At 52.4% G+C, this 55,562-nt stretch carries 63 protein-coding genes, 1 tRNA gene and 1 riboswitch (1 of these 65 running past the window's edge); of the genes, 43 read left to right on the top strand and 21 right to left on the bottom strand.

The annotated features are described in order from the left end of the window. Positions 1 to 53: 53 nt before the first annotated feature. The 3 genes from PCH05_RS15295 (at position 54) to PCH05_RS15285 (ending at position 2,928) form a co-directional block, all read left to right on the top strand. Positions 54 to 302, top strand: a complete 249-nt coding sequence (locus PCH05_RS15295) for a ferredoxin (RefSeq protein WP_127603349.1) — start codon at positions 54 to 56, stop codon at positions 300 to 302. A 20-nt stretch (positions 303 to 322) separates the two neighbouring features. Continuing rightward, entirely contained in the window at positions 323 to 775 is a 453-nt protein-coding gene (locus PCH05_RS15290; RefSeq protein ID WP_127603347.1) for a V4R domain-containing protein, read from the top strand. 242 nt (positions 776 to 1,017) lie between these two features. Next, the gene (locus PCH05_RS15285) at positions 1,018 to 2,928 is read left to right on the top strand and encodes an FUSC family protein (protein ID WP_164766661.1); all 1,911 of its coding nucleotides are present in this window, start codon (positions 1,018 to 1,020) and stop codon (positions 2,926 to 2,928) included. An 84-nt stretch (positions 2,929 to 3,012) separates the two neighbouring features. On the opposite strand, the gene PCH05_RS15280 is transcribed toward PCH05_RS15285, so the two are convergent. The 5 genes from PCH05_RS15280 to PCH05_RS15260 all read right to left on the bottom strand — a co-directional run bounded on the left by PCH05_RS15280 (position 3,013) and on the right by PCH05_RS15260 (position 7,135). Beyond that, entirely contained in the window at positions 3,013 to 4,191 is a 1,179-nt protein-coding gene (locus PCH05_RS15280; protein WP_127603343.1) for an NAD(P)/FAD-dependent oxidoreductase, read from the bottom strand. 35 nt (positions 4,192 to 4,226) lie between these two features. After that, a complete protein-coding gene (locus PCH05_RS15275; RefSeq protein WP_371860550.1) occupies positions 4,227 to 4,679 on the bottom strand; it encodes a helical membrane plugin domain-containing protein in 453 nt (150 codons plus the stop codon). Positions 4,680 to 5,206: 527 nt separating this feature from the next. Continuing rightward, the gene (locus tag PCH05_RS15270) at positions 5,207 to 5,743 is read right to left on the bottom strand and encodes a CcdC family protein (RefSeq protein WP_127603339.1); all 537 of its coding nucleotides are present in this window, start codon (positions 5,741 to 5,743) and stop codon (positions 5,207 to 5,209) included. Positions 5,744 to 5,847: 104 nt separating this feature from the next. Continuing rightward, on the bottom strand, positions 5,848 to 6,417 hold the full coding sequence (locus PCH05_RS15265; RefSeq protein ID WP_127603337.1) for a TetR/AcrR family transcriptional regulator: 570 nt from the start codon (positions 6,415 to 6,417) through the stop codon (positions 5,848 to 5,850). A gap of 1 nt (position 6,418) precedes the next feature. After that, positions 6,419 to 7,135 (bottom strand): MBL fold metallo-hydrolase, encoded by a 717-nt coding sequence (locus tag PCH05_RS15260; RefSeq protein ID WP_127603334.1) that lies wholly within the window; start codon positions 7,133 to 7,135, stop codon positions 6,419 to 6,421. A 373-nt stretch (positions 7,136 to 7,508) separates the two neighbouring features. On the opposite strand from PCH05_RS15260, the gene PCH05_RS15255 reads away from it, so the two are divergent. Both PCH05_RS15255 and PCH05_RS15250 read left to right on the top strand, forming a co-directional pair. Beyond that, the gene (locus tag PCH05_RS15255) at positions 7,509 to 8,114 is read left to right on the top strand and encodes an RNA polymerase sigma factor (protein ID WP_127603332.1); all 606 of its coding nucleotides are present in this window, start codon (positions 7,509 to 7,511) and stop codon (positions 8,112 to 8,114) included. Continuing rightward, the gene (locus PCH05_RS15250) at positions 8,062 to 9,600 is read left to right on the top strand and encodes a DUF4179 domain-containing protein (RefSeq protein ID WP_127603330.1); all 1,539 of its coding nucleotides are present in this window, start codon (positions 8,062 to 8,064) and stop codon (positions 9,598 to 9,600) included. Before PCH05_RS15255 ends, PCH05_RS15250 begins: the two co-directional genes overlap by 53 nt. Positions 9,601 to 9,830: 230 nt before the next feature. Here PCH05_RS15250 and PCH05_RS15245 read toward each other — a convergent pair whose 3' ends face one another. Continuing rightward, positions 9,831 to 10,871, bottom strand: a complete 1,041-nt coding sequence (locus PCH05_RS15245; protein WP_127603328.1) for a PocR ligand-binding domain-containing protein — start codon at positions 10,869 to 10,871, stop codon at positions 9,831 to 9,833. A gap of 234 nt (positions 10,872 to 11,105) precedes the next feature. Between PCH05_RS15245 and PCH05_RS15240 the strand changes: the two genes are divergently transcribed. Beyond that, on the top strand, positions 11,106 to 12,233 hold the full coding sequence (locus PCH05_RS15240) for a glycerol dehydrogenase (protein ID WP_127603326.1): 1,128 nt from the start codon (positions 11,106 to 11,108) through the stop codon (positions 12,231 to 12,233). 12 nt (positions 12,234 to 12,245) lie between these two features. Beyond that, complete coding sequence (dhaK, locus tag PCH05_RS15235) at positions 12,246 to 14,003, top strand: dihydroxyacetone kinase subunit DhaK (RefSeq protein ID WP_127603324.1); 1,758 nt, start codon at positions 12,246 to 12,248, stop codon at positions 14,001 to 14,003. Positions 14,004 to 14,123: 120 nt separating this feature from the next. Here dhaK and PCH05_RS15230 read toward each other — a convergent pair whose 3' ends face one another. Further along, on the bottom strand, positions 14,124 to 15,026 hold the full coding sequence (locus PCH05_RS15230; protein ID WP_164766660.1) for a putative RNA methyltransferase: 903 nt from the start codon (positions 15,024 to 15,026) through the stop codon (positions 14,124 to 14,126). 387 nt (positions 15,027 to 15,413) lie between these two features. Between PCH05_RS15230 and PCH05_RS15225 the strand changes: the two genes are divergently transcribed. The 3 genes from PCH05_RS15225 to PCH05_RS15215 are packed head-to-tail and all read left to right on the top strand — an operon-like array spanning position 15,414 to position 17,960. Next, on the top strand, positions 15,414 to 15,854 hold the full coding sequence (locus tag PCH05_RS15225) for an RrF2 family transcriptional regulator (protein ID WP_127603320.1): 441 nt from the start codon (positions 15,414 to 15,416) through the stop codon (positions 15,852 to 15,854). Between the two features lie 47 nt (positions 15,855 to 15,901). Next, a complete protein-coding gene (locus PCH05_RS15220) occupies positions 15,902 to 16,570 on the top strand; it encodes a sigma-70 family RNA polymerase sigma factor (RefSeq protein ID WP_371860549.1) in 669 nt (222 codons plus the stop codon). Beyond that, complete coding sequence (locus PCH05_RS15215) at positions 16,560 to 17,960, top strand: DUF4179 domain-containing protein (protein ID WP_164766659.1); 1,401 nt, start codon at positions 16,560 to 16,562, stop codon at positions 17,958 to 17,960. Before PCH05_RS15220 ends, PCH05_RS15215 begins: the two co-directional genes overlap by 11 nt. Before the next feature lie 65 nt (positions 17,961 to 18,025). Here the strand turns inward: PCH05_RS15215 and PCH05_RS15210 are convergent, their stop codons facing one another. Both PCH05_RS15210 and PCH05_RS15205 read right to left on the bottom strand, forming a co-directional pair. Continuing rightward, complete coding sequence (locus PCH05_RS15210; protein WP_127603316.1) at positions 18,026 to 18,607, bottom strand: LOG family protein; 582 nt, start codon at positions 18,605 to 18,607, stop codon at positions 18,026 to 18,028. Between the two features lie 182 nt (positions 18,608 to 18,789). Continuing rightward, positions 18,790 to 19,155 (bottom strand): cytochrome-c oxidase, encoded by a 366-nt coding sequence (locus PCH05_RS15205; protein WP_127603314.1) that lies wholly within the window; start codon positions 19,153 to 19,155, stop codon positions 18,790 to 18,792. Between the two features lie 150 nt (positions 19,156 to 19,305). Between PCH05_RS15205 and PCH05_RS15200 the strand changes: the two genes are divergently transcribed. After that, on the top strand, positions 19,306 to 19,716 hold the full coding sequence (locus PCH05_RS15200) for a DUF4395 domain-containing protein (protein WP_127603312.1): 411 nt from the start codon (positions 19,306 to 19,308) through the stop codon (positions 19,714 to 19,716). A gap of 283 nt (positions 19,717 to 19,999) precedes the next feature. After that, entirely contained in the window at positions 20,000 to 21,055 is a 1,056-nt protein-coding gene (locus PCH05_RS15195; protein WP_127603310.1) for a lactonase family protein, read from the top strand. Between the two features lie 148 nt (positions 21,056 to 21,203). Here the strand turns inward: PCH05_RS15195 and PCH05_RS15190 are convergent, their stop codons facing one another. Further along, the gene (locus tag PCH05_RS15190; protein WP_127603308.1) at positions 21,204 to 22,118 is read right to left on the bottom strand and encodes an ArsR/SmtB family transcription factor; all 915 of its coding nucleotides are present in this window, start codon (positions 22,116 to 22,118) and stop codon (positions 21,204 to 21,206) included. Positions 22,119 to 22,462: 344 nt separating this feature from the next. On the opposite strand from PCH05_RS15190, the gene PCH05_RS15185 reads away from it, so the two are divergent. From PCH05_RS15185 to PCH05_RS15170, 4 genes are all read left to right on the top strand, one after another. Continuing rightward, positions 22,463 to 23,569, top strand: a complete 1,107-nt coding sequence (locus PCH05_RS15185) for a sulfate ABC transporter substrate-binding protein (RefSeq protein WP_127603306.1) — start codon at positions 22,463 to 22,465, stop codon at positions 23,567 to 23,569. 28 nt (positions 23,570 to 23,597) lie between these two features. Further along, positions 23,598 to 24,437, top strand: coding sequence for a sulfate ABC transporter permease subunit CysT (gene cysT, locus PCH05_RS15180; protein WP_127603304.1), 840 nt, complete (start codon positions 23,598 to 23,600; stop codon positions 24,435 to 24,437). A gap of 1 nt (position 24,438) precedes the next feature. Continuing rightward, on the top strand, positions 24,439 to 25,299 hold the full coding sequence (gene cysW / locus PCH05_RS15175; RefSeq protein ID WP_127603302.1) for a sulfate ABC transporter permease subunit CysW: 861 nt from the start codon (positions 24,439 to 24,441) through the stop codon (positions 25,297 to 25,299). A 93-nt stretch (positions 25,300 to 25,392) separates the two neighbouring features. Continuing rightward, positions 25,393 to 25,626 carry a YezD family protein gene (locus tag PCH05_RS15170; protein ID WP_127603300.1) on the top strand — a complete coding sequence of 78 codons (234 nt, stop codon included), beginning with the start codon at positions 25,393 to 25,395 and terminating at the stop codon, positions 25,624 to 25,626. An 84-nt stretch (positions 25,627 to 25,710) separates the two neighbouring features. Here PCH05_RS15170 and PCH05_RS15165 read toward each other — a convergent pair whose 3' ends face one another. Both PCH05_RS15165 and PCH05_RS15160 read right to left on the bottom strand, forming a co-directional pair. Further along, entirely contained in the window at positions 25,711 to 26,571 is an 861-nt protein-coding gene (locus tag PCH05_RS15165; protein WP_127603298.1) for a hypothetical protein, read from the bottom strand. 75 nt (positions 26,572 to 26,646) lie between these two features. After that, a complete protein-coding gene (locus tag PCH05_RS15160) occupies positions 26,647 to 27,300 on the bottom strand; it encodes an MgtC/SapB family protein (protein WP_127603296.1) in 654 nt (217 codons plus the stop codon). 146 nt (positions 27,301 to 27,446) lie between these two features. Between PCH05_RS15160 and PCH05_RS15155 the strand changes: the two genes are divergently transcribed. The 3 genes from PCH05_RS15155 (at position 27,447) to PCH05_RS15145 (ending at position 30,648) form a co-directional block, all read left to right on the top strand. Next, positions 27,447 to 28,136 carry a DUF421 domain-containing protein gene (locus PCH05_RS15155; protein ID WP_127603294.1) on the top strand — a complete coding sequence of 230 codons (690 nt, stop codon included), beginning with the start codon at positions 27,447 to 27,449 and terminating at the stop codon, positions 28,134 to 28,136. Positions 28,137 to 28,286: 150 nt separating this feature from the next. Continuing rightward, entirely contained in the window at positions 28,287 to 28,919 is a 633-nt protein-coding gene (locus tag PCH05_RS15150) for an NAD(P)-dependent oxidoreductase (protein ID WP_127603437.1), read from the top strand. Between the two features lie 109 nt (positions 28,920 to 29,028). Further along, positions 29,029 to 30,648, top strand: coding sequence for an NAD(P)H-hydrate dehydratase (locus PCH05_RS15145; protein WP_127603292.1), 1,620 nt, complete (start codon positions 29,029 to 29,031; stop codon positions 30,646 to 30,648). A gap of 32 nt (positions 30,649 to 30,680) precedes the next feature. On the opposite strand, the gene PCH05_RS15140 is transcribed toward PCH05_RS15145, so the two are convergent. Next, complete coding sequence (locus PCH05_RS15140; RefSeq protein ID WP_164766658.1) at positions 30,681 to 31,154, bottom strand: hypothetical protein; 474 nt, start codon at positions 31,152 to 31,154, stop codon at positions 30,681 to 30,683. A 292-nt stretch (positions 31,155 to 31,446) separates the two neighbouring features. Between PCH05_RS15140 and PCH05_RS15135 the strand changes: the two genes are divergently transcribed. Then, positions 31,447 to 31,686 (top strand): hypothetical protein, encoded by a 240-nt coding sequence (locus PCH05_RS15135; protein WP_127603288.1) that lies wholly within the window; start codon positions 31,447 to 31,449, stop codon positions 31,684 to 31,686. A gap of 43 nt (positions 31,687 to 31,729) precedes the next feature. Here PCH05_RS15135 and PCH05_RS15130 read toward each other — a convergent pair whose 3' ends face one another. The 3 genes from PCH05_RS15130 to PCH05_RS15120 form a co-directional block, all read right to left on the bottom strand. Then, positions 31,730 to 32,254, bottom strand: coding sequence for a DUF1572 family protein (locus PCH05_RS15130; protein ID WP_127603286.1), 525 nt, complete (start codon positions 32,252 to 32,254; stop codon positions 31,730 to 31,732). A gap of 308 nt (positions 32,255 to 32,562) precedes the next feature. Next, positions 32,563 to 33,864, bottom strand: a complete 1,302-nt coding sequence (serS, locus tag PCH05_RS15125; protein ID WP_127603284.1) for a serine--tRNA ligase — start codon at positions 33,862 to 33,864, stop codon at positions 32,563 to 32,565. 353 nt (positions 33,865 to 34,217) lie between these two features. Next, a complete protein-coding gene (locus PCH05_RS15120; RefSeq protein ID WP_127603282.1) occupies positions 34,218 to 35,159 on the bottom strand; it encodes an urea transporter in 942 nt (313 codons plus the stop codon). Positions 35,160 to 35,363: 204 nt separating this feature from the next. Here PCH05_RS15120 and PCH05_RS15115 point away from each other — a divergent pair, with 204 nt between their 5' ends. The 10 genes from PCH05_RS15115 to ssuE all read left to right on the top strand — a co-directional run bounded on the left by PCH05_RS15115 (position 35,364) and on the right by ssuE (position 43,113). Beyond that, positions 35,364 to 35,666, top strand: a complete 303-nt coding sequence (locus PCH05_RS15115) for an urease subunit gamma (protein WP_127603280.1) — start codon at positions 35,364 to 35,366, stop codon at positions 35,664 to 35,666. Positions 35,667 to 35,695: 29 nt separating this feature from the next. Beyond that, entirely contained in the window at positions 35,696 to 36,019 is a 324-nt protein-coding gene (locus PCH05_RS15110) for an urease subunit beta (RefSeq protein WP_127603278.1), read from the top strand. After that, the gene (gene ureC / locus PCH05_RS15105) at positions 36,016 to 37,734 is read left to right on the top strand and encodes an urease subunit alpha (RefSeq protein ID WP_127603276.1); all 1,719 of its coding nucleotides are present in this window, start codon (positions 36,016 to 36,018) and stop codon (positions 37,732 to 37,734) included. The genes PCH05_RS15110 and ureC overlap by 4 nt, the downstream gene beginning before the upstream one ends. Before the next feature lie 12 nt (positions 37,735 to 37,746). Next, positions 37,747 to 38,202, top strand: a complete 456-nt coding sequence (ureE, locus tag PCH05_RS15100) for an urease accessory protein UreE (RefSeq protein WP_127603274.1) — start codon at positions 37,747 to 37,749, stop codon at positions 38,200 to 38,202. Beyond that, on the top strand, positions 38,195 to 38,881 hold the full coding sequence (locus tag PCH05_RS15095; protein WP_127603273.1) for an urease accessory protein UreF: 687 nt from the start codon (positions 38,195 to 38,197) through the stop codon (positions 38,879 to 38,881). Before ureE ends, PCH05_RS15095 begins: the two co-directional genes overlap by 8 nt. A 27-nt stretch (positions 38,882 to 38,908) precedes the next feature. Continuing rightward, the gene (gene ureG / locus PCH05_RS15090) at positions 38,909 to 39,520 is read left to right on the top strand and encodes an urease accessory protein UreG (RefSeq protein WP_127603271.1); all 612 of its coding nucleotides are present in this window, start codon (positions 38,909 to 38,911) and stop codon (positions 39,518 to 39,520) included. A 1-nt stretch (position 39,521) separates the two neighbouring features. Continuing rightward, on the top strand, positions 39,522 to 40,346 hold the full coding sequence (locus PCH05_RS15085) for an urease accessory protein UreD (RefSeq protein WP_127603269.1): 825 nt from the start codon (positions 39,522 to 39,524) through the stop codon (positions 40,344 to 40,346). Positions 40,347 to 40,466: 120 nt separating this feature from the next. Further along, a complete protein-coding gene (locus PCH05_RS15080) occupies positions 40,467 to 41,123 on the top strand; it encodes a PadR family transcriptional regulator (RefSeq protein ID WP_127603267.1) in 657 nt (218 codons plus the stop codon). A 123-nt stretch (positions 41,124 to 41,246) separates the two neighbouring features. After that, positions 41,247 to 42,224, top strand: coding sequence for a HoxN/HupN/NixA family nickel/cobalt transporter (locus PCH05_RS15075; protein ID WP_246049601.1), 978 nt, complete (start codon positions 41,247 to 41,249; stop codon positions 42,222 to 42,224). A 256-nt stretch (positions 42,225 to 42,480) separates the two neighbouring features. Then, positions 42,481 to 43,113, top strand: a complete 633-nt coding sequence (gene ssuE, locus PCH05_RS15070) for an NADPH-dependent FMN reductase (RefSeq protein WP_127603263.1) — start codon at positions 42,481 to 42,483, stop codon at positions 43,111 to 43,113. 109 nt (positions 43,114 to 43,222) lie between these two features. On the opposite strand, the gene PCH05_RS15065 is transcribed toward ssuE, so the two are convergent. Then, the gene (locus tag PCH05_RS15065) at positions 43,223 to 44,254 is read right to left on the bottom strand and encodes a ribonucleotide-diphosphate reductase subunit beta (protein ID WP_127603261.1); all 1,032 of its coding nucleotides are present in this window, start codon (positions 44,252 to 44,254) and stop codon (positions 43,223 to 43,225) included. 382 nt (positions 44,255 to 44,636) lie between these two features. After that, positions 44,637 to 46,970, bottom strand: coding sequence for a ribonucleoside-diphosphate reductase subunit alpha (locus PCH05_RS15060; RefSeq protein ID WP_127603259.1), 2,334 nt, complete (start codon positions 46,968 to 46,970; stop codon positions 44,637 to 44,639). Between the two features lie 203 nt (positions 46,971 to 47,173). Further along, a riboswitch (cobalamin riboswitch) is annotated at positions 47,174 to 47,394 on the bottom strand. A gap of 297 nt (positions 47,395 to 47,691) precedes the next feature. Between PCH05_RS15060 and PCH05_RS15055 the strand changes: the two genes are divergently transcribed. After that, positions 47,692 to 47,994 carry an MTH1187 family thiamine-binding protein gene (locus PCH05_RS15055; RefSeq protein ID WP_127603257.1) on the top strand — a complete coding sequence of 101 codons (303 nt, stop codon included), beginning with the start codon at positions 47,692 to 47,694 and terminating at the stop codon, positions 47,992 to 47,994. Between the two features lie 92 nt (positions 47,995 to 48,086). Next, positions 48,087 to 48,158 (top strand) — tRNA-Thr (locus PCH05_RS15050). Positions 48,159 to 48,251: 93 nt separating this feature from the next. Here the strand turns inward: PCH05_RS15050 and PCH05_RS15045 are convergent. The 3 genes from PCH05_RS15045 to PCH05_RS15035 all read right to left on the bottom strand — a co-directional run bounded on the left by PCH05_RS15045 (position 48,252) and on the right by PCH05_RS15035 (position 50,738). After that, entirely contained in the window at positions 48,252 to 49,415 is a 1,164-nt protein-coding gene (locus tag PCH05_RS15045; RefSeq protein ID WP_127603254.1) for a site-specific integrase, read from the bottom strand. A gap of 13 nt (positions 49,416 to 49,428) precedes the next feature. Next, positions 49,429 to 50,295, bottom strand: coding sequence for an ImmA/IrrE family metallo-endopeptidase (locus PCH05_RS15040; RefSeq protein WP_127603252.1), 867 nt, complete (start codon positions 50,293 to 50,295; stop codon positions 49,429 to 49,431). 74 nt (positions 50,296 to 50,369) lie between these two features. Then, complete coding sequence (locus PCH05_RS15035; RefSeq protein ID WP_246049599.1) at positions 50,370 to 50,738, bottom strand: helix-turn-helix domain-containing protein; 369 nt, start codon at positions 50,736 to 50,738, stop codon at positions 50,370 to 50,372. A gap of 190 nt (positions 50,739 to 50,928) precedes the next feature. Between PCH05_RS15035 and PCH05_RS15030 the strand changes: the two genes are divergently transcribed. From PCH05_RS15030 to PCH05_RS14980, 11 genes are all read left to right on the top strand, one after another. Continuing rightward, positions 50,929 to 51,168: a helix-turn-helix transcriptional regulator gene (locus tag PCH05_RS15030; RefSeq protein ID WP_246049597.1), complete on the top strand. Its 240-nt coding sequence runs from the start codon at positions 50,929 to 50,931 to the stop codon at positions 51,166 to 51,168. A gap of 36 nt (positions 51,169 to 51,204) precedes the next feature. After that, positions 51,205 to 51,417 (top strand): hypothetical protein, encoded by a 213-nt coding sequence (locus PCH05_RS15025; RefSeq protein WP_127603246.1) that lies wholly within the window; start codon positions 51,205 to 51,207, stop codon positions 51,415 to 51,417. Between the two features lie 174 nt (positions 51,418 to 51,591). Then, positions 51,592 to 52,098 carry a helix-turn-helix domain-containing protein gene (locus PCH05_RS15020; RefSeq protein WP_127603244.1) on the top strand — a complete coding sequence of 169 codons (507 nt, stop codon included), beginning with the start codon at positions 51,592 to 51,594 and terminating at the stop codon, positions 52,096 to 52,098. A 13-nt stretch (positions 52,099 to 52,111) separates the two neighbouring features. Next, on the top strand, positions 52,112 to 52,378 hold the full coding sequence (locus tag PCH05_RS15015; RefSeq protein ID WP_127603242.1) for a hypothetical protein: 267 nt from the start codon (positions 52,112 to 52,114) through the stop codon (positions 52,376 to 52,378). A gap of 109 nt (positions 52,379 to 52,487) precedes the next feature. Next, positions 52,488 to 52,799 (top strand): hypothetical protein, encoded by a 312-nt coding sequence (locus PCH05_RS15010; RefSeq protein WP_246049595.1) that lies wholly within the window; start codon positions 52,488 to 52,490, stop codon positions 52,797 to 52,799. Between the two features lie 2 nt (positions 52,800 to 52,801). Then, complete coding sequence (locus PCH05_RS15005) at positions 52,802 to 53,020, top strand: hypothetical protein (RefSeq protein WP_127603238.1); 219 nt, start codon at positions 52,802 to 52,804, stop codon at positions 53,018 to 53,020. Between the two features lie 69 nt (positions 53,021 to 53,089). Beyond that, positions 53,090 to 53,992: a DnaD domain-containing protein gene (locus PCH05_RS15000; RefSeq protein ID WP_127603236.1), complete on the top strand. Its 903-nt coding sequence runs from the start codon at positions 53,090 to 53,092 to the stop codon at positions 53,990 to 53,992. Beyond that, complete coding sequence (locus tag PCH05_RS14995) at positions 53,973 to 54,329, top strand: hypothetical protein (protein WP_127603234.1); 357 nt, start codon at positions 53,973 to 53,975, stop codon at positions 54,327 to 54,329. Before PCH05_RS15000 ends, PCH05_RS14995 begins: the two co-directional genes overlap by 20 nt. 15 nt (positions 54,330 to 54,344) lie before the next feature. Then, complete coding sequence (locus PCH05_RS14990; protein ID WP_127603232.1) at positions 54,345 to 54,536, top strand: hypothetical protein; 192 nt, start codon at positions 54,345 to 54,347, stop codon at positions 54,534 to 54,536. A 20-nt stretch (positions 54,537 to 54,556) separates the two neighbouring features. Further along, positions 54,557 to 54,913: a Cas9 inhibitor AcrIIA9 family protein gene (locus PCH05_RS14985; protein WP_127603230.1), complete on the top strand. Its 357-nt coding sequence runs from the start codon at positions 54,557 to 54,559 to the stop codon at positions 54,911 to 54,913. Positions 54,914 to 54,925: 12 nt separating this feature from the next. Beyond that, a protein-coding gene (locus PCH05_RS14980) for a PcfJ domain-containing protein (RefSeq protein WP_164766657.1) crosses the window boundary here: on the top strand, positions 54,926 to 55,562 show its 5' portion. Its footprint extends 926 nt past the window's final position; only the first 637 of its 1,563 coding nucleotides appear in the window; it begins with the start codon at positions 54,926 to 54,928; its stop codon lies off the right edge, out of view.

The raw sequence follows: 55,562 nt of genomic DNA, 5'->3' as shown, positions 1-55,562 counted from the left end.
GTTGAGGACGGCGGAATGGATCCGCGGCCGGCCGTTCAGGAGGAGGACGGAAGGTGAAGAAAAACTATACTTTCGTGGATAAAAGCACCTGCATTGCCTGCGGAGCTTGCGGCGTCTATGCCCCTGATATCTTTGATTACGATGATGAGGGGCTGGCTGAGAACATTTTACCCGGAGACCACAATCTTGGCATTACAGAAGTCCCGGAAGATCAATGGGACAGCTTGGACGAAGCGGAGCAGGGATGTCCAACGGCATCCATTCATGTGTCCACCTGTCCGTTCCGCCAAAAGGGACAATGAACATATGGGAGGAGATCCACATGGCAAGCTTTACATTTAATGATTTGAAACATATTGATAGAAAGGAACTGGGCAACCAGGTTCCGCTGGAGCTGTTCCGCGCGATCCGTCTGATCGGGATGCATGAAGGGCTGCCGATGGGAGGGAAGAATACGACGGTGACCATCGGGCGCAAAATCGGCGAAAGTCTGCCAGCCCGGACAGTAGAGGAGCTCTTTCAACTATTCGTCGAGCTGAAGATCGGAATCCCGGCCATCGTGCATCAGGATGAGCATGCGATGCGTGTGGCGGTGGAGGATTGCTTCTGTGAGGGATTGCCTGTTCAGGAGGGCAAGCTGGTATGCGATCTAGAAGGGGCGATCATGGAGGGGGCGTTAACCCGGATCATAGGGCGCAAGGTATCCGTGAAGGAAGTGAAATGCAACGTGAACGGCGATGAACACTGCGAGTACGAGCTTAAATTCTATCAATGAACTACAACACGAAGTACATACCTGGTTCAAAAGGAGGTTATTCGGCGAGAGCTTCGTTCGCTTTGCCGGGTTATACTCGATTCGTTATATGGAAATACTGTTCATAGCAAGAGCGGCTAGGGGCAGCTTTACACGGTGCGGGAGGACATTCTGCCACGAGTAAAGCTGCCCTTTTCAAAATGGCTGAAGCATTCGGAAAGGAAGGGGAAGGCATGAACTCGCGAAGTCAGAGGGCGTCATCCATGCATTCCGTCATTCGCCAGGCATTTGAAATTAAGCAAACGGCGCTGCCCTGGAACCGGGCCATCAGCGCAGGCATCTGTCTCGGACTGCCCTCGCTCATCGGCCTGATGCTGGGCCGGTTTGATTACGGCTTGCTGGCGGGAACGGGCGGCTTTACGTATTTGTACGCGTTCACCGAACCCTATGCTTTACGGGCAAGGAAGCTTTTTTATACGATGCTGGGCATCGGCGTCTCCGTCTTTTGCGGCTCGCTCCTGTCAACGTATCCCGTCTTGTCCGCGGTTGTGCTCGGGCTGATCGGCGCGCTCGCGACCTTCATCTTCGGCGCGCTGAAATTCAAAGGACCGGCCGCGATGTTCTTCGTCCTCAGCTTCGCGCTCGCCTCCGGCATGCCGAACGGGCCTGCCGAAGCGCTGCCGCGCAGCATGCTTGTGCTTCTGGGCGGAGCACTGGCATGGCTCATTGCGATGGCCGGCTGGCTGACGAATCCGCATGCGCCCGAAATCATGGCCATCCGCAGGGTGTACGCCAATCTGGCGGCCCTGCTGGATGCAGCCGGAACGAAGGGATACAGCAACGCGAGGCATGAAACGCTGATTTCCATGGTCGAGGCCGAAGCGGCCTTTGCCGGAAAGAGCCGCTCCTGGCGGGATCCCCACCTGGTTCACCGGCTGCTCAGAATGTTCCGGCAGGCTCACCTCATCTATCAGGAGACCGATACATGGAATCAGCGCAGCATGGAGCCGCTCCCGCCGGCGCTGGGTCGGGCGGTTAGCGCTGCTGCCGAATCGCTTCGTTCCGGCAGGATTCCGACGATGGATGGCTTGTGGCAGTTGGAGGATCGGGATCGGGAGCTTCAGCGCCTTCTTCGGCCAGTCCTGGAGCTTGAATCCATTCTAAGGGAGCATTCGGACTCGGAAGATGCGTGGGAGGGAAGGGGAGTCCCTCATACGCCGGCCAAAAGCATCTTTCTCGGGGCGTTTGACAAAAACTCGCTCGTGTTTCTGTTGTCCCTGAGATTCGGCATCATATTAATGATCGCGGCGCTGGCAGCCCATGCGTTTAATCTGAACCGCTCCTATTGGGTGCCACTGTCCTGCGCCTCGGTGATGCTCGGCTCAACGGTCGTAGCGACCTATCACCGGGCCATTCAGCGTTCGATCGGTACGATCATCGGCATTCTGATTGCCAGTGCGATTTTGTGGGCCCGGCCGGAGGGGATTGTCATCTCGCTAGCCATCATGCTGTTTACGTTTTTTGCCGAGCTGCTGATCGTCCGCAATTACGCGATCGCGATTCTGTTCGTGACGCCCAATGCGCTTCTGATGGCGGAAGCCAGCTCGCATATTCATAATGTGGCGTACTTTGCGGGAACCCGGATCGTGGATGTCATCACCGGCAGCGTGATCGGCTTGATCGGCGTGCTGCTGCTGGGCAGAACATCCGCCTCCAGCCGGATTCCTTACCTGATGGGCCGGACAATCCGGAGCCAGTCAGAGCTGACTGCGCAGCTGCTGACGGAGCAGCCGGGATCTGATCTGTCGGAGGGCGGCCGTCAGCAGCGGGCCATGAAGACGAATCTGTCGAATCTCACGACCGTGTACGCGACGGCCCTCGGGGAAATCCCGAGGAGCGAGGAGGAGCTGCAGCGGCTTCTGCCCGTGGTATGGGCGCTGGATCAGTTCGGCTACCTGCTGGATTCCTATGCCATGACGCCGAACCGGCCCGTATTGTCCGATACAGAGCTTGCCGGTTTGCTGCTTGTCTTCGAGAAAACGGCACAAAGCGCAGAGCAGCAGCGCAGCATGGCACTGCCGGAAGTGCCAGCGCTTGCGCTCGCGCCGAAGGTGAGGCAGGAGCTGCTTACGCTGCAGAACGCGCTCGTCAAAAGCTTATCGGCTCCCGTATGAGATAAGGTGATATATGGCAACAACAAAAAATCCCCGCCTCCATAATCACATGGGGGTGGGGATTTTGGTATCGATGAGACTTAATTAGTAAGCCAGGGTGAACAATGCTTTGATGTGGGAGAGGTAACGGATGTTACTTGCTTCCTTCATCATCGTTGCAGGCAGACCCTTCAGGGACGTGTTGTTTTCCCCTACGGTTGCTACAGCGTCTTTGCGTCCGAGGCTTGCCAGCGTACCAGAGTTCACAGGGCTGAACGTGTGGTATGCTTTGTCATTCAGGTAAGCGTACAGGTTGTAGCCGATCAGTTCGCCCATTTGCCAAGCGATTTGAGCGGTTGGAGGGTATGGACGGCCGGTTGCATCGAATACAACAGCGCTGTCGCCTGCCACGAATACATCCGGATGGGATGTGGATTGCAGGAATTCGTTGACGGTTGCACGTCCGCGGTTTACTTCAAGACCGGATTCGCCGACGAGCGGGTTGCCTTGAACGCCGCCGGTCCATACGAAGGTGTTGGCGATGATTTTTTGGCCGTCCTTCAGATCGATCACGTTACCTTCCACGTTCGTTACAGGCAAGCCTGTCAGGAAGGTTACGCCGCGTTTTTCGAGGCTTTCCGTTGCACGGGCGATGAGGTGGTCAGGAAGCACAGGCAGGATTTTAGGGCCTGCTTCCACGAGCAGCAGCTTGATTTCAGCTGGGTTCACGCCGTATTTAGCTGTCAGCTTCGGCATGATGTCGGCAATTTCGCCCACAAGCTCAACGCCGGTCAAACCGCCGCCGCCGATGAGGATGGTTGCGTCCGCAGCATCCTTGGTTTGCGAATAAGCTTTGATGCGGTCTTCAATATGCTGATGAATGCGGTTAGCGTCCTCAGCGGATTTCAGAACCATGCTGTATTTGTCGAGTCCAGGAATACCGAAGTAAGCTGTGATGCTGCCAAGACCAACCACGAGAGCGTCATAAGAAAGCTTGGAGCCGTCAGCCAATTTGATTTCTTTGCTGTCTACCGAGAAAGAATCCACCTTCGCGATTTTCAGATCGATGTCCTTGCCTTTGAACAGCTTGTCAAGAGGCATAGCGATCGCTTTTTCGGCGATGCTGCCTGCCGCCAGGCGGTGAAGCTCGGTAATGATTTGGTGCGTCGGATACTGGTTCACCACGGTTACGCGCGCCTGATCTTTGTTCATATATTTACGCAAAGTCAGAGCAGAGAGAAGTCCGCCATATCCTGCACCCAAAATGACAATATGTTTTGACATAGTTTTTCCTCCGTCCTTACTGGTTATTGAGAGAATTAATGTTGGTCCTGTTCTTTCGCGCGTTCAGCGGAAACCTGCAGGTAGGCGTTCACGAAACGGAACATTTTTTGCGCTTGCGGATCCTTGAGCAATTTGAGAATGCCGAAAAGACCGATCACTTCATGACTCTCTTCAGCGCGGTCTTTGGCTTCAATCACGTTTGCTGCAACGTTCTTAGCGGATTTGATGACCGGGGAAGCCATCTCCGAAATCGCGCCAACCGTATCGCTTTTCAGCGTTTTGTCGGTAGCCACGGATTGAGCGAAGTCATAAGACTTTGTCAATACATTCACAAGCTCAGTCAGCTTTGGAAGATGGTTAACCAGTGTAGTCAAAGATTCCTGAACCTCAGGCTTGAGCAGCTGATCCAGCAGATCGTTTTGCTCTTGGCTGACAGGCTTGCTTGCTTGTTCAGTCGTTACATCAGTAGATATTTCTGACATGTCCATTTCTCCTTTGCGTAAGCAGCAATGCTTAGTTTTATTATAAAAAAGGGCTGATAGACCCTTTTTGGGCAGAGGGGTCTATAAGCTGGAGACCTTCCTCAGAATGAAAAAAGCCTCGAATCTAAATCACCATTTCCTATGGTAACATAATGCTCTTGAAAAGGATAATGAGGCATTTTAGAAGGAAGTCACGAATTGTGAAGAATTACACATGATTACGGCATCTTGGTCCAAAATTCTCAGTTTTGCTTTATTTTTACGCTGAAAACGTGATGAATTCAATAGCAAAGGTGGCATCCTTTCCGTATGTTCCGGCCGGTTCCCGTTCTTCCATAGCTTCTTCAAATCCGCAGAGCCGTATGCATAGGCAACCAAAAGAGGCGGCCAACCGGTAGCGCTAGATGAATGCGGCGCTTCTTTAAATAAAGAGTGTTCCCCTCCAGCCTGAAAATGATATTCTGAGCGCAAAAAAACCGCCTCCGGCGAGATCGCTAACGGATAACGGTTTAATATATGGACGGGCAAATCGATTATTTGGCATCCGGCTGATGAGGCACTTCCGGATGAAGCGGGGTACCGTTCAATTCGCCTGATGCTTCGATGACGCGGTATTGCTTCAGCATGAAAACTCTCCAGTGGAGAATCATGCCGAACGCCAGCAGGAAGAAGAGGGCGCCGGACTGCGGAATGGACACATATTCGTCGATCACTTGATGCAGTACGGTACGGACGATCAGCAGGGCGAACAGGATGACCACGAAGCTCTTGGAGCGTCTGGCGAAAACCTGGCCTTCGCTGACCTCGAATTTGGTGCTGCGAATCAGCGGATATGAAAATATGAACCAGCCGATGAGAAAGGCAAGCAGGGCCCAGAGCCATGGAACCCGAACCTGAGGCGCCACAAACATCAAGAAGCCTGTTGACATGCCCAGCGGCGGAATGATGATTTTTTTAATGGTTACTGGTCTGTTGCTGGCTTTCAAACGGACGAAAATGACCAAAAGCGCCATAACCAGAGCCCCCACGGTAGATCCGATTTGAAGATATGAGGGACTAATATGAGCCAAGTTAAAGACTCCTCTCTAATAAGGATGTAATTAATCACGTATAACTATATTATATCACACCCAACAAGAAGTAAACTTGAACGTCATATGACATCTTGTCCTGATCAGCCCGCTTTATTCGCGTGCATTCCTTTCAGAAAGGTTCGCAGGACATATTGAACGCTGGCATCCAGCGGAAGATCCATCTGAAAGCCGCCATGCTGCTCCAGCGTAGCGAATCCGTGCAGCAGACTGCGCAGGCCCCGAATGGCATGCAGCGTTTCCCGGTCTCCCAGACGGTAAGGCTCCATAATCCGTACAAAGAGATCGAGCAGCTCCCGTCTGGCTGTATCCAGCTCCTCATCCTGCTGCGTGTTTATCTTATAAAAGGCTTCATACAAGCCGGGGCGGGTATGGGCAAAACGGAGGTAAGCCTCGCATAAGCTGAGGATCGCTTCATCCCCGGATTTGCCGATGACGGCGTTGCGTGTTGTTTCGACAAGAAGATGCAGGCAATAAACTGTAAGAGCTGCCCGCAGATCGGGCAGGCCCTTGACATGATTATATAAAGAAGGGGAGCGCACGTTCAGCTTCTGAGCCAGCGCAGCCAAGGTGAGCGAATCGAGGCCGGAGGCATCGGCCAGCTCGGCGGCGGCGACCAGCAGGGCTTGGCGGTCGAGACCCATTTTGGCCATTTTATTTCGCCTCCCGGAAGGCTGCTTCGGCTCGCTCAATGGCCCGGGTCATCGCGTTTTGAGGCTGCTCGAGCATCCGCCCGTGACCGACGGCAAGCCAGGATGGCTGCAGCTTGGCAAGGCGGCGTGCGCTTGCCAGGGCAGTATCCTTATGCCACGTCGCCATCGCCGGAAAAGGAAACAGCGGCTGCATATGGCCGGATACGCCCACGCCGCCCCGCACCTGGAATGCATCGCCGGCAATCAGCACCTGGCTGCGCGTATCTAGAAATGCCATATGTCCCGGCGTATGTCCTGGCGTTGCGACAGCCAGAAGCGAGCCGACGCGGTCGCCATCCGCGAGAAGATGATCGGGCTTGGTACGTACGTTTTGCGGTACGCTGCCCTTGATCGGCGTCTGCGGTTCCCCGGCTTCGAGATCGCGGCTTCCGGCCAAAAGCGCCCGGTCCCGGCGCGATATATAGACTTCGGCGGTTGGAATGGCTTCCTTCAGGCTATCCAGCGCGCCGATATGGTCGCCATGGGCATGGGTAAGCAGGATGCGGGTGATCGGTTTACCGAAAGATTCCGCTGCCTTCAGAATTCCCTTCAGGCTGAACGGCATGCCTGCGTCAATCAGCGTAAGGCCGTCCTCCTCTTCAACCAGATACACATTGACCGGAAACAGACGGGGCAGAAAGGAAAGCTGGGTCACCTGATAAACTGTCGTTTTTTTCATAATAATCATCCTCCTATAACGATAAACTAATCTTATTAGTATTATAACTAATCATATTAGTTTTGGCAACCGGTCATTTTCCGGATGGAGGGATTTGGGCAGGAGTGCAAGGGCGGGGAGATGGTCCTCAGCGAGACGAATGTTTCACTAATGAATCTTCAAAGAATCTCTGAATCTATGCAACTATTGAAAAAAGCGTTTTCAAAAAGACATATTCATACTATAATGGTTTTGTAAACCCTTTCATATGTCTAATCTGATTTTTGAGTCCTTCCTTGTGAGGGGCTCCTTTTTTTTGCGGAAAAGCGAGAGAAACGGCGACGCACATCCGTCTACTATACATAAGGAAAGATGATAAGTAGGGAGGATCGTTATGGCAGACCCGTCACAGGACGTTGCGCTGGTCAGGCAGGTGTTGGCTGGCGACAAGAAGAGCTATGCTCAGCTGGTGAATACGCATAAAAATAAAATATACGGCTTATTGCGGGGCCTGGGCGCAAGTCCGCAGGATGCCCAGGATTACACGCAGGAGGCATTTCTGAAAGCATACCGCAAGCTGGCCGGCTTCAGGGAGGAATCGAGCTTTGCCTCATGGCTGTACGCCATCGCCGTGAACGTGATGAAGGATGCGGGGCGGAGAAAAAAACCCGAGCCGGTGGAGGCTGAGATGCTTATCCGTGCACAGCATCAAGCCGAAACACCGGAATCCGCTTATCTTCGCAAGGAAACCGGTGGGGAAGTACAGCTGTTATTGCAGCAGCTGCCGGACAAATACCGCATCATTCTGCTGCTGCGATACACGAACGAACTAAGCTATGACGAAATTGCCGACATGGCCGGCATTGACGTGAATCAGGTGCGCAACCGGCTGCACCGGGCCAAGAAGTCTCTGCGAAAAAAGCTCAAGGAGAAGGAGGGGATGCTGCATGAGATGCTGGAAGCTTGCTCAGACCAAAGAGTACATTCGCTCTGGAAATAAAGCTGACGAAGAGCTGGAATTCCATCTTCATATGTGCCCGGAATGCCGGAGTCTGCTCGCTGCGGCTGAGGAGAAGGAACGGGTATGGACGGAATTGCTATATGCTGAGCGCCTCCCTGAAGGATTTACCGACCAGGTGATGGCTTCCCTTGAACAGATCGAAATTGAGCCCGCGGGGGAGGAAATCTATTCACCAATCGGAACCAAGAGGCGTATTCGAAACTTGCGCCCCCTCAAGAAAAGCATCCTGTGGATCGCCTCACTCCTCGTCGTAGCGATGGCATTGACTTTGTATGCACAGCCGTCCATTGCAGATTGGGTGCGGTCGATGTTTTCGAAGGAAACCTCGGACGTCGGGATGATGGATGCGCGCAGCCTGGGACTGGTGCAGAATCCCCATGTGAAAGTGAAGGATAAGGGCTACACTATCGAAATCAACGAAGTGGTCGCCGATGCCACCCGGCTTGTGATGGGGGTGAAGGTGACGGACCCGCAAGGGAAACCGCTTATTTATCAGGTGGATTGGAGCGGCCTGCATATTAAGGATAAGAACGGGAATGAGATCGGCCAAATCAGGGGGATGGAGGCCTCGAGCAACATTGAAAAACTAAACATTTCTTTCATGCAGGAAGTCCATACCGATGAGTTGGTCGTCGAGGCGCATGTGAATCGCATTCACATTCCGTGGTCGGAAAAAGTTGTGGAGGGAAGCTGGGATTTCAAATTTAAAGCGGACATTCGCGGAGCCAATGCACTAAACATCACGACACCGCTGCATGAAACCTATACGACGCCGGATGGATTGACGATTCAGACGGAGAAGCTGGTCCGCACACCAAGCGGAGTACGCCTGTTTATGGCAACCACCCTGAGTCCTGAAGCCGCAAAACGCTCGCCGGGTGAGCTTGAGAGCCAGCAGCAGCTGATGTTCCATTTTGAGAATGAAAAGGGAGAGGAAATTGCAGGCGTAAACAACGTCTTCGGAGGAGCCAGAGTGATTGCACAGGACAGCGTGCTTCAAGACGGTAAAAGGCACTGGGTATACACGTTTAATTATCTTCCCTATGACCGCCAAAAGCTGCGCTTCGTATTCGACGGATATACCATCCCGGTGACCAGCAGCGGTTCGGTCGAACTGGTACCAAGTGACCTGAAAGAGCACCCGGTCATTTTCAAGGATCAGGGAGACGTTGTTACGCTAAGCGGGTTTACGGTTGGCCATGACCCGAACGCCAGAGTAAATGAGACGGAAATTGCCGGGCTGATCGAGATGACGGGGAGATTCATAAATATTTTTCAGCATGATCAATGGTTCGTCAGAGATCAGGATGGAAGGGAATATTCGGCGGTATTTAGAGGGTCGGTCCGTATGGGCAAAATTCAGGAGGCTTCCGGAGATCCCGGCTTTGTCGTGCAGGGCATGACCGTTTTACCGGAAAGGGCCACGCTGATCCGCAAGTCACCGACAAATGGGTTCCGAACGTGAACTGGTCCTTCAAGCTGCCGATGGGCAAGCCGATTCCGGGACTCGAACATGTGGATCCGGAGAGCTACTGGAGTTCCGAGAGGCCGTAACGTCAAGTCCGATCACCCGCAAAAGTTAAAGCTCGACCACCAGTCCCCCAAAAGAGTATCTCTCTTCCGGTAGCCTAGCCGGACTTGAGGTACTCTTGTTGGCATGGGGGTCTAAATGGCAGGCCCATACAACCCTTGGGCTTACAGGCTGCCCACATGCTCACGGGAATAGATTTTCCGGTACACGGCCGGGGTCAGGCTTTCGAATTTCTTGAAGGTTTTAATAAAATACCCCGGCTCGGCAAACCCGAGCTCGTCGCTGATCTGGTTGACGGGCAAGTCCGTGGTCTCGAGCAGCTGCTTGGCCCATTCGACCTTCAGGCGCGGCACAAACACCGAGAAGTTTTCGCCCGTTTCCCGCGTGAATACGCGGCTGAAATAGCTGGGGCTGACGTGGCAAAGGGCGGCCATATCGTGCAGACGGATATTTTCATGCTTATGGCGGTACAAATAATCGAAGGCGGGCTGCAGCAGCGAATTCGTCGAGCGGTACACGCTGGCCGTGCTGTTCTTGATTTTCGTCTCGATCAGCGTGCTGGACAGCTCGCTTTGCATCGCCTGGATATGCTCGTATGTCGGAGCGGCAGGACGCATGAAATCGGCTCCGGGATGCTCCGGTGACAGCGTCTTTTTGTACAGCTCGATCGTTGAGTTTTTATCGATGGCCTCTTCCACGATGTAGTTGCATAGGTGAAAGAGCATGTCGGCAATGGTCGAGACTTCCTCGGAGGACAGCACGGGCAGAGAGCGGTATTCCGGCTGCAGGTCGTTAAACTTCCGGTCCGTTTCTGCATTCGGCGGGCGGGTGACGATTCGCTCCAGCGGCAGATTCGAGTCGCGAAGCTTGATCTGACCGGCCATGATGGCGCCGATATATTGATTGTCGATGATGATGGGAATGGCAATGTCCACGATGCCGAAATGGCATTGGTACACATAGGGTTTATTGGTACGGACGGCTTCCAGCCCTCCCCGGGCATCGCATTTCTGGCAATAGGAGGATAAGGCGTCGTCTTGGCGTACGGCTTGGCAAAAGGATTGGCAGTGGCTGTGCTTGGTGACCGGAACGCCCTTGTAGTCCACCGTGATGATCGCCATTTTGGTGACCAGGGAGAGCGAATCCTGCAGCTTATGCCATTTATCGATATCCATGATCTTCTTTAAATCGTATCGTGAGTTCATGTGCTTCGCTCTATAACGTATGATGTAGGGATGATCCCTGCTTTTCGAACCGGCTTCATCCTTCCATTATACTAAAATGCCTTTTTACTGAACAAGATAGTACAATTTTCAGCAGCTGCAGACATGAAAATCCTATCGGAAAGCGCTTTAAAAGGGATGTTTAGTGCCATGAATTCCTCGTAACCACCCGCGTATAATGGGCCATAGACAACCACCGAGAGGGGAAACGAGACGATGAGAAAAGCATTTATCAGCCCAAGCAAATATGTACAGGGTGAAAACGAACTGCTGAATTTGGGGTATTTTATTCGTACCTACGGAGAATCCGCGCTGCTGATTGCCCATCCGGAGGATGTGAAGCGGGTCAAGGACAAGCTGGACGCAACCGCAGCGAAGTTTCAGGTGACGCTGGTTGAAAGCGGATTCCGGGGCGAGTGCTCCCGCGAAGAGGTACAGCGGCTGAAGGCATTGGCCGAGGAGAAGAAATGCTCCTGCACGATCGGACTTGGCGGAGGCAAAGCGATTGATACGGCGAAATGCGTGGCGGAAGGCGACGCGCTGATCATCGTGCCGACGATTGCGGCCACGGATGCGCCGACCAGCCATTCGGCGGTCATCTACACAAACGATGGGGCGTTTGAGGATTATGCTTACTTCAAGCAGAGTCCAAGCGTGGTGATGATCGATACGACGGTAATCGCGAATGCACCGACCCGTTTTCTCGTATCCGGCATGGGAGACGCCCTGTCCACATACTTTGAAGCCAGAGCCACTTCGCGCTCCTTTACGAAAGTCAACGCAGGACTGCCATGCGGCGTGCATGCAGGCGCAGCACCGGCAGCCCGGGGGACCAAGGCTGCGCTCGCGCTGGCCAAGCTGTGCTACGAAACGCTGCTGGAAGACGGCGTGAACGCGAAAATCGCCTGCGACAGCAATCAGGTGACGCCAGCGCTCGAGAACATTATCGAGACCAACATTCTGCTGTCCGGTCTCGGTTTTGAAAGCGGCGGCCTGGCGGCAGCCCATGCGATCCATAACGGTCTGACGGCGCTTGAAGGCACCCACCATTATTTCCACGGGGAGAAGGTTGCCTTCAGCACGATCGCGCAATTGGTGCTGGAGAACGCGCCGGTATCCGAGCTGAACGAGGTGCTGGAATTTTGCGCAGCCGTAGGCCTGCCGGTATGCCTCGCCGACATCGGCGTGGATAGCATGACAGAGGAGGAGCTGGCCAAAGTCGCACAGACGGCCTGCATTCCCGAGGAATCCATTCATGCAATGCCGCTGCCGATCACGGAGGAAGCCGTGGCCGCAGCGATCGTTGTAGCGGACCAACTCGGCCGGAAATTCAAACAAAAATAAGGATGCGATGAAATGAAAAAAATCATGAACCAACCGGAGACGCTCGTTCGTGAGATGTGCAATGGCTTCGTTATGGCGCATCCGGAGCTGGAATTCAACAGCAAGCATAAAATCATCAAGAAAAAGCAGATCCAACCGCAAAAGGTCACGCTGATCAGCGGCGGGGGCAGCGGCCATGAGCCTGCCCATGCCGGTTTTGTGGGATCGGGGATGCTGGATGTTGCCGTCTGCGGCGACGTGTTTGCATCCCCGTCACAGATCCAGGTATACCAAGCGATCCGGTCATCCGCGAGCGAAAAGGGAACGCTGCTGATCATTAAGAATTACAGCGGCGATATCATGAATTTTAAAAATGCGGCGCATCTCGCCTCCGAGGATGGCATTCAGGTCGATTACGTCAAGGTCGACGATGACATTGCCGTAGAGGACAGCTTGTATACCGTCGGCCGAAGAGGCGTGGCGGGAACGGTCCTCGTCCACAAAATCGCCGGCGCTGCCGCCGAACTGGGCATGTCCCTGGATGAGGTGAAGTCTGCGGCCCAGCATGCGGTCGACAACGTCAAGAGCATCGGCTTTGCTTTCACCTCTTGCACGGTACCGGCCAAAGGTACCCCGACCTTCTCCATCGGGGAGCAGGAGATGGAATATGGCGTCGGTATCCATGGCGAGCCGGGAATCCGGCGCGAGAAGCTGATTTCGGCCGACGAGCTGGCGGCGCGGATGGTGACGGAGCTGCTCGCGAGCCTGCACATCAGCGAAGAGGCCGCTCAGGAAGTGGCGGTGCTCGTCAACGGCTTCGGCGGAACGCCGCTGCAGGAGCTATATCTGCTGAACAACGCCGTCATGAGAGAGTTAAAGGCCCGGAATGTCACCGTCTTGAAAGTACTAGTAGGCAATTACATGACGAGCATCGACATGGCGGGAGCTTCGCTCTCCATCCTGAAGCTGGATGATCAGCTCAAGCGGCTGCTTGGCGAACCATGCGACACGCCTGCACTGTCGATCCGCGGACCGCTTGCGCCGGTGAATGATACCGAGGCGGCTGCTGAGAAAGCAGATGAGGACGCGGGGGCTGTGCAAGCCGTGATGAGCGAAGAGTATGCTGCCCTTCAGGGCGGAAAGCTGTCACTGAACAATATGATGTACCTGATCGATCGGATGAGCAGCATCATCATAGAGAATGAAATTCCGTTCTGCGAGCTGGATTCCCATGCAGGCGACGGCGACTTTGGGATGAGCGTAGCCAAGGGCTTCAAGCAGCTGAAGGCGGAATGGAATGAAATCACTGCCCAGGCGGAGGATTTGGGGGCGTTTCTGGATGCCTGCTCCCTGATCATCATGGAGCACTGCGGCGGTGCTTCCGGACCGATTTGGGGCTCGGCCTTCCGCGCAGCCGGCAAATATGCAGGAGCGAAGAAGGAGCTGTCCGTGACGGAAATCGCGGAGATGATGAGCGCTGTCGTCCAAGGCATTCAGGATACGGGCGAGCGATCCTTCGGAAGAGGAGCCGTTGTCGGCGACAAGACGCTGATTGATGCCCTCGTGCCTTATGCCGAGGCATGGGAAGCCGCGGCCCGTGAAGGCATAATGCTGAAACAGGCAGGCATCCAGGCCGCCGAAGCGGCTGTGGAAGGCGCCCGCAAGACCGCGTCTATCGTGGCCCGAATGGGCCGGGCGGGTACGGTCGGAGAGCGGAGCATCGGGTATCCGGATGCCGGAGCGCATGCGCTTGGCGTGATATTCACCGAATTGTCGCAGGCGCTTCACTAGGTTCGAAACGAAAGGCCGCATGTTCACGAGATGAACATGCGGCCCTTTTATGTGTTTGAATCATTACGGAAGGAGCTATTTGAATGAATATCGTAAGAGGGCAAAGGGCATCGGTTTATTTTATGCGTTTAAATGTTCACCCCATAAAATTGTAAAATCAAACGTCACCGTTAACGATGGCCCTGCCAGCAGCAGCTGAGTTCTCTCCTCCGGCGCATGCCAGGATAATGGCGTCATCTTGAGCATCGCCTCCAGATGCGGCTGGCTCAGCTCGGCTTCATACCGGATGCGCTGCTGCTTCATGCCCGGAAAATGCCTGGCGAACAGGACAGCTGTTTCCTCTACGGCCTCTGCCTGCTTCGGTGAAGAGGGGGTGTACAGGAACTGCCTGAATTCCTGCAAATATTCCGGTCCCGGAATAATCTTCACAAGCATGCCGCCCGGTACCAGCAGCCGTTTGAATTCCTCATAATTAGACGGGGACAGTACGTTCGTAATGATATCGAAGGTATGATCCCGAAACGGGCTGCGGGTCAGATCGGCCACGCACCAGATCACCGGGGCGCTGCCCTTGGCAGCCAGCGCAATCCCCGGCTTGGATGAATCCGCACCCGCTGCAAGGATGTCCCGCTGCGAGCTGCGCCGCAGCTTATGAAGCAGGCTGGCCAGGTGTGACCCTTCGCCGCAGCCGGCATCGAGTATGGAGAACGGCTGCGAGGAGGAGGGATCGAGCATGCACTCCTGCACCCCCGTAGTTAATGCATCCATTAAAGGGTCAAAATAACCGCTTCCGTTAATGAGCCGGCGTGCCTCAAACAGCTCCTTGTCATACTTGGAAGCTTTCGCGTTCGGCAGCAGGTGGATATAACCGTCCCTGGACAGATCGAAGCTGTGCTCCGCCGTACAGGAGAGGCTGTGCCCGTTCTTCATTTTCATAGGCAGGGAGCAGACCGGGCAGCGGAATATATCATCGTAACGGGCCATCAAGCCCGCACGCTGTATGGCATGTTCTTTTTTGGACAATGTCAAACACCTCATTCATTCGTTGATTTGCGAATGGAAAAAGGCGCAGCTAAATAACCCTGTGGCTGGGATTTTCTAAAAAAGCAGCCGGGCTATTTCAATCTGCACCTTTCCTTAACGCAACCGAATGAAGTGGATCATGATGATGTTTTCATCTCCTTGCCCGGGTAAGTTGGAGGGAATTCCTCTCCATTCTATTGTAACGCAATCCCGATTCAGGATAAAATCACGAGAGGCGAGGTTAATCTTACCTATAGGGAGTTACAATAGTATTCATTAAGGCCTGATCACAGGAACTGAACCCCCGGCATCAACGTAAAATAGCATCGCCTCCGGTTGACATTCCCAACTGTTAACCATATAATTACAGTATAAGGAGGAGCGAAAATGAATAGTGAGTTTAACATTGCCGTCCATTGTTTAACCCTTCTTAGCTTAAAAAAGGATCATATGGCTAACAGCGAGGAGATCGCGAAGAGTGTCTGCACGCATCCCGCCCGCATTCGCAAGGTGCTTGGCCTGCTGCGCAAGCATGGGTATGTGGCGACGAAGGAAGGGGTCGGCGGCGGATATCTGCTGAATCCGGGGATGGAGAACGCGACACTCGGGGACTTGTATCGACTGCTTGCCGAAGGCTCCCTGAAGCCGGGCTGGTGCTCCGGCGGTGAAGAGCTGCCGTGCGAGGTTGCGGCTAACATTCAAGGGATCATGGATCAAATATACAGCGGCGGGGAATCGGCGCTCGAGCGATATCTTGACGGCATTACGATGAAGGACGTCAAACGCCAGATTGAGGAAGCCGAGAACGGCGGAGCCGGTTTGAACTGAATAGACATCATGCGAAACAGCTTCCGGAACAAGGGGCTGTTTTTTTCATGCACAAAAATAAAACCGTTTATCGCCCTGCGCTGTCTTATATATATCAAATTCATGGCGACAGCTTGGCCGAAACGGATTTGATGGGCATCACCATTTTTCACCGACCGGTGAAACAGCAGGGAAGGGGCCGACCTATGAGCGATCCTATACTTTCCGCCGCTGCATGCCAAGGAGATGAAGAAGCGTTTTATGCGCTGGTTTCCGGATTAAAGAGAAAGCTGTACGGCATCGCTTTCAGCTATTTGGGCAGCGAGGCTGACGCGCTGGAAGCGGTGCAGGAAACCGTATGCAGGGCTTGGATGAAATGCGGCAAGCTGAAGGAGCCTGCGGCGTTCGACAGCTGGATCATCCGCATTCTCATCCGCTGCTGCATCGATGAACAGCAGCACCGAAAGCGCACGCTGCCATTGATCCGTGACAAGGATGAACGCACCGCGGCCGAAATGGTCAGCGACAGCAGGCTTGATCTGCATCAAGCCATGCTGCGGCTGAAGCCGAAGTACAGGCATGTGCTGATGCTGAAATATTTTCAGGATATGACGCTAACCGAAATTGCCAAGGTCCTGGATAAACCGGAAGGCACCGTGAAGACATGGCTTCATCAAGGCTTAAAGCAGCTGCGAGGCAAGATGAATGCAGGAGGTGAGCTTTACCTTGGTCGATGAACAGGAACGAATGCTTAAGCAGTATTATGAGCCGGCGGCGATTGCGGAGCGGCGAGTGTCTGAACAGCGGCTCGACGCAGCGCTGAGAAACGGATTGATACAGGGAAAGAAAGCCAGGAAGCAGCGGCAGCTGAGCAAGGTCGCATTCGCCTCTGCGGCCGCCATACTCCTTCTGGCTGGGGCAGCGGTTTACGCACCGGATTCGCTCTTTGGAGACCGCTCCGGAGCAGGCGCGGTGCATACGGCAAACAGCCGGATTCCCGCGTACGTAAACCAGCTGGCAGGAGACAAGGGGCTGCTGCGCGAGGCGCTGGATCAAGGGAAGTACCAGTCCGTCGGAAAGACAGCCGCATATGAAGGATACCTGGTTACCGTCGACGGGATCCTTACCGACCGGAAGCATCTCGTGTTGTTTTATACGTCCAAAAGCGAATATGGCGGCCGGATTATACCGGATCCGGATGGAACAGGATTGTTTGATGCCAGCTATGACAAGCTGAAATTTAAACGGTTTATACATGAGCCGAGCAAACTGAACGGCATTTATGACGGGAAAGAATATCATGACATCTTGGTCTACGATTTGAGCGGAAGCGAAAAGCTGCCCGATGAATTTTATTTTGCGGGCAAATGGTATAACGGTGAATCGACCGGGGACCGGAAGTTTCTTGAGGTCAAGGTTCCCGTGGATACGAACAGGCTCGCGGAACTGGAGCGCAGGGTGAACTTAGATAAAACGCTTGATTTTGAAGGGCAAAAGCTGAAAGTGACTAGCGTAGTCCAAGTTCCGCAGCGCTTATACGTCAACGTAGCCCTCGACCCGTCAAACACGAAACAAATTTCGGCACTTTCCGATTGGTCGCTGTATACGAAAAACGATGCCAAGGATCAATTTCTGAATCTAGAGGATCTAAACCTGGAGGAGGGGGAATGGGGGATAGGCTATTATGCGCCCGACTATGTCCAAGGCGATTTGCTCGAGCTGCATGGCAATATGGTCGAAACGAAGTTTGAAGGCAGCATGAAGCTGGTGGTGGATACGAAGAAGAAGAAGATCGTCAGCGCCCCCGACGGGAGAATCCAACTGCCAAGCGTGAATGAGGAAAATGGGTACCTGCGGATTACGTCAGCCTTTCAACGCATGGATCCTCTTGTTAACCAGAATATGAGAGTCGAGCATACGTTTACGGACGGAAAAGGGATGAAGCATACACTCCCTGATGACGGACAATCCATTCATGAGGGCTGGCGGAGCAATGGGGCCATGGGCAGGGACGAGTATTATTTCGACATCGAAAACCGTTCCTACCCGCAGCCGCTTACGTTTGAACTGACGGAGTACCCCGGTGAAATTTTGAAGAACCCGTTCAGTATTACCCTTCAAAAGTAAGGTGGCTGAAACAGCAAAACAGACCGGTGGCTGTTCGTCGCCGGTCTGTTTCTTATAGGTTGCTATCAGGTCTGATCCGGTCTCAAGAAGGTCTTCACGGCCGGCGGCTCGTAGGATTCGAATTGATCCAGCAGGCGGCCGGGGTCCGTGTCAACAAGGGACATCGTAAGGTATTTCTCATGGATAAACTGCTCACGTCCCATATGCTGAAAGAAGGCGAGCAGAGGATCGTAATACCGATTGATGTTCAGGAACCCGAGCGGCTTGCGGTGAAGTCCCAGCTGGGCCCAGGTGAACACCTCGAAAAATTCCTCCATCGTGCCGGGGCCGCCCGGAAGGGTCATGAAGCCTTCGGCGAGCTCGGCCATTTTGGCCTTGCGCTCATGCATGGATTCTACGATGATGAGCTCCGTCAAATGCTTGTGGGAAATCTCCCTTTTGTCCAAAAATCCGGGCATCACCCCGATAACCTGTCCGCCTGCCGCCAGGACCGAATCCGCTACGGCCCCCATCACGCCAACGCTCGATCCTCCATACACCAGCGTAATGCCGCGCCGGGCAAGCTCTTTGCCGAGCTGCTTGGCGCCTTCCACATAAACGGGAGATGCCCCGGTGCTTGATCCGCAAAATACAGCTACCGATTTCACTCTCTGTTCCTCCTCGCAAATGAGTTCTCTAACTGTCCATGACGCTATTCTATTATATCCTAGACGGAAAGGAGGAGGGTTAACCGGATCGCATGCTTTTTATTTTCATTGTAAAAATATAGGGTTTAACCATGCAAAAAGGCCCTGCGCAGGCAGAGCCTGAAGCTTGGATATATGTGGCGTCAGCGCTTTACGTTCTGCAGAACGTTGACCATAAACGTCAGGATGCCAATCGTGACCAGCACCCCTCCCGTCGCGATGACCGGCTCCACGTGGGCGACTTCGTTCACGTACAGAATGAGGCCGATCATCATGACCGGCAGCCCGATATTATGCAGCCAAAAATGCACTTTCGCGAGCAGGTGATCTCCCGCGTTCGGAAACAGGTAATAAATGATGCCGGACAGCGCGAGCGACGCCCAGCCGAGCAGATTAATATGCGCATGCACGGAAGCGTAGCCGAATTTGTGCGTGATGGACATGAACATGCCGAATAAAATCCCGATGACGAGGTACACAGAGGCGATTTTAATCAACTTGATTCCCAAATCGAACTCCTCCTTTAAATAGCTTCTGTTAACCATATTGTAGGGATGGAGGGAGTATGACGGCTTGTGCAGTAAAATTTCTGCGCTAATTCATATTGAACTCATAGGAATAATATAATATAGTGGATGTGAAGAAAGGGGTGTTCTTTCATGAAGGAAATTCCCGAGCCGTATGTCAAAGCGAATCAGACCGGAATCGTCCTGTTCGTGATTTTAACCGCGGTGTTTAACCAGCCGTATATTCTGCTTGTGCTGTGGCTGATTCAGGTGCTGGGTCTTCTGACCGGCAAAAATGGGTTTGTGCTGCTGGCGAAGCCTTTTTTAAAAGTCGAAGGAGCACCTACGCAGGCTCAGGAGCTGCAGCGGTTCAACAATACGCTGGCTGTCATTTTTCTGACGCTGTCGCTGTTGTCATTTTTGGCGCAGCTGCCGGTTGCGGGCTACGTGTTCGCCGCCATGCTGTTTCTTGCCGCGTTTGCGGCCCTTTGCGGATACTGCATCGGCTGTACGGTCTATTTTCAATACAAGCAGTTCAAGGCCAGAAGAAAGCTTCGTCATTAAAGCCTCTGGTGTTCGACATATCGGCACGACCCTGCGCATACCGCATGGGTCGTGCCTTTTTGCCTTATGTGTAAAACCGTATGCGTAAAAAGGAGGCGGCCTGTACGAGCGTGGGGAAAGGATGCCAGCAGCGGGTAATAGAATAAAAGAGCCGCCTATCGCGGGTTGAGGCTTCCATATGGCAAGTTGGCATTGCCTGAATAGATGTAAACCTTTATTGTAGAAACTAACAGACAAATTCTTAACACGGGCAGCCCATTAGAAAACGAAGGAGCGGATACGGATGAGTGATCAGAAAAGCTTGTTTTATACCGGTACTTACACCGGAGCGGATGAACAGGGGATATTCCTGTGCTCCTTGGACTTACATAGCGGACAAATGGAAATCGTAAACGGCATGGACGGCATCGCGAACGCATCTTATCTGGCCTTGAATGCGGACAGGGACCGTTTATACGCTGTCAGCGAAACCGATGAAGGCGAAGTATTCGCCTACGCCGTGGACGGGGAAACGGGGGAGCTGCATCTGCTGGACCGCAAACCGACGCAGGGCGCGGCACCATGCTACATTTCATTGACCCGGGACGGCAGCCATGTGCTCGTAGCGAATTATTCAAGCGGCCACGTCAACGCCTACAAGGTTCTGGAAGGCGGGGAGCTGGAGCCGGCCAGCGTCGCCTTGCACAGCGGAAGCAGCATTAATAAGGATCGGCAGGAAGCTGCCCATCCGCACTCCGTATTCCAAGACCCGGAAGGGAAGTACGTGCTCGTGTGCGATCTGGGGCTGGACGAAATCGTCTTTTACCGTCTGGAGGAAGGCAAGCTCGTATCGCATCATACCGTGAAGACGGCTCCCGGCGCGGGACCACGCCATTTCGATTTTCATCCGTCCGGCAAGTGGGCTTATGGAATCAACGAGCTGGACGATACGGTGAACGTGTATGCGCTGGATGCGCAGGCAGGCGATCTGAAGATTCTGCAGACACTGTCGACCCTGCCGGAAGGCGCTGCATCGGGAAGCGCAAGCGCGGATATTCATATCACGCCATGCGGACGATTCCTGTACGCTTCGAACCGGAGTGATGACAGCATCGGGCTCTATCATGTCGATGCGGAGACGGGCCTGCTGACTGCGGTGGAGTGGGTGTCCACGAACGGCAAGACGCCGCGGAACTTCGCGGTATTCAAAGGCGGATACCTGTTGGCGGCCAACCAGAACAGCAGCACGATCGTATCTTATAAAATCGATAAGGCAAGCGGCAGATTGACGCCGACCGGCTATGTGCTGGAAGTGCCGAAGCCTGTGTGCATCGTGCCGGTGACGCCGTGCAAGCACTAGACCGAGCCTGATCTAACACAAAAGCAGCCCCTGCATGATGCGGAGGCTGCTTTTGCGCGTTTGGAACGCTGCCGGATACAAGGCGCAGGCAGGCGTTCACGATAGAAGCCGTCAGGAGTTTGAACCTGACATCCTAAACGGGTGAAGCTTAAGCTTTCTGCTCGGAGTAATACAGCTGAAACAGCAGGTCCTGTTGATGATTGCCGAAGCCTCTGCCGAACAAAGCAATGCCGGTATGGCTGCTGCTTTGCCCGGGAACGGCCATGCGGAAGGTCCACTGCTTGTCCCGGATGGGAAGATCCGCGATCGTGACGCCGGAAATCTTTTTTGCATCCATAAAGGTGCCGTTTGGGTTGATCCGGAGCGTCTTCAGCAAGCCGCATTGGCTTGCAGGATCCGTCCACCAGGCGGGGGTATAGAGCCCGCGGCCGGGGCCTTGGTATTTTTGGCCGGACCATTCGCCGAGCCGGGTGCCGTTAAAGGAAAAGACGACGCCGGCCGAATCCGTATCAGGCTGGAAAGGGAGTACCGTTGACAGCTCAAAGGTAATTTCCAGCTCCTCGGGAATCTGGCTGCCGAGCAGAAAGTTGGGAACCTTGTACTCGATATACCCGCTGCTGAACCAGAGCATTTTGGCCTGGACGCGTTCGGGATACCAGAAGTATCTGGGTTCGTTATATTCCCCGATGGTATGCTCTAAAGTTGCAATTCCGCAGGAGGGTCCCAGTTCAAAATCGGTATAATGACCGACGGAAACCTCCGTTTTGTGAAATTGGCGGTGAGGACCAGGGGACGCCGGGATGGTAATCTCGATTTTTTCGGCGGATAGGGTGCATATTTTTTGCACTCCGCCATTGCCGGGAGCCATGCGGGTTGTGATCAACCGGGCTTTCTCCAGCTTTTTGACATGCATAGTCATGATGGCGCTGCTCAGACCGAGGGCTTCCGCCAGCTCGCGAACATTCATCTGCCGCCTGGATAGTAGCTGAAGGATATTCAGCCTTACGCTGCTGGCCAGAGCTTCATAGACGGGAAGGGACGTGGTTGTCGTATCCAGTTCCATGACAAGCCTCCATTCAGGGTTAAAAAATGAGACCTACACTTCAGATTATATAATGGTTTGCCATTATGAACCAAGTTTTGATTGGATAATCCAGCGATTTCCTAAAAAAGGATTGACGAGGGCATAGGTCATGATTACAATACGATTATAACACACTAAACAGGTAGGAATAATAGCAGAAACATGACATTGTTCTCGCCGTACAAACGGAGGAACTTCTGCAGCCGAAGGATAGCTGTGCCCGCATCGGGCCGCCGTATTCTTGGGACAGGGGGTTCTCCGTTTTTTTGTTGGATATTTAGGGCGAGGGGTAGGATTCAAATTTGAAAAAGGGAGTGGGAGACATGGCAAAGACAAGGAATAAGGGGATCCAGACGGCAAGACGGGGGGCCTTGATTGGATTGGTGCTGCTTCTGACGGCGGCGCTCGCGGCATGCGGGAGCAAAAGCGAAAGCGGCGCATCGGCGGAAGGAAAGAGCCCAGGCACGGAAACGAAAAAGAGCAGCGACGCCAAAGCCGTCGAGCTGTTGAACGTATCGTATGACCCGACGCGGGAACTGTACGAAAAATATAACAAGGCGTTTGCCGCCTATTGGGAAAAAGAAAAAGGACAAAAGGTCACAATCAAGCAATCCCACGGGGGCTCCGGCGCGCAGAGCCGCTCGGTCATCGACGGGCTGGAGGCTGACGTCGTGACGCTCGCGCTGGGTTATGATATCGACGCCATCCAGAAAAAAGGGCTGATCAATGAGGGCTGGCAAAATAAATTCGACCTTAACAGCACGCCGTACAATTCGACGATCGTATTTCTGGTGCGTAAAGGCAATCCGAAGCAGATCAAGGACTGGAACGATTTGATTAAAGGCGATGTGCAGGTCATCACGCCGAATCCGAAGACGTCGGGCGGAGCGCGCTGGAACTACCTCGCCGCATGGGGATATGCCCTGAAGCAGAACAACAACGATGAGGAGAAGGCGAAGGAATTCGTCAAAGAGCTGTTCAAGCATGTGCCCGTACTGGATACGGGAGCCCGCGGAGCGACGACGACCTTCGTGGAGCGGGGCATCGGGGACGTACTGCTGGCTTGGGAGAATGAGGCACTGCTCTCCGTCAAGGAGCTCGGTCCCGACAAATTCGACATCGTGTACCCGTCCATCAGCATTTTGGCGGAGCCGCCCGTGGCGGTCGTGGATAAAGTCGTAGACAAGAAAGGCACGCGTGAAGTAGCGGAAGCCTATCTCAAATATTTGTACTCGGAGGAAGGACAAAAAATAGCCGCCGAAAACTTCTACCGCCCGACGCTGGCGAGCGTGCAGGACCAGTTCAAGGATACATTCAAATCGATTCCGCTGTTTACGCTGAAGGATGTCTTCGGCACGTGGGACGAAACGCAGGCGAAGCATTTCCAGGACGGCGGCGTATTCGACCAGATCTATACGCCGGGCAAATAATGCAGGCAAGCAGGGGAGTTGAGATCGGATGAGCCAAACAAAAGCTGGCCGGAGCCGGGTACTTCCCGGCTTCGGCCTTACAATGGGATATACGGTTGCTTACTTAAGCCTTGTCGTACTCCTGCCGCTGTCCGCCCTGTTGATCAATTCAACGGGGCTGAACTGGGCTAAATTCTGGCAGGTTGCGACGGATCCGCGCGTGCTGGCATCCTACCGGATCAGCTTTACGACGTCAGCAGCCGCCGCATTGATCGATGCGTTGCTGGGACTGCTGTTGGCTTGGGTCCTGGTACGCTACGAATTTCCGGGGAGAAGGCTGTGCGATGCGCTGATCGATTTGCCGTTTGCGCTGCCGACGGCGGTGGCAGGGGTGTCGCTGACGGCATTATATGCTCCGAACGGCTGGATCGGCTCTCTGCTGGCGCCGCTCGGAATCAAAGCGGCCTTCTCACAGCTGGGGATCACGCTGGCGCTCATGTTCATCGGCCTGCCGTTCGTGGTACGGACGCTGCAGCCAGTACTCCAGGATGCCGAGCGGGATGCCGAGGAGGCATCCGCCACGCTCGGCGCAGGCCGATTCCGGACCTTTCGTTCCATCATACTTCCCGGGCTCGTGCCGCCTCTGTTGACGGGCTTTGCGCTTGCCTTTGCCCGAGGCATCGGCGAGTACGGCTCGGTTGTGTTCATATCGGGCAATATGCCGATGAAAACGGAAATTGCTCCGCTGCTCATCATGTCCAAGCTGGAGCAGTATGATTATGCGGGAGCGGCGGCCGTGGCCGTCCTGCTGCTGCTCATTTCCTTTCTGATGCTGCTGGTGATCAATTCGCTGCAGCGGTGGTCAAGCCGGAAAAAGGAGGCGGTATAATATGGCGGCAAGTATACCTGGCGCAGCGGCGGTTCGGCCGGTGCGTTCCCGGCCGGCGGCAGCGGAAGCGCCATGGGTGAAGTGGCTGCTCATCGGGGCGGCTGCCTTGGTACTCCTATGGCTGATCGTGCTTCCGCTTGCCGTGGTTCTCACGCAGGCGCTGAAGAAGGGCTGGGATGTTTACCTCAGCGCCTTATCGGATCCGGATGCCCTTTCGGCACTGAAGCTCACGCTGCTCGTGGCGCTGATTACTGTCCCGCTGAACACGATTTTTGGCATCGCGGCGGCTTGGGCCATGACCAAGTTCAAATTCAGGGGCAAGGGCATCCTGGTGACGCTGATCGATCTCCCGTTTGCGGTTTCGCCGGTCATCGGCGGGCTGATATTCGTGCTCGTCTTCGGCGCGAACGGTTGGTTCGGACCCTGGCTGGCTGATCATGACATCAAAATCATTTATGCGGTTCCCGGTGTCGTGCTGGCGACGCTGTTCGTAACGTTTCCCTTCGTGGCCCGGGAGCTGATCCCGCTGATGGAGGATCAGGGGCAGCAGGAAGAGGAAGCCGCGATCACGCTGGGGGCGAAGGGCTGGACGGTATTCACGCGCGTAACGCTGCCGAATATCCGTTGGGGCCTGATTTACGGCATTATCCTGTGCAACGCGAGAGCGATGGGGGAATTCGGCGCCGTCTCCGTCGTGTCCGGCCATATTCGGGGAGAAACGAATACGCTGCCGCTGCATGTTGAAATTTTATACAACGAATATCAGTTTTCCGCTTCATTTGCTGTGGCTTCATTGCTGCTGCTGCTGGCCTTGGCCACGCTGCTCATTAAAAGCTTCTATGCGCGGAAAAATGCGCATTGACAGCCTTTTTCCCGGCATGATAAGGTAGGTACAAATCACAGTAAACTGGTTGGAAAAGGATGAATAAATCGGCTTAACAAAGGAGGCTGCGTCATGGCTAAAGGACTCCAGGTGGATCAGTTATGGCTTGAGCGGATAGCAGGCCAATTAAACGACATGGAATTCGGCTCTCTGCATATCGTCGTGCATGAAGGGCAAATCGTACAGATGGAACGGACCGAGCGGAAGCGCTTCGAAAATGTCCCTGCCAAAACAGCCAAGACGGGAATATCAGCCAGAACCCGGCAGGATCTGAAGAAGGCTGCCCAGGACCACCGGCGCCCTTGATCAGCCGCTTTCATTCCTGAACGGACAGGTGCAGGGGATCGGGAACAAGCAAAACCCGTTGATGGATATCCATCAACGGGTTATTTATTTTTCTTCTTCAGATTCTTCCAGCAGCTCCGCTGAACCGGCGTAAGGGCGCTCGCGTCGTCTCGAGCGTTTCGGGTGAACGGCGAACCCTGCGATAAAAAGAATAAGCTGAACAGCGAATATGTAAGGAGCGGCGGTTAGACCAGCCGTATGTGCGACCGCGGCAGCGGCGATGATCAATGCCAGTACGCGGTGGACGGTCTTGGCAGAATCCTTTCTCGGGGTCATGACGGCCAGACAGAACGCAATGACGGCAGCCAGGCAGGACACGAATCGCAGCCAAAGCTCGGCGCTTGTCCAGGATAAAGCCTGGATATTCTGTTCGTGAAACGCTTGGTACAGCTGCAGGCACCAGTACAGGATCAGCATCAGGGCTGCGAAAGGAACAGCCGGGCGGATCAGCTTCCAGAAGCCGATGCCCCAGCCGGGATTGTCAAGCGACCTGATAATGGAGGACTGCTCGGCAATGCGCAGGGCGATCTCCCGGTCAAGCGCCCGCTGGAGCTGAATATGGCGGGAAGTGTCCGGCTCCTTGATATAGGCATCGATGCTTTCCAAGAGACCGGCGGTAATCAACGGAGCAGCCTTGCACTGCTGCAGCAGCAGTATCAAAGGCTCCGTGTCATGCTCGTCCGGCAGCTCTGCCGCCGGTTCGCTGGCCAGCCTGCCGGCAGCCCGCGAGTACAGCTCCAGTGTTTGATGAAGCCGGTCCAGCCGGGCTGAGGCTGCGTTTTTGAAGGAACGGGCAGTACGCAGGTACAGCCATAGAAAAAGGATGACCGCAAGGCCCGTGACGATGATTCTGGACTGCGTATCGGAAATATCATTTGCATTAATCCAAGCCGCAAGGTACAACACCGCACTCCTCCTTCATCGCTTTTGTTTTCACTATTGCATAACAGCGTCCGGATTTCAATATTTCGAATGAACCGTTTATTCAAGCTTGGCGGACAAAATATGCGGCAGATGATCCAAATCGCCGAGCAGCTCCTGCAGGGTGCCGTTATGCTTGGCCTTCCCCTCGATTTTGAGAAGGAAGACGCCGGGTCTTTCGGCGATTTCCTCCATCTCGTAGGAGGAGATGAAAATTTTCCGGGCCGCAAGCGATTTCAGGATCGGCTGCACCGATTCCTTATCCTCCAGCTCAAAGGAAATGTTAATGGAGCGGCCGGTTTTGAAAATCATGCTGAGCAGCTCCAGCCCGATCATGACGAGGATGGTGGCGCTGATGCCAGCCGCATACATGCCTGAGCCGATGGTCAGGCCGATGCCTGAGGTTGCCCACACGCCCGCGGCGGTCGTGAGGCCGCGCACCATTTTTCGCTCGATGATGATCATGCCCGCCCCGAGAAAGCCGATGCCGCTCACCGCCTGGGCCGCAATCCGGCTGGGATCCAGCGCGATATGATCATGATCCAGTACCTGGGCAAAGCCGTACTGCGATACCAGCATAATGAGCGCGCTGCCGACGGCAACGAGAAAATGGGTTCTGAGCCCGGCCTCCTTGGCTCTCAGTTCACGCTCCAAACCGATGACGGCGCCAAGCAGCCCGGCCACCGCCAGTCGGATGATGTACTCTGCAATCATGCATTCATCAGCTCCTTAAACAAAACCATGCGAAAGATTTCCTGATTTATTACCCATTTTCTCCGATTGCAAGGGAAGGGCGTTTTTCAACCTTTGGCACCGGTGGGTAAATAGATAACAAAAGGACTTGCCAGGGAGGCTTTGCAATGGATATGGGAATGATTTCAGTCAAGCTGATTGCCGGTTTTCTCGGTCTGTGGATCATGACGCGATGTTTGGGCAAAAAAGAGATTTCCCAGCTGACTCCCTTTGATTTTGTGTCTTCGCTCATGCTGAGCGAGCTGGTGGGCAATACCGTATATCAGGAAGACGTTCACTTGGGCCAGCTTTTGTTTTCACTGGCTGTATGGTTTATTTTATCTTATGTATTTGAAAAAGTAACCCAATATGCCAGGAAAACCCGCGGGCCGCTGGAAGGCTCGCCTTCCATTCTCATCCGCAACGGGCAGGTGGATGTCCTGGAAATGAAGAGAAACCGCCTGGACTTCGAGCAGCTGCTGATGATGCTGCGTCAGAAGGATATTTTTTCCGTGCGGGAGGTTTCCTATGCCATTTTCGAGACAAACGGTTCGCTGAGCGTGATGAAAAACAGCGAGTACGAGGCGATGCAAAAATCCGATCTGGGTCTGGCAAAGGATGATCCGGGGCTGACGTACAATCTGCTGGAAAACGGCCGGATCAATGAGGATGGCCTGAAAGCCATCGGCAAGGACAGCCTATGGCTGAAGCGGCAGCTCCGGCAAAACGGGTATGACGATCTGGAAGCGATCGCCTATGCGGAATGGCAGGAGGGACGGGGCTTATACGTGCTGGAGCATAAGCGTAATTACGCATAAATTGCCGAATGCGGATCATAATTCAACATTTTGCGGGCAGGGAAGGGCATTTGCGGGTAATATAGAAGTACGCACGGAATGAACAGGTGCACAGGACTATGGAAAAATAGACAAGAGGAGATTTATTTCATGACAGAAACCATTCACCCTATGAATATAACGATTTTTGGTGCAACCGGTACCGTTGGACAAGCCATCCTGAAGGAAGCGCTGAGCCGCGAGCATGAGGTGACAGCCGTGGTACGCGATGTTTCGAAGCTGACAGAAAAGCATGAACGCCTGCATGTGGTGCAGGGAGACATTTTGGATCCGGCATCGGTGGAAGAGCATACGCGCGGACGTGAGGCGGTGATCAGCGCGTACGGTCCGAAATTCGGCTCCGAAGCGGAGCTGCTGGAGGCCGCCCGTTCTCTGGTCGAGGGCGTACGCCGTTCCGGGGCCGAGCGGCTGCTGGTGGTTGGCGGCGCGGGCAGCCTGATGACCGATGAAGGCGTCCGTCTGATGGATACGCCTTCCTTCCCGGCAGAGGTCTATCCGTTGGCGAAGGCTCATGCCGACGCCTACGAAATTTACAGCCAGTCCGATCTGGAATGGACCTATCTCAGCCCGGCATCCGTGCTGGAGGACGGACGCCGCAGCGGGAATTTCCGCATCGGGATCGACCGTTTGATCACGGATGAACTTGGGGTAAGCCGGATTACGACGGGAGATTTGGCGGCGGCGCTGATTGATGAGATGGAAGACCCGTATTTTGTGAGCTCCCGTTTTACGGCGGCTTATTAAGCATCTGGGATGTACAGCAAAGGGCAGCTGCCGCACGAAAGAGACGTGCGGCGCTGCCTTTTGCATACACAGCAGCAGCATACATTTATGAAAAAGAGGGGGAGAAAACATGTACATCGTGACCTCAGCGCAAATGCGGGAGCTGGATCTCCGCACCATCGAGGAAATCGGCATACCCTCGATGGCTTTGATGGAGAATGCGGGCAAAGCGATCGCGGAGGAAGTCATTCGGCTGTGCCGGGAACGCAGCGGCACGGCGGCAGGGAAGCTTCGAGCGGACACGGGGATGGAGGGAGATCTCCGCGGCGTGATCCGCGCAGACGAAGCGCTGGCGCTTGCGCATCCGGAGCGGGAGCATTGGCTCATTCTGGCCGGCAAGGGGAATAACGGCGGCGACGGACTGGTTGCCGCCCGCTATCTGCGCGAGGCCGGCATCGGCGTGACGGTGGCGTACGCCCTGCCGCCGGAGCAGCTGCAAGGGGATGCAGCCCTGCAGCGGGACGCTGCCGCAAGGCTGGGCATCCCCTTGCTTGTCCACGGCCGGGATGCCGTGGACTATGCCGCCTGCACGGGCATCGTGGATGCCCTGCTGGGGACAGGCGCGCACGGGGAACCCCGCGGCGCGTATGCGGACATGATTGCCGCAGCCAACGCCAGCGGCAAAACGATCGTGTCGGCGGATATCCCGAGCGGGATATCCGCCGACACCGGTGAAGTCAGCCGGCCATGCATCGCGGCGCGGCTGACCGTAAGCCTCGCGTTCCTGAAGCGAGGCTTGACGCAGTTCCCCGGCGCGGAAGCCGCCGGGGAGGTGGTGGTACGCTCCATCGGCATACCCTCGGAGCTATGCGGTCAGCAGGAGGGCCTGGCTTTCCTGCTGACCGAAGACGTGCTGCGCGGCCGCCTGCGCGTGGATACGGCGCGCCGCCGCTCGCCGGACGGCCACAAAGGCACGTATGGCCACGTGCTTGTGGCGGCCGGGAGCCCGCGCATGAGCGGCGCGGGCCTGCTGTGCAGCCGCGCTGCGCTGCGTGCCGGCAGCGGGCTCGTCACCTGGGCGCTGCCGGCGCCGCTGCTGCCGCATATGGCCGGCGCGGCCCCGGAAATCATGCTTGCCCCCGCGAGCGGCGGGGACTGGGATGAAGGGTCGGCCGCGTCTTTGCTGGAGCTGGCGGCCAGCCGCGATTCCCTGGCCGCAGGACCCGGTCTTGGCCGTTTTGAAGGGGATGGACGCTGGCTGCGCCGCATTTGGGAACAGGCGGAATGTCCGCTTGTGGTGGACGCGGACGCCTTGAACATGCTCGCGGACTGCAAGGATATATCCGCGTGGAAGTCGCGCCAGGCCGATACGGTACTAACCCCGCATCCAGGGGAAATGGCGCGTTTAACCGGCATGTCCACGCAGGAGGTACAGCGCGACCGGATGTCCGCCGCGGTGAAGTATGCAACGGAGCAACAGGTCACGTTGGTGCTCAAAGGGGCGAGAACCGTCATTGCCGCGCCGGACGGAACCGCTTACGTGAACATGACCGGCAACGCCGGCATGGCTACGGGCGGCTCCGGCGATGTATTGACGGGCATCATCGCAGGCCTTCTGGCAGAGGGACTGACCGGTCCGCAGGCCGCGGCCTATGGCGTGTATCTCCATGGATTGGCGGGCGAGACGGCATCATCGCGGCGCGGACACATGTCTTCGCTGATCGCCGGCGATCTCATCGAAGCGCTGTAAGCCGGGAGAAGCTCCGGTGGGCGGAGCCGACCTTATAGGCAAAACAGGCAGATCAGCGGAACGATCAGCGCGAAAAGAGGCGTAAACAAGGAGTCGCCGGAGAACAGGCGCTTGCCGGTGAAGAAGACCAGAATGGTGCACACACCGGCGATGGCAGCGAGCTCTGCCATTCCGTCAAACTCTGGCGTTCGGATAAACAAGCAGTAATAGACCGTGTAGGCTGCGGCCGCATATAAGGCCGCCTGCTTCAGCCGGCTGAGCGGGGGGAGCACGGCCAGGATCGCGTCCGAAGCGATGGAAATCAGCATGGCATAGCTGTAGACCCATACTTCCGGTGTAACGAAAGGCTCCCCGTTCGAGGCGTCCCAAAGCGTATGGGCCATGGGCAGCACCCGTGACAGCAGCATCAGCATCAGCAGGGTCAGTCCGGCGGAGGCCAGCTTGTTCATCGTATATTTTCCCGACTTCAGCCGGGCTTGGATAAAGGAATATTCCGGTTTCATCATCATGCTTCTCTCCTTGCCCATGATCATCCTTGCTACAGCATAAGCGTCAGCCATCCAAAAGGTTACGGGGAGATGGCCTGGGAATTGTGAATGGATCAAGCTTGCAAAGAAGCGCCGCAGCGACCCTTTTAGCGAACGGAAGAGGAATGTACAGGTTTATAGACGAATATGTAATATATGTAATATATGGAAAATATGAAGCGGGAAGCCCGTGTGAAACATCCGTAACCTGCTGACAGGGAAGTGACAAATAGGGTACTAAAGGGAGGTGATCGTGCAGGTGAAGCAGTTCATGGCGGGACTCGGCATATTTTGCGGCGCAGCGTTCTTTCTTTTCCTGGTATTTGTCTTTTCGGGCGGATCTGCAGAGATGCTTTTTATCGTTGGAGTCAGCATTGTAATTGCGATGCTTGGCTTGGTGCTGGTGAATCAGCATCAAGCGCTGGAGGCACGAAGAAGGGAAGAAAAGCGGCGCTTACGGAACTTGAACCAAAAATTGCAATTAGAACAGAAGTCAGCCTCCCCGCCGTGAACCGGACCGGGAGGCTGTTTTTTTGCGGATTCGCTTCAGCGTATCAGGCTTTCTTTTTCCGCGGGATGGTCAGCGTCTGCCAATCATCACCCTGGATCATTTTAGCGGCATAGATGATTTGTCCGACATGGCTGGAATAATGCGACATTTGGCGCTCGATGGCTTCCAGCACAGTATGGGGCTGTTGACGGATATAGACTGTCCGGAGCATATCTTCGCCTGTCAGATCCGACAGCGTCTGCAGGAAGACGTCCCAACCGCGATTCCATACCGCGAGAAGCTCCTCCCTGGATTCAATCGTGCCCTCGAACTCCTCGTCCCGGTCCCGGCCGGGCTTCTCTCCGTCCGAGGTCAGGAAGTCCGTCCAGCGGGAAATCATGTTGCCGCTGATATGCTTGACGATGACCGCAATGCTGTTCGATTCCTCGTTCGGTGCCCAGTTCAGCTTGACGTCGTCGGAAATCTGGGCGATCGCTTTTTCCGCGGACTGCTTCAGCTCCTTGAATTTTGCCGTGGCAACCTGCAGGTATAGGCTCCCGGCGTCTTGTGCATTAGATGGATTGTCCAATCCAGCCACCTCCGTATCATGAGTAAAATGAACTGAAGTTAAATCTTATTGCTCTTTTGGATTCGTGATCATGCAGGAGAATAATCTTTAGTTCAATGGATATGGATAACTTCCTGCCATGGTCTTATGCACCACCAGTATATTCCTCACGAATCACCTTCCGCAACCGGTGGAGGAACGTGCCGCATAGGCCCGCTCCCTTCGGCGGTTCGGTATCGCCGGATAACCTTCACCGGGCCGGTACGCGACCCGGATTTACCTGAGTGCTCATATACGCACCGTAACCTGTACCAAGCGGCAGCGATTCCTTACGCCTCGCTCCTCTCAGGTTGAGGAGGAACTAAACGGTCTACCCCGCCCATGTACGGCCGCAGCGCTTGAGGAATATATATGCTGCCGTCCGCCTGCTGATGATTCTCGAGCAGCGGAATGAGGATGCGGGGCGAAGCGACGGCGGTATTATTCAGCGTGTGGCAGTACTGCAAATTTCCTTCCTCGTCGCGGTAGCGGATATTCGAGCGCCGGGCCTGGAAGTCCAGCAGGTTCGACGACGAATGGGTCTCGCCATAAGCCGCTCGGCTGGGCATCCAGGTCTCGATATCATACTGCTTATAGGTTTTCTGCGACATGTCTCCCGTGCAGACGGACATCACCCGGTATGGAAGTTCAAGCAGCTGGAGGATGCCTTCGGCATGACCGGTAATCTCCTGAAGGACGGCTTCCGATACCGCCGGATCATTCTTGCAGAGCACGACCTGCTCCACTTTGGCGAACTGATGGACGCGGTACAGGCCGCGGACGTCGCGTCCGGCCGAGCCGATTTCGCGGCGATAGCATGCCGACATGCCGGCCAGGCGGATCGGCTGCGCCGCATCCACGATTTCATCGCTGTAATACGAGACAAGCGATACTTCCGACGTGCCGACCAGCCACTTGCCTTCATCGGCCAGCTCGAACGTCTGGTCCTGGCCGGTCGGAAAGAAGCCCGTCCGGTTCAGTGCCTCGGGACGTACCATGACCGGCACGTCCATCGGCGTAAATCCCCGGGCCGCGAGGTAATCCAGGGCGAGCCGCTGTACGGCAAGGTGAAGATAGAGCCCGGCTCCCTTCAGGTAATAGTTGCGCGTGCCTGCCGTTTTCACGCCGCGCGGAATATCGATCATGTCATGCATTTCGCCGAGCGTCACATGATCCCGCAGCTCAAACGCAAACGAAGGAACTTCGCCGACCCGGCGGACCTCGACGTTGTCGTTATCGTCTTCGCCGACTGGCGTATCGGGCGATACGATATTGGGCGCGAGCATTAGCATCTCCGACACGTTACGCTCGGCCTCCTGCAGCTCGGTCTCCAAACGGCCGAGGTCCTCGTTCAGCTCCTTGACCCGGGCCATCATCGGCTCCGCGGCCTCCTTGCGGCCCTCCTTCATCAGCGGGGCGATCTCTTTGCTCAGCTTATTGCGCTCTGCCCGCAGGCTTTCTGTCTGCAGCAGCAGATCTCTGCGCGTGACATCCCATTCCAGCAGTTTTTCCACCTGAAAGGGAATATGCTTGTGTATCGCCGTTTGTTGTACCTGTGCCGCTTTTTCGCGGATAAATTGCATCGTTAACATCGTTTGTTTAAGCTCCTTTGTCCGTAAAAATACAAAAAGCGCCCTCATCCTTTGGGACGAGGAGCGCTTGCTCGCGGTGCCACCCAACTTGACCGGACTGCCGTTTGGGCAGGAGCCGATCCTCTTGGTTCCGCGGTAACGGACGGAAAGCCGGTCAACTTAGGGAGAAGGCAGGGCCTTGCTCCGGTCGAAAACGCCTCACAGTTGGATGCTGATCATAGGCATAATGATTGCTGTTCGATTCTTTTGGCTTAGTATAGCGTAAACCGGTTTCCGGCGCAATATGCATTCCGGAAAAGATGTACAGTGTTCATCCGCCGTTTTTGTATGCCTTTTCTGAATCAAAATATGGACTAAAGATTCGGAAGGATTTTTCTGGCCGCCAGAATGAGCCATGTACACAGTACAAACGACATCGTCAGTCCCGGGAGTCCGAAAGGCAAAAGCCAGGTGTCCAGACTTGCCGTCACCGGTACGGAGAGGATGGCCGCAATGATTCCCGTCCATGGCGCAAAACGGCTTTTCGCATCAAACACGGCAGCAACCGCCAACATCGTTAACACGGCGTTATATCCGTAAAGCCCTAGGTTGATCGGAGAGACCTCGGCTCCTAATCCATAAGCGGTTAACCAAGCAATGACGGAACCGATGATCGCATACAGCCCAAGCCGCCATCCGGCCCAAATTACACCCGCAAGGATGATGATTCCTGACCAGAAATAATCCTGGAAAAAAACTTGTCCAATCCCGTTCACGAGCCCGTGTAACAGGTTTGGTGTACCTTCGGAATGCAGCTTCCAGTGCGAAAGATCCTGCGGAACGAGCCCCGGATTTAGCTGGAAAGCCCCCAAACGGTAAGAAGCAAGCAGCAGAAACCAAGTCAGCACGATATACGGAAAGGTCAGCACCGGCATCTTGGCATTGCGCATGACATGCATCATGGCGGCGGTAAAAAGTGCGGCGACAGCGGCCCCGGCCAAAGCGATGACCCAGCGCATGCCTCCCTCCAAATTCAAGGCTAAGGCAATTCCCGCCAACACCGAGTTATATCCGAGCAAACCTTGGTTAACAATGGTTTTATCCCCTCCGGCTAATCGGCCGATGACAACGGATATGAATGCTGACAGCAGGGCGATGAAACCGATGGGAATAGAGGATAACAGGATGGCAATTAAAATCAGGAGTCCGGTAACAGCATTTTCAATCAATATGACTTGGGAGATGGCTTTAAAGGTGGCAGAAATGAAAGAATACAACGTTCCCTCACGCAATGAATTCCGATTGTCCGTGTCCATGATGATCTCCTTTAATGGGTTTACATTATATAACAAGTTGAATATGAATATTGTTATATATATAATTTATGATATATTAAGGCGGAGAGGTAATCAAATCCATATCTCTTCATTTTGGCTCAAATATGTATAAATATTCAGTCATCACAAACGGAAACAGAAAGTTGAACAAGCTTAAAACATGACAATAAGGAGGCTAAACCCATGCAATTGTTACCGCGTGAGATGGATAAACTTTTGATCGTAGTCGCCGCAGATCTTGCCAAGCGAAGAAAAGCAAGAGGACTCAAGCTGAACCATCCTGAGGCCATTGCCTATATTACCTACGAAGTGCTGGAAGGGGCGCGGGATGGAAGGACCGTCGCCGAACTGATGGAATACGGCGCTACCATTTTGACCCGTGAAGATGTAATGGAAGGGATTCCGGAGATGATTGATGACATTCAGGTTGAGGCCACCTTTCCGGACGGAACCAAACTGGTAACCGTACATAGTCCCATTCGGTAAACAACCAAACGTATAGGAGGAACATTCAAATGATACCTGGCCAAATTTTTTTGAAGGAAGAAGATATAATTTGCAATGCTGGAAGACTGGCGTCGAGAACGACGGTGAAGAACACCGGGGACCGGCCCGTTCAAGTCGGTTCTCACTTTCATTTTTATGAGGTCAATGAAGCTCTGCAGTTCAATCGCGAGGATGGCTTCGGGAAACATTTGAATATCCCGGCGGGAGCTGCGGTGCGGTTTGAGCCCGGCGACGAGAAGGAAGTCGAGCTCGTATGCTTTGCCGGAGAACGCCGTGTCTATGGATTTAACAACAAAACCGATGGATCTGTGGAAAGCGGGTGCCAGCAATGAGCTTTAGAATGCCAAGAACCCAATACTCTCAAATGTACGGACCGACAACGGGAGATTCGATTCGTCTTGCCGATACGGACTTGATTATTCAGATTGAAAAGGATTATTCATCCTCATCCTACGGCGATGAAGTCGTTTTTGGCGGCGGTAAAGTGATTCGCGATGGAATGGGTCAGCATCCTTTGGTTACCCGCGGAGACGGAATCCCCGATGTGGTCATTACCAACGCCATTATTTTGGATTACACGGGCATTTATAAAGCGGATATCGGGATTCGCGACGGGAAGATTGCGGGAATCGGAAAAGCCGGCAATCCATTGGTGATGGATAACGTGGACATCATCATCGGAGCTTCCACGGAAATTATTGCAGGGGAAGGCATGATCGTGACGGCGGGCGGCATTGATACGCATGTTCACTTCATTAATCCTGCGCAGATCGAGACGGCCTTATCCTCCGGCCTCACGACGCTGATCGGCGGAGGAACGGGCCCTGCTGCGGGTTCCAAAGCGACGACCGTTACTCCGGGCGCATGGAATATCCAGCGGATGCTCGAGGCGGCGGAAGGAATGCCGATTAACGTCGGTTTTACCGGAAAGGGACAAGCTGCAACCGAAGAACCGCTTGCCGAGCAAGTACGGGCCGGAGCCATCGGACTGAAGGTCCATGAGGACTGGGGCGCGACGGCATCAGCGCTGGATCATGCATTAAGCGTGGCTGACAAGTACGATGTGCAGGTTGCGGTTCATGCGGATACCTTGAATGAAGGCGGCTTCATGGAGAACACGATGGCTGCCATCAAAGACCGGGTAATCCATATGTACCATACGGAAGGCGCAGGCGGCGGACATGCCCCGGATTTGATCAAATCGGCCAGCTACATGAATGTGCTTCCGTCGTCTACCAATCCGACGCTGCCTTATACGGTGAATACGATCGATGAACATTTAGATATGCTCATGGTGTGCCACCATTTGAATCCGTCGATCCCTGAGGATCTTGCTTTTGCGGATTCCCGCATTCGCCGTGAAACCATTGCAGCCGAAGATATCCTGCAGGATATGGGCGTATTCAGCATGGTGAGCTCGGATGCGCAGGCCATGGGACGCATCGGCGAAGTCATTTTGCGTACATGGCAAACCGCGGACAAAATGAAAAAACAACGGGGAACGATGCAGGGGGACAGCGAGCTCTCGGATAACCACCGTGCCAAGCGCTTTGTCGCCAAGTATACGATCAATCCGGCGATCACGCACGGGATTTCGGAGTACGTAGGTTCGGTTGAGGTCGGGAAAATGGCGGATCTGGTCCTGTGGTCGCCGGCCTTCTTCGGCGTGAAGCCTGAAATGATCATCAAAAACGGATTTGTCGTTCAAAGCTTGATGGGTGATGCCAATGCCTCCATTCCGACGCCGCAGCCTGTTATCTATCGTCCGATGTACGCCCAATACGGAAAGGCTCTTTCCCGAAGCTCGGCCACGTTCATTTCGCAGCATGCCTTCGACCATAAAGTCCACGAGCAATTGGGCCTTGAGAAAATCATTCTCCCGGTTCATGGCATCCGTACATTAACGAAGAAAGACATGAAGCTGAACAGCGAGACGCCTGAAATTACGGTGGATCCGCAAACCTATGAAGTCAGAGTGAACGGGGAGCTCATTACATGTGAGCCTGTTGACAGAGTACCGATGGGGCAACGCTATTTCCTATTTTGAGGTGAAAATACATTGATTATTGAACAAGTCGTAACCAATATCGAAAGCTTGGATAAAGATGAAGTCGGGAAACGCCATATGGAAAAGGTGTACATGGAGAGCGCTGATCTGGTGAAGCGAGTCCAGCGGGTCAAAACCGACCATGGGAAGGAAATCGGCATCCGTCTGAAAGACCAGCGAGACCTGGTCGCGGGCGACATTCTATTCATGGATGACAAAAATATCATCATGATCGATGTCCTCTCGGATGACCTCATCGTCATCAGTCCGCGGAGCTTGAAGGAAATGGGGACGATCGCCCATCAGCTCGGCAACCGTCATCTTCCGGCCCAATTTGAAGACGAGGAAATGCTGGTCCAATATGATTACCTGGTGGAGGAATTGCTGCAGCAGCTGGAAATCCCGTATCAACGGGAAGAGAGGAAAGTCAAACAGGCATTCCGCCACATCGGCCACAGCCATGGATAAAAACACATTATCCTTATTCCAGCTCTGCGATTCCAACTTTCCAACCGGAGCCTTCAGTCATTCATACGGTCTCGAAAGTTACATCCAGGACGATCTGGTGCATGATCCGGCGACGTTTGCCAAGTGGCTTCATGTGTATGTCAATGAGCAGCTTGTCCATTCCGACGGCCTGGCTTCCCGTCTCGTATACGATGCATTGCAGGCTGAGAATCTGGAAGCGGTGTGGAAGATGGACCGCATGCTGACCGTCCAGAACCTGCCCCGGGAAACGAGGGAAGGGACGCAAAAGATGGGCGACCGGATGTTGAATCTTGTAGGCTCCTTGTATGATGTGCCCGTGATGTCGCTCTACCGGGACCGGATCCGGAAGAAGCAGAGCTTCGGACATCCCGCGATCGTATTCACGATGATCGGGCATCATCTTGGCGTTTCGCAATCCACCACGATCGTATATTATTTGTATTCCGTGATTTCCAGCCTCGTGCAAAATGCGGTGCGCGCGATTCCTCTGGGCCAGACAGCCGGCCAGAAAATTCTTCAAGAATTCCATGGGGCGCTGATGGAGGCCGTGGACAAGATCCTGAGTCTGGATGAAGAGGATTTCGGCATCATCTCACCGGGCCTGGAATTATCGCAAATGCAGCATGAACGCGTTAATATTCGAATTTTTATGTCTTAATATCAACTACAGAAAGAAGTGTATATGATGGAACCGATCAAAATTGGTATTGGAGGACCTGTCGGCGCAGGAAAAACCATGCTTGTTGAGAAATTGACCCGGCATATGGAGGGCGATATCAGCATGGCGGTCGTCACGAACGATATTTACACCAAAGAGGATGCCAAATTTCTGATGGCCAACGGCGTGCTGCCGGCCGATCGCATCATTGGCGTGGAAACCGGGGGATGCCCGCACACGGCCATCCGTGAAGATGCTTCTATGAACTTTGCGGCCATCGACGAATTGAAAGAGAAGCATCCGGATGTGGAGCTTATTTTCGTCGAGAGCGGAGGGGATAATCTTGCGGCGACCTTCAGCCCGGAGCTGGTGGATTTCTCGATCTACATCATCGATGTGGCACAAGGCGAGAAAATCCCGCGTAAAGGGGGACAAGGCATGATTAAATCCGACTTGTTCATTATCAATAAAACGGATCTGGCACCTTATGTCGGTGCGAGCCTGGAAGTCATGGAGTCCGATACGAAGGTTTTCCGCGGAAACAAGCCGTTTGTATTTACGAATCTGAAGGATAATAAAGGACTTGATCAGGTAATCAGCTGGATCAAAGAGAATGCCTTCCTCAAAGGATTGGAATAGGATGAAGGATTGGACAGGGATTCTGCGATTGGAAGCTGAAGAACGAAACGGAAAAACTGTCGCCAAAAACGTATATTTCCAAGGAGCATATAAGGTCATGCGTCCCGTGTATCATGATCAATCCGGACAAGCATGCTATTATATTCTGAATCCGGGCGGAGGTTATTTGGACGGGGATCGTTATCAAATGAAAATTTCATTAAAGGAAGAAGCCCGCCTGACCTTAACCACGCAATCGGCTACGAAAATATACAAGACACCCAACCAGCCCGCGTATCAGGAGACGGAAATCAGCCTTAAAAGGGGCAGCTTTCTCGAGTATATTACCGATCCGCTTATCGGTTATAAGGACGCCCGATATCTGCAAAAAACGGTAGTCAAAATGGAGCAAGGCGCGACCTTTCTGTACTCCGATATCATTACCTCGGGCTGGTCGCCGGAAGGAGAGCAATTTAGTTATGACCGGCTGCAATTGATCAATGAAATCTATATGGATGATGAATTGGTCGTCTTCGATCATATTAAATTGAATCCGGCGAACCACCACATGGCCTCTATAGGCTACATGGAAGGTTATTCGCATTTGGGATCCATGATGGTGGTCGGGGAACAGGTAAGTGCCGATCTTCTGGACCAGCTGTACCATGCGGTTCAGGAGCATCATGACGGATGTAAGATCGGCCTGTCCTTGCTGCCGGTACCGGGGCTGATCGTTCGGGTCTTAGCTAACTCAACGCAAACCATCGAGAAAATTCATAGTCTATGTCACCATATCATTCGCCGGGAGCTATTTCATACAACCCCATCCTTTCTGAGAAAATATTAATGCCGAAGACCCAGCAACCGAATGGTTGCCGGGTTTTTCACAGAATAGATACTACCTGAGAACTATAAAAGAGGTTACAATTAAAAACGATTGCAGGTACCCTTAGTTGAACAGGTCGGGTTGGTTGAAATAGTTTTTCAAATGAAGATAAGGAATGAAGACGTTATGAATACTCTTGGTTATGCGATTCTCAGTGTATTAGGCAGAAATCCATGTTCCGGTTATCAATTGGCAACCCATTTAGAGGTGTTATGGCCCGCAAAGCACAGTCAGATTTATCCTCTGTTAACCAAAATGGAGCAGAATGGGCTCGTCGTGTTTGAGCATGTCGAGCAGACGGGCAAGCCTGATAAGAAAATATTTTCCATTACGGAAAAGGGAAAAGAAGCTTTGGGAGCTTGGATAGCCGAAAAACCTGCCGATTCCATCCTCCGGGATGAGTTTCTGATCAAGATCTATTCGATGTGGACGGCAGATGAGAATCATGCGACAGAGTTAATTCACGAACGGATCGCGAAATTAGAGCATAAGGTGGCTTTACGCGACAAGAAAATAGCCACCGTGGAGGACGAGCATAGAAATGTCTCATCCAAGCATTTTGGACGCTATGTTCTGTTGAATCGGAGCAATCTTTTAGATAAAGAAGAGATCTCGTGGTGCCAGTGGGTCTTGAAGCTGCTGGAGAATTCCAATGTGATCAGATTTTCGTTGGGAATCGCAAGTGCAGTAACATTCAATAAAATCATTCAAAGTATTTCTTTTTTTAGTGAAATCTAAATAATATAAATCATCATCTTCAAAATAACGGGTTATCGGAGGGATGAACCGGAAGCGGATGGGACAAACAAATTAACCATGGAGTGAAAGGTAGAAGCGATGAAATTTATTTGGAATCGTTATATGTTAGGTGTTTTGATCATTCACGTCATTGGACTCATTGCGTTATTTACCGTGGTACCTTCTCATCCAGCCTTTATCGGTATGGGAATCGCAGCGTATGTGTTTGGTGTTCGCCATGCTTTTGACATTGACCATATTGCCGCGGTGGACAATACGATCCGCAAATTGATTGCTCAAAAGAAGGATTCCCGTGGCGTAGGGTTCTTCTTCTCATTAGGGCATTCCACCGTTGTTTTTTTATTGGCTGTGTTAACCGCGATCTCCGTCAAGTTCGTCGCCAAATACATGCCCAGCATGCAGGATATAGGCGGCATCATCGGTGTGTCGGTATCGGGTGTTTTTCTGGTATTTTTATCGATTCTGAATTTGATGCTGTTCGTTCAGCTGTGGAAAACGTTCCGCAAGATGAAAGAAGAAAAGATTCAGGAATCGGATCTGGAAAAAATGTTCGAGGCAAAGGGCTTTTTCACCCGCTATCTGGGCTCCTTGTTTAAGGTGGTCACGAAAAGCTGGCATATTTACCCGATCGGTTTCTTATTTGGACTCGGCTTCGATACGGCCACGGAAATATCACTGTTAACCATGTCGGCGGGTGCGGCGAACAATCATCTTCCCGTTCTCGGGATTATCGCGCTCCCTCTGCTATTTGCGGCGGGCATGAGTTTATTTGATACGCTCGATGGCTTGATGATGACCAAAAGCTATGCCTGGGCCAATGACAGACCGGTCCGTAAGGTATACTACAATTTGATTGTCACCGCGATTTCCGTCGTGGCGGCGCTGGCGGTCGGAATCGTTGAACTGGCCCAAATTACGACCGAAAAGCTTCATTTATCAGGCGGCGTATGGGATGTGATCGCATCCGTTGATTTTGGCAATTTGGGTTACTTCTTGGTCGTGGCATTTTTAGCGATTTGGGGTCTAGCCGTTTTTATATGGAAGTATTATAAAATCGAAGAGCGGTATACGGTGAAATAGAATCCGATTCGATGGGGCTGATTTGCTGTGGTCCATCGGAAGGATTAAACAAGGGGCGAAGCGGGACATTCCTGCTTCGTCCCTTCATGTTTAGGCCCCCGGAAAAAGGAGATTTGTCGCTCACAATGGCACTCGCTGAATAGGTGCTCAGGAACCCATGGGGCTGCGCCTGCTTATAATAAGAGAAGAGAAGCATCAGATTCAGGCGATCCGGCCCATGCGTTCATGCGCGGCCGAACAAAAGAGGTGCATACCGTTGAGTCGTATAGTCATCCTGAATGGAGGTCCCTTCCTCACGTCACGGCTGATGGGAGTAATACAGCATGCGGAAGTGCATGCAGCGGGAAGGGGGCATGAGCTGCACCGGATTGATGTGGTCAAGCTGCCTGCCGAAGATCTGATTCTGGCACGGATCGATAGTAAGAAAATCGCTTCCGCCAATCGGCTGCTTGCGGGAGCGGAAGCCGTCATCATGGCGAGCCCGGTATTCCAGGCTTCATATACGGGCCTGCTCAAGACTTTCTTGGATACGGTGCCGAAAAAGGGCCTCTCCGGGAAAATCATATTGCCCTTATTCATCGGCGGCAGCCTGGCGCATCTGCTCGCGATGGATTATGCCTTAAAGCCGGTACTGTCAGCGCTGGGTGCGAGGCATATTCTGGGAGGCGTCTTTGCCGTCGATTCACAGATTGCCCGTGAGGAGTCCGGCGCCATGACGCTCGCGCCAGAGCTTGTCGAACGACTGGATGCGTCGCTGGAGGAGCTGTTTGCAGAGCTGGAAAAGCGTAACCTTATGCGGGCCGGAGGGAATAATGGGGCAGACGCCCCCGATGCTTGCACGGCCTTGATCGGCAGCTTGGGGGTCCAGATCCATCGGAATGTCCGCTGATCCGCAGCCATTGTATGCAGCCCTTCAACAAGAAAGAGCCTGTGATCCAAGGATCACAGGCTCTTTTTAAGAGAACTTAATATAACTATACCATTTGAAGCTTGCCTTCTTACAGGTCGTCAAATCCGTTGTCGTCTCCGACCTTGCCGTAGTTGCGGGATTTGGCTTCGAAGAAGTCGGTTTTGGTTGCGTTCAGAGCTTCGTCGGAGAAGGGGCGGATCCAAGGCATGCAGTTGGAATCCACGCCTTGATAAGCCTTCTCCATGCCCATCAGTTTCAGGCGCTTGTTGGCGATGTATTTGATGTAGTCGGACAGCTCGTTCAGATCAATGCCGCGGTTGTTCTGGAGCGTGTAATGAGCCCAGTTCGTTTCCAGCTCTACTGCGCGGTCGATCGTACGGTAGACGTAGTCCATGTTCTCCGGCGTGTTCAGCTCAGGGAAGTCCTTCAGCAGCTGCTTGAACACTTCGCCGAAGAAGTAGCAGTGCTGGTTCTCGTCGCGCTGGATGTAGGAGATCATCTGACTGGTCGCCATCATCTTCTGGTCACGGGCCAGGTTGTAGAAGAAGGCGAAGGTGCTGTAAAAGAAAATCCCCTCAAGAATCAGGTCAGCGACGAGCGCGCGGAAAAAGGTCTGCGGCGTTTGTTCGTCGCGGAACTCCTGATAAATTTCAGAGATGAAGCGATTGCGGTCGAGAAGGACCGGATCATGCTTCCAGTATTCGAAAATCTCTTTTTGCTCCTGCTCCGATACGATGGAAGAGAGCACGTAAGAATACGATTGGTTGTGGACAACCTCTTGCTGTCCGATGATCGCCGAGATGGCTTCCAGCGAGGAATCCGTGAAGTATCTTTTCACGTCGCCGACGAACATCGTTTGCATGGAGTCGAGCACCGCCAGCAAGGAGATATTGATTTTGAAGGTGCGCTGCTCGTCCGCATCCAGAAGCGGGAACTGCTGCGCGTCCTTCGCCATCGGAATTTCGTCCGCGATCCAGTGGTTGAGCAACAGCACTTTGTACAATTTATACATATGAGGCATGCGGATATCGTTCCAGTTCAGGATACCCGAGCATTCGCCTTCGATAATTTTTGTAGATTGGTTAGGCGCTTCGGAATTGAAAATTTTCTGTAATTGCACCGTCCGTTCACTCCTTCAGGGATTGGTTTAAGCATCTATATCAACATCGGCAGGATGCTGTAATCGTATGAGGGTGTTGCAAATGGGGCAGAAAACAAGCCGTGGGCCGACCAAATTTTGCGAAGCAAAACAGGGGGGCCCTGGCATAGTTAGTAGCAGTTAAAATGTTTTAAATAATGCAGCAATATTACAGCGTGTCCCATAGCAATGTTGCAAAGCAACGAGCGGGGGGACGAAAGCGCTCCTAGCACACCGTCACCAACAAGCGCCGCATACCCTGCCGCAGCCAAAATTTCGGGTGTCCAGAGGGCAGGAGCCCTCGGGGCCCTCCCTTAAGAAGGGAGGGTTTGGGAGGGTTGGGAAAAGGCCTTTTTCATAAACTTTACGATGCGCAAGACTCACACTCTTCAATCGTCAGCGCACGGCTGCGTACATAATACGTCGATTTGATGCCCGCTCTCCAGGCATGCAAATGCAGCTCAAGGAAGTCGGCTGCGCGGATATCCGGGCGGACGTACAGGTTGAAGCTTTGGCCCTGGTCCACGTGGCGCTGGCGGGCAGCAGCCATTTTGATGGACCAGTTCTGGTCGATCATGAAGGCCGTTTTATAGTACCAGATCGTTTTCTCGGAGAGATCCGGAGCCGGATTGGCAATTTTATAGGTTGTTTTCTCTTCGTAAGAAAGCAGATCATACAGCGGGTCGATACTGGCGGTGGAACCGGCAATAATCGAAGTCGACCCGTTAGGCGCGATGGCGAACAGCCATGCGTTGCGGACGCCGTTTGCCTGCACTTCCTTTTGCAGCTCCGTCCACGCTTCGGTCGTCACGAATTTGCCTACATGCTCGTCGTCCGTGTAGCCGCGGCTGTCGAAGTAAGAGCCGTTTTCCCAGTCGGAGCCTTTGAATTTCGGATAATGACCTTTTTCCTTGGCCAGCTCCATGCTGGAACGGATGAGCAGGTAGTTGATTTTCTCGTACAGGTTGTCATTGTATTCGACGGCAGCATCGGACTCCCAGCGGATACCCTCCAGGGCCAGCAGATGGTGCAGGCCGAAGGTGCCGAGACCGACCGCGCGGTATTGACTGTTAGTGTACTGCGCCTGCAGCACTTCGATGTTGTTGATGTCGATGACGTTGTCCAGCATGCGCACCTGGATCGGAATCAGACGCTCCAGCACGCCGGCCGGCACGGCGCGGGCCAGATGAATGGAGTTTAGATTGCAGACAACGAAGTCGCCAGGAATTTTGGAAATGACGATGCGGGTTTGTCCATCCTTCGTCACGAGCTCTTCCTTTTCCACGACCGTCGGCGATTGGTTCTGCATAATTTCCGTGCACAGGTTGGAAGAATACACCATGCCATGGGCACGGTTCGGGTTGGCGCGGTTCACCGTATCGCGATAGAACATGTAAGGTGTACCGGTTTCCAGCTGGGATTTCATCACACGCTTCATGATGTCGATCGCAGGCACCGTGATGCGGGACAGCAGCGGATGCGCCACCGCCTCGGCATATTTTTCGCGGAAAGCGCCTTGGCCAACGGTTGCGTCGTAGAAATCCTCCAGACCGAGCGGCGTGCCGTTCTCGTCTTTCCAGCCCATAACCTTCTTCACTTCATGCGGACAGAACAGATTCCACTCGCTGCGTTCCTCGACAGCTTCCATGAACAAGTCAGGGATGCATACGCCGTGGAAGACGTCATGAGCTCTCATGCGCTCGTCGCCGTTGTTCAGCTTCAGGTCGAGGAAGGCCAGAATGTCTTTGTGGAAGACATCCAGGTAAACCGCCACTGCGCCTTTACGCGTGCCAAGCTGGTCAACGCTGACGGCGGTGTTGTTCAGCTGGCGGATCCAAGGGATGACGCCGGAGCTGGTGTTTTTATGGCCGCGAATGTCGGATCCGCGGGCACGAACCTTGCCGAGGTATACCCCGATGCCTCCGCCCATTTTGCTCAGACGCGCTACGTCTGTATTGGAATCGAAAATGCCTTCCAGCGAATCGTCCACGGTATCGATAAAGCAGCTGGACAGCTGTCCTGCGACCTTTTTGCCGGCATTGGACATGGTTGGTGTGGCTGCGGTCATGTAAATGTTGCTCATTGCCCAGTAAGCTTCTTTGACAAGCTCCATGCGTTTCTCGGCCGGCTCGGTGTGCATCAGATACATGGCGATGACCATGTAACGCTCCTGAGGGAGCTCCATGACGCGGCCGTCGAAATCGCGGGCCAGGTAACGGTCGGAAAGCGTAAGAAGACCTATGTAGTCAAACAGCAAATCACGGCTGTGATCAATGCATTTGCCAAGCTCTTCAATCTGTTCTTTGGTGTAGCATTCGATAAGCTCTTCGCGGTAGATGCCCTTGTTCACCAGCTCGGAGATGAGAGGATACAAGTTGCCGTACGGCTCGTCCGGATAGGCTTTATAACGGCGGTTATAAGCCGCTTTTTTATATAAAGAAGTCAAAAGGGAGCGGGCTGCGGCGAACTTCCAGTTCGGCTCCTCCTTCGTTACAAGCTCAAGCGCCGACATCGTAAATGCGTTGCTGATTTCGTCTCCGGTCACTTCCTCCCGGCGCAGTTTACTGGTTACGCCGCGAAGCAGGCGCTCCTTATCGAGCGTCTCCAATCCTTCCAGAACGCGGTCCGCATAGACGGAAAGGCGGATTTCATCGAAAGCCAGCTGACGATTGTTCGGTTTGGTCACGAGCTGAGGCATGTACAGTTCCCCTTTCAAAATTGATAATATTGTAATAAAAAGAAAAATAAACCATAGAAAAGCAGAGTGTTACAGCGAGGAAGGAAACAGGGCCACACAAAAAGCATTTCCGGCGACCGAACGTGCGAATCGCGAAAATGCTGCATGTTATTAGGCACCAAAAATGGGCGCAGAAAGGCAACACGTTCCTATTCCTCGTAGGTATTGTGTGTACGAAACAGGCAGGTCTCCTGACTCCCGAAGCTTCCGTCGGCACCTTCCCGCGAGCGTCTCGCTTGCAGTGGCGTCTGCCGATGATTGCCGGGGTATGAAGCCTCCCGGCTGTCCGGTTACAGTGGCGGGACCGTGACGGATTTGCACCGTGCTTCCCTGTTAGGAACCGTAGGCTTTATGAAGCGTGGTTCACCTGTCTCTACTATATTTGGTTGTAGTCATACTAATTTAACCCAATATATTGTGTTTGTAAACACGATAATCTAAAATTGCAAGCAAGATGAATTATATCAGAGAAGTGCTATATTTGCTACTAAGGGGGTGAAGGAAGGGACTCGAAAATTGTCCGAAATTGCTCCTTTAAGGCCAAAAAAGCAGATATGGCGCGATAAAAAAATTTTTAAGACCCGGCTAGTGATTTTGCTATCTTTCCCGGAATTGGATACAATAAGGAAGATAAACGGCATGTACAAAACAGGCAAGATCCAGGGACAGGAGGAATCAAACCATGGCAATCGCAGAGGTAACCGTCATTCCCATCGGAACCGGGACGACCAGCTTAAGCTCTTATGTGGCCGAGATGCAGAACGTGCTGGCCGATCAGCAAGGAATAAGCTATCAGCTGACGTCAATGAGCACGATTATTGAAGGGGAGCTTGCGGATGTATGGAAGGCGATTTCGGCGCTGCATGAGGCACCGTTCCTTTCGGGAGCGCAGCGGGTATCCACTTCCGTCAAAATCGATGATCGACGCGACAAGGCGTCATCCAGCGAGCAGAAGCTGCAATCGGTGCGGTCAAAGCTGCAATAATTACCATGGATTCATTAGGTCTTGCATTTTGGAATGAAAGTTGTATAATAGTTTTTGTTTCGTTTGAACTTTTCAAGTGAAACAAGATGTAAGCTGGTGTAGCTCAGGGGTAGAGCAACGCACTCGTAATGCGTAGGCCGGGGGTTCAATTCCCTTCACCAGCATCCTTTAAAAGCCTTACAGGGCGCGGCATTCCGGATTTCCGGTGCCGCGTCTTTTCTATTTGATGAGCTGTACTTCTAACATTCTTCTAACCTTTAGTCAATTAAAGTGGTTTTTGGGGTGGGAATTCGTGTTCCGGTAATCGAATCGCCAATGTTTTTCAATACCGATTCCTGAAGGTTAGGGAGGACATGGGAATAAGTGTCGAGGGTGACGTTAATGGAGCTATGTCCTAGACGTTCCTGAACGATCTTGGGATGAATCCCTGCCTTTAGCAGCAGCGTCGCATGAGTATGCCGAAGATCATGGAATCGAATTTTCGGGAAATCTGAATGATCTTTTACGATTGCTTCCATAATACGATAAAAATGACGCATCAGATTACGCGGTCCAAGTGGGGTGCCGATACTGGTCTGAATAACAAGACCCGAATCGTTATATAAGGGATTGGTTTCTCGTTCCCGATCCTGATTCCTAAAGTGTGACTCCAGGAGTTTGACTGTGTCAACAAATAGCGCGATAGAGCGTACGCTGCTGTCGTTCTTTGTATCATCAAAGTCATGTCCGACTTCGGCCAATGTGTAGGCCTGGCGAACGGATGCTGTTTTTGTTTGCAGATCGACGTCAACTCTTCTTAAAGCCAGGATCTCGCTCTGTCGCATGCCTGTCGATGCTGCAAGTTCAAAAGCCATGTAATATTGATCCTTTGATGCAGCGTCAAGGAATACCCTGAGCTGATCTTCATTCCATACTTCGAATTTTTTCTTCTTCCCTTGGGGAAGATCAACATATTGGGCTACATTCTGAGAAAGCATTCCCCAGATAACGGCACGGTTAAGAGCATCAAGGATAAGGACATGCGCTTTTTTTATTGAACCTACGGACAGTTTGTCGATCAAAGTCTTATGATACAAATCATGAAGGTGTTGGGGCTTTAATTTGGTGACTAGTACGTTTCCCAGGTTGGGGATAATATGTGAATTAACCAGCCATTCATAGGACTTCCACGTTCCGTGCTTGACGGAGGTTTTCTTGTCTTCGAGCCAAGACTTCATGATTTCACCGAATGTCTTTTTAGAGGGCTCGACAAAGGTCCCTTTCATAAAATCCGATAGTACACTGGGTAGCGCTTTTTCTGCGTCTCTCTTTCTGTCGTAACCAGATAACCATTTTTGCTTTCTCTTTCCTGTGATTTCATCTCGGTCAAGATCAATGACAATGTAGTGTTTGTTGCCCTTCTTAGCGATGTGGCCTCTCATGATTATTCCCTCCTTAAAAGTATTTTCCTAAATAAACCACCCGTTCGATATCCTTCATGTGTAAGACGTACTGCTGCTTCCGACCGTATTTAAGATTTAAAACGGCAAAATTCACTCCGATCATACCATCCTTGTAGATCAAATCCTGAGCAAAAAGGCGTGTGCACCGGTTATAGTAAGGCAAATCCTCCAGCTCTAAGCGGTCGAAAGGACCATCCACGGAGAACAAGTAGTCAGCTGCTGAGTCGACAGCTTTCTCATCTGCCTCGATGACCAATTGTGACGGGCCGCTAACATCTGCTGATGAATCATAAAAAGCATATACGGTAGTGCCTACGGCCGGCTCTTGGTCCTTTGTCTCAATCGTTGTACAGCATTGAGAAGCTACAGCATCAAACTGCCCTTGAAGTATGCGACGCTCAATTTGAGCTAGTCGTTTTTCGGCAAATTGTAAAGTTACGTTGAAGTTATAAGCTATGTATTCTATTGCCTTTTGCCGATTGTCTGGGATGGGCATTCGGCTAACCATGAAAAAAGGAATAGCCGCATAAAACACGAAATTAAAAGCCTCATATTCTTGCGCCTGTGTAAATAAATCGGGCAGGATCATCTGATTCCCAACATGCCGGAGCAAATGGCAGAGTTCATGGAGGAAATCCATTCGCTGATCCTCCGGTGTAAGCCTTTCATCTATAAACATGCTTCGCATACCTGTCCTGGACTCCACAGCGCGACTCCTGGCTTCTGCATAATGCACCCATACGTTTAGACGATTTGATAACTCTGTAATGGTGATTTGTTGTGGCTCAGTAATCCCGTTTGTGTTGTAAAGATGCTCTACGAATTGCTCCAGTTCAGTTTTGCGATAATGTTCATACATGGTGAATTCCTCCAAAGTAAGAATGTATGTTCTGTTATGTGGGTAAAAAGAAAAGCCATTACTGGCTTGATTGTTTACTCACCTTGACGATCCTCTGGCTTACGGCCCTTTTCTTTTTCTTGTAAGATCTTGAAAATCAGTCGCATTTCCTCCCGGCGTTCGGCCGGAGCCTTAAGATAATCCTTGAAAAATATTCCGTGTTCTGGATCATTAATAAATTCTTCAAACTCAGCTTGTTCTTTAGATGAGTCTGATAGGTCTGGGTGTGCCTCATTAGTTCGACCGAGTAAATAGTCAGTCGTCGTATTTAGCGCATTAGCTATCAGGACTAGGGCTTCACTGGGTGGGGTGCTGTGACCATTCTCATAGTTACTGATCGTCCCTTTTGTTGAATTGATTTTATTACCTAGGTCTTCTTGGGTTAGTCCTTTATTTTTTCTCAATCTAATAAGTCTATCGGGACGAAACAATGAAATTCCCCCTATTCCAAAAGTACAATTTAATTGTACATCAAAAAGAGAAATATAAAACAAAAGTACAAGAAAATTATTATTTATTATTGACTACAAGATTCTCATACTCTATAATCAGGCTATAAGTACAAGAAACTTATACAAAAAGAAGGTGATGAGTTTGAAAAAGAATCTAGCCTTGTCAGGCGCGCGTAAAGATAAAGGCCTAACTCAAGAAGAGTTAGCGGCATTACTAGGCTACTCGAAAGCAACAGTTAGTAATTGGGAGAATGGATATTCAAGTCCTTCTCTTAGCGACGCATTTAAGATATCAAGAATCTTGAACAAGGATATAAATAAACTTTTTTCAGGTCTGTATGTACAAGAATCTTATACTGATAGCGTTAAAGAGAGCGTATAGAGTGTCTGGATTACTTTTCTAAGGGAGGTAATAAACGTGGTGGATAAACCAGTCTTTTCAGAAACGGATGTTATAACCATTCCTGAATTAGCCAAACGTTTAAAAATTGATAAACAGAAGGCATATGACATTGTCAATGAACGGGGCTGTCCTCTGTATGATCTCGGTGGTGAAAGACAGAAACGTCTGATCTGGGGCGACTTTCTGGATTGGTATCGCCAAAGATACAGGGTTGCTTCTGGCAGCTAATAAAAGACAGCCGCCAGAGCGGTACCAGCTGCAGGCGGCGGAGGGGAATAAGGGGATTTGTTTTGCTCAAATAAATCATAACTGAATATTGTGCCACAAATCTATGAGGTTTATGAGCCAAATTGTCCACTTTGCTCCCTGAATTGTGATGATACCAGGAGAGGTGGAATTGGAATGTCAATCGGAGAGGTCTTACATGATTACCGAAAGCAGGCAGGCATGACCCAAGAGGAGTTTGCTGATCGAGTCCTCATTGATCGCTCATCCGTGGCTAAGGTGGAGAACGGAAAGCGTCCAGCACCCAGCAGCTTGATCCGCCAGGCAGCAAGTACGTTCGACGATCCGCGTTTATATCTCGCTGCACAGGAAGAAATCACTGGGGGAGCCAGTGTCCCGTGGTTGGATAATGCCGATCTGCACAGGGCAGCAACGCATCTTAAATCCATGGAAGAGACTGAGGAGGCAATTGCCGCAATGAAGACAGCTCCCATTATGAAGCGTCCCGATCAGCTGACGGTAGCGGATCGGGCTGCTATAAGGACAGCGATCTTCGAATGCGTGGAAGCTATTACAGCCTTAACCCATAACGTTGCAGTGTTATGCAAAGATTACGCATTTAGCTATATCGGAATCTGGAAAGAACATCGGGCTGAACTGAAGTCGAAAAAATACTTGAATTGAGAGGTGTATAGATGTGGTGCAGGAACGTTTAGCGGTGGATGCCTTACAGGCTGGCCGGGACGCAATACATAACCTGAAGTGGATCAGAAAGCATCCTGAAGCGATGTTGCCGGGGAAGTTAAAAGACGCAGAAGCTTATCTATGTGCAATGAAAACATTTGCGGAAGTGGAAATGAAAAACGCCCGGCGGGCAGGCCGAGCGCTTCGTTTGAAACATCGTATAAACATTCTCTTATCGTTCATTTTATTCCACAATCGGCAGAAAAGCAAGGCAGTATGACAGGCCTGTCGGCCCTGTCTCCCGGCGTCGGACAGTATTCTAACCATTCTCCTGTTCGGCGTCGAGAGATGCGGCTGACCGCATCAAAATGGAAAGGAGGCATTACAGGGTGAGCACAATTCCAGTGGATTTGATGCAGGATCGATATTGGCGAGGAACTCTCCATTTGTTTTTGAATCAGCCTCGACTTAAGAGCGTCTGCACCACGAAGTTCATTGACGTGGACGGTCGGACCATCAAGGCCGAAGCTCTGAAGCGTCAGGCGCAACCATGGAGTCATTCCGAGAAGTTCATGCTTCACTTGGCCCTTCACTTGTTCAACGAACGTCATAAGGTAAATCTGTCAGACATGGATTTCCTTGATCCAAATAACAAACGCTTGGCATTTCAGGCTATGCAGATGCGTTTCGAGGAGGTGTGAACATGAAGAAAGATGTATTTGCGCAGCGAGATATGACGCGCCGGAGCAAGCGGAAAAGATTACTTGCACTCTATGTAAAGCTCCTGGAAGGTGATTCGAGATCACGTGATGCAGTCATTAAAGAAGTGATGGAACTTAGAAACCTGCTGTTTATCGAAGATCCGGCTGAAACAGAAGAACCGATGAAACACAAAAAAAGAAGACCACGCCTGCCAGCGTGATCCCCGACTTGAAAAAATATTCATTTTTATAATACCACAAAAATAAAATCAGGTGGTGAGTTTAGAACAATGGCATGGATTGAAAGCCACCAAGAGTTAGCAAGACATCCCAAGACTAAACGATTATCGAGGCTACTGGGTGTAACTCTTCCAACCGCTATTGGTCATTTGCATTTGTTTTGGTGGTGGGCAATGGATTACTCCCAGGATGGCGATTTATCCAAGTATGATGCCGCCGACATTGAAGATGCATGTGAATGGGATGGAGAACCCGGAAAGTTGTATTCAGCGCTGAGGGATTCTAAATTCGTTGACCATGACAATGTCATCCATGACTGGTACGACTATGCGGGACGTCTCGTGGAAAAACGTGAACAAAACAAGGAAAGAAAGCGACGGTCACGCGCCAAAAAAGTGGAAGTCCAAACAGGTCACGCGGATGTCACGCGTGACGACAACGTGACGGATTCGAGTGTCACGGGGCTACCCAACCCAACACAACCTAACCCTACCGAACCTAACCATACCGAACAGAACACAACCAACAATACCGTACCGCCGGACAGTAACACGGTCGTTGTCGAAATGAATCCGTATCGGATGTTTGAAAACGAAGGCTTTGGAACAATAAGCCCGGTAATCGCAGAACAGCTTAGCGACTTGGTTGAAACTTTCGGGGAACGTTGGGTATGTGAAGCCCTGAAAAGGTCAGTTGTAGCTGGTAAACGGAAAATAAGCTACGTAGTCGGCATTCTTAAAAATTGGAAGTCTGAGGGAGTGGACGAGCCTTGGACGAAAGAGCCGCCGAAAAGGGTGATACCACGGGGGAATCAAAAACCTGAAATACCGATAGCAGTTGATTCAGATCCACCGGAAGACGTATCCGACGAAGAATTTCACAGGATGATTCAGGAAGCGAAGAAAATGCAGGAAGGAAAAGGCGGGCGATCCTATGAGAAAGCTCTGGCTTAACAAGGTGCAGGCGAAGGCAAGCGGAATCCCTTGCCTTATTCCTAAACAAGTTGAAATTGATGGGGAATGGGTAATGGAAGGCCGATGGACGAGCCCTCCGCCTACTGCGGACATATTGCTGCCCTACAATCGCTGCAAACAGGTCGGATGCCCGGTACAAGAAAGAGAACGCCCAGCTGCTTACGTCTACAACGCATCCGAAAAGACCCAATTCAGATACATTCCCTTTTGGGCGAGGTTTTCTGAAGATATAGATCACAGCAAGATCACGGATGATGAGGCTTGGATTTTAAGTCTGAACCGTGGGGGCAGCGTGAGGAAATTCAAATCAAGCTGAGGGAGGATTTATCTCATGGCGAATAGATGGACCGTTTTCGAATTTCTGAAATGCCATACCTTGGCGACCGGACACATTCCAACGCGCCAGGAACTCAATTCTGAATTTGCTGATCTGGATCAGGATGAGATTGAGGGTGGTATTCAAGAGTTCGGAAGTCGAATCGGGAAATGGGGCCGTCAGGAGTCGGCAGCCATGCAATCATAAATTTTTAAGGAGTGATTCGGATGCAAGAAGCAATTAACAAGCTGCAATCTGAAATGGATGGCAAGGAATCGAATGATTATATCAAGCTGATAGGTAATTTCCTTATCCAACATATTCAGGCTAACCCAGCCGCTGCGGAAAAAGTGTTGGCTGCTGATAAGACGATAGCCAAGAGCCTGGCGGAGATGGCGCAAGAAGCCCGCAAAAAGGTTTCAGTAGGTGGCATGACTATGTTGACGGATCAGGAAGGGTATTCAGTGGTTCTCAAGTATTTTGGGATTGAAGATGCACTCATAATGATTCAAACCAATCCAACGGCTCCGAATGAGAATTCTGAAAATAAATTTGATGTATCGTTAGATGATCTTCTGGGATAAGGAGTAGGCATGATGAAGGATAATGAGTTTTTCAAACATTTCCCAAACGACGTGAGTCCTGAGCTTATAGACTACATCACGAATATAGTCATGGACTGGAGTGTATACCTCTTTACCCACCGAGAAGGAAAACAGCAGTATGCATATTGTACTCACTGTCAACAAGAACATGCTTCAGATGGACTGAATCACAATCAGGTATCTGAATGTCCTCATTGTAGAGCAGCTGGACATGTCAAAGCAGGAGGACGTGGAAGGTCCAAGTTGATAGATGAATCATACTTGATGTGGTATGAAAAGTCCCTTGTTGACCCAAACGTTCTAATTGCTAGGGGGATCTATTCCGTTCGAGATTATAGAGGGGATTATCGATCGGTACAGACAAAATCCAAGGTCATCGCGATGTATCTATTTGAGTGGGGCAAGCCAGGTCGTATGGCCCGGAGAGCATATTGGAGTGATCGTAGTAAATGGGAGGAAACGAAATCTGTATTTTCTGAAACTACGCTCAGCATGCAGAGGGTTCATAGCTATCATTCGTCATTGCAAGACATAGCCGCTACGGTAAAAGGGACGCCTTTTCAATATTGTACTTGGGAACAATACGATATTGGAGATAGAGCGGAGGTTTTCGATTTTGCCTCCCGTT

It is taken from the genome of Paenibacillus chibensis (genome assembly GCF_004001045.1).
Classification (GTDB): Bacteria; Bacillota; Bacilli; order Paenibacillales; family Paenibacillaceae; genus Paenibacillus_AQ; species Paenibacillus_AQ chibensis.
This window is presented reverse-complemented; position numbering and strand designations above follow the sequence as displayed.

Bases quoted from the DNA above. Each gene is read 5' to 3' on its own strand.
- serS (WP_127603284.1), bottom strand. From the start codon at position 33,864: ATGTTAACGATGCAATTTATCCGCGAAAAAGCGGCACAGGTACAACAA.
- PCH05_RS15045 (WP_127603254.1), bottom strand. From the start codon at position 49,415: ATGAGAGGCCACATCGCTAAGAAGGGCAACAAACACTACATTGTCATT.
- PCH05_RS15220 (WP_371860549.1), top strand. From the start codon at position 15,902: ATGCACAAAAATAAAACCGTTTATCGCCCTGCGCTGTCTTATATATAT.
- PCH05_RS15285 (WP_164766661.1), top strand. From the start codon at position 1,018: ATGCATTCCGTCATTCGCCAGGCATTTGAAATTAAGCAAACGGCGCTG.
- PCH05_RS15120 (WP_127603282.1), bottom strand. From the start codon at position 35,159: ATGGACACGGACAATCGGAATTCATTGCGTGAGGGAACGTTGTATTCT.
- PCH05_RS15280 (WP_127603343.1), bottom strand. From the start codon at position 4,191: ATGTCAAAACATATTGTCATTTTGGGTGCAGGATATGGCGGACTTCTC.
- PCH05_RS15005 (WP_127603238.1), top strand. From the start codon at position 52,802: ATGAAGAAAGATGTATTTGCGCAGCGAGATATGACGCGCCGGAGCAAG.
- PCH05_RS15055 (WP_127603257.1), top strand. From the start codon at position 47,692: ATGGCAATCGCAGAGGTAACCGTCATTCCCATCGGAACCGGGACGACC.
- PCH05_RS15145 (WP_127603292.1), top strand. From the start codon at position 29,029: ATGTACATCGTGACCTCAGCGCAAATGCGGGAGCTGGATCTCCGCACC.
- cysT (WP_127603304.1), top strand. From the start codon at position 23,598: ATGAGCCAAACAAAAGCTGGCCGGAGCCGGGTACTTCCCGGCTTCGGC.
- ureC (WP_127603276.1), top strand. From the start codon at position 36,016: ATGAGCTTTAGAATGCCAAGAACCCAATACTCTCAAATGTACGGACCG.
- ureG (WP_127603271.1), top strand. From the start codon at position 38,909: ATGGAACCGATCAAAATTGGTATTGGAGGACCTGTCGGCGCAGGAAAA.
- PCH05_RS15110 (WP_127603278.1), top strand. From the start codon at position 35,696: ATGATACCTGGCCAAATTTTTTTGAAGGAAGAAGATATAATTTGCAAT.
- PCH05_RS15250 (WP_127603330.1), top strand. From the start codon at position 8,062: ATGAGATGCTGGAAGCTTGCTCAGACCAAAGAGTACATTCGCTCTGGA.
- PCH05_RS15150 (WP_127603437.1), top strand. From the start codon at position 28,287: ATGAATATAACGATTTTTGGTGCAACCGGTACCGTTGGACAAGCCATC.
- PCH05_RS15060 (WP_127603259.1), bottom strand. From the start codon at position 46,970: ATGCCTCAGCTCGTGACCAAACCGAACAATCGTCAGCTGGCTTTCGAT.
- PCH05_RS15160 (WP_127603296.1), bottom strand. From the start codon at position 27,300: ATGATTGCAGAGTACATCATCCGACTGGCGGTGGCCGGGCTGCTTGGC.
- PCH05_RS15140 (WP_164766658.1), bottom strand. From the start codon at position 31,154: ATGATGAAACCGGAATATTCCTTTATCCAAGCCCGGCTGAAGTCGGGA.
- PCH05_RS15085 (WP_127603269.1), top strand. From the start codon at position 39,522: ATGAAGGATTGGACAGGGATTCTGCGATTGGAAGCTGAAGAACGAAAC.
- PCH05_RS15095 (WP_127603273.1), top strand. From the start codon at position 38,195: ATGGATAAAAACACATTATCCTTATTCCAGCTCTGCGATTCCAACTTT.
- PCH05_RS15200 (WP_127603312.1), top strand. From the start codon at position 19,306: ATGAAGGAAATTCCCGAGCCGTATGTCAAAGCGAATCAGACCGGAATC.
- PCH05_RS15000 (WP_127603236.1), top strand. From the start codon at position 53,090: ATGGCATGGATTGAAAGCCACCAAGAGTTAGCAAGACATCCCAAGACT.
- PCH05_RS15075 (WP_246049601.1), top strand. From the start codon at position 41,247: ATGTTAGGTGTTTTGATCATTCACGTCATTGGACTCATTGCGTTATTT.
- PCH05_RS15260 (WP_127603334.1), bottom strand. From the start codon at position 7,135: ATGAAAAAAACGACAGTTTATCAGGTGACCCAGCTTTCCTTTCTGCCC.
- PCH05_RS15195 (WP_127603310.1), top strand. From the start codon at position 20,000: ATGAGTGATCAGAAAAGCTTGTTTTATACCGGTACTTACACCGGAGCG.
- PCH05_RS15240 (WP_127603326.1), top strand. From the start codon at position 11,106: ATGAGAAAAGCATTTATCAGCCCAAGCAAATATGTACAGGGTGAAAAC.
- cysW (WP_127603302.1), top strand. From the start codon at position 24,439: ATGGCGGCAAGTATACCTGGCGCAGCGGCGGTTCGGCCGGTGCGTTCC.
- PCH05_RS15265 (WP_127603337.1), bottom strand. From the start codon at position 6,417: ATGGCCAAAATGGGTCTCGACCGCCAAGCCCTGCTGGTCGCCGCCGCC.
- PCH05_RS15135 (WP_127603288.1), top strand. From the start codon at position 31,447: ATGGCGGGACTCGGCATATTTTGCGGCGCAGCGTTCTTTCTTTTCCTG.
- PCH05_RS15040 (WP_127603252.1), bottom strand. From the start codon at position 50,295: ATGTATGAACATTATCGCAAAACTGAACTGGAGCAATTCGTAGAGCAT.
- PCH05_RS14985 (WP_127603230.1), top strand. From the start codon at position 54,557: ATGCAAGAAGCAATTAACAAGCTGCAATCTGAAATGGATGGCAAGGAA.
- PCH05_RS15290 (WP_127603347.1), top strand. From the start codon at position 323: ATGGCAAGCTTTACATTTAATGATTTGAAACATATTGATAGAAAGGAA.
- PCH05_RS14995 (WP_127603234.1), top strand. From the start codon at position 53,973: ATGAGAAAGCTCTGGCTTAACAAGGTGCAGGCGAAGGCAAGCGGAATC.
- PCH05_RS15020 (WP_127603244.1), top strand. From the start codon at position 51,592: ATGTCAATCGGAGAGGTCTTACATGATTACCGAAAGCAGGCAGGCATG.
- PCH05_RS15115 (WP_127603280.1), top strand. From the start codon at position 35,364: ATGCAATTGTTACCGCGTGAGATGGATAAACTTTTGATCGTAGTCGCC.
- PCH05_RS15170 (WP_127603300.1), top strand. From the start codon at position 25,393: ATGGCTAAAGGACTCCAGGTGGATCAGTTATGGCTTGAGCGGATAGCA.
- PCH05_RS15275 (WP_371860550.1), bottom strand. From the start codon at position 4,679: ATGGACATGTCAGAAATATCTACTGATGTAACGACTGAACAAGCAAGC.
- PCH05_RS15245 (WP_127603328.1), bottom strand. From the start codon at position 10,871: ATGAACTCACGATACGATTTAAAGAAGATCATGGATATCGATAAATGG.
- PCH05_RS15190 (WP_127603308.1), bottom strand. From the start codon at position 22,118: ATGGAACTGGATACGACAACCACGTCCCTTCCCGTCTATGAAGCTCTG.
- PCH05_RS14990 (WP_127603232.1), top strand. From the start codon at position 54,345: ATGGCGAATAGATGGACCGTTTTCGAATTTCTGAAATGCCATACCTTG.
- dhaK (WP_127603324.1), top strand. From the start codon at position 12,246: ATGAAAAAAATCATGAACCAACCGGAGACGCTCGTTCGTGAGATGTGC.
- PCH05_RS15255 (WP_127603332.1), top strand. From the start codon at position 7,509: ATGGCAGACCCGTCACAGGACGTTGCGCTGGTCAGGCAGGTGTTGGCT.
- PCH05_RS15225 (WP_127603320.1), top strand. From the start codon at position 15,414: ATGAATAGTGAGTTTAACATTGCCGTCCATTGTTTAACCCTTCTTAGC.
- PCH05_RS15155 (WP_127603294.1), top strand. From the start codon at position 27,447: ATGGATATGGGAATGATTTCAGTCAAGCTGATTGCCGGTTTTCTCGGT.
- PCH05_RS15185 (WP_127603306.1), top strand. From the start codon at position 22,463: ATGGCAAAGACAAGGAATAAGGGGATCCAGACGGCAAGACGGGGGGCC.